The sequence below is a fragment of the Streptomyces sp. A18 genome, assembly GCF_059026065.1.
The window spans coordinates 10,868-66,835 of the sequence record NZ_JBWLKL010000022.1 but is presented as its reverse complement, the minus strand read 5'-3'; the positions used below and the strand labels follow the sequence as shown (position 1 = coordinate 66,835).

52 protein-coding genes, 1 pseudogene and 2 riboswitches (1 of these 55 running past the window's edge) are annotated in these 55,968 nt (G+C 70.3%); of the genes and pseudogenes, 19 read left to right on the top strand and 34 right to left on the bottom strand.

Annotated features, from left to right (window positions below; translation table 11 throughout):
* The 3 genes in view from AC5P1C_RS28330 to AC5P1C_RS28320 are tightly spaced (at most 33 nt apart) and all read right to left on the bottom strand, a layout consistent with a single transcriptional unit that may run on beyond the window.
* A protein-coding gene (locus AC5P1C_RS28330) for a methionine synthase (protein ID WP_493868777.1) crosses the window boundary here: on the bottom strand, positions 1–995 show its 5' portion. It extends 4 nt beyond the left edge of the window; only the first 995 of its 999 coding nucleotides appear in the window; it begins with the start codon at positions 993–995; the stop codon falls past the left edge of the window.
* Positions 992–1,681: an SDR family oxidoreductase gene (locus tag AC5P1C_RS28325; RefSeq protein WP_493868776.1), complete on the bottom strand. Its 690-nt coding sequence runs from the start codon at positions 1,679–1,681 to the stop codon at positions 992–994. Before AC5P1C_RS28325 ends, AC5P1C_RS28330 begins: the two co-directional genes overlap by 4 nt.
* Before the next feature lie 33 nt (positions 1,682–1,714).
* Positions 1,715–2,260, bottom strand: coding sequence for an LOG family protein (locus AC5P1C_RS28320; protein WP_493868775.1), 546 nt, complete (start codon positions 2,258–2,260; stop codon positions 1,715–1,717).
* 63 nt (positions 2,261–2,323) lie between these two features.
* Here AC5P1C_RS28320 and AC5P1C_RS28315 point away from each other — a divergent pair, with 63 nt between their 5' ends.
* Positions 2,324–2,647: a DUF427 domain-containing protein gene (locus tag AC5P1C_RS28315; protein ID WP_493868774.1), complete on the top strand. Its 324-nt coding sequence runs from the start codon at positions 2,324–2,326 to the stop codon at positions 2,645–2,647.
* Between the two features lie 16 nt (positions 2,648–2,663).
* On the opposite strand, the gene mnmA is transcribed toward AC5P1C_RS28315, so the two are convergent.
* Positions 2,664–3,797: a tRNA 2-thiouridine(34) synthase MnmA gene (gene mnmA / locus AC5P1C_RS28310; protein ID WP_493868773.1), complete on the bottom strand. Its 1,134-nt coding sequence runs from the start codon at positions 3,795–3,797 to the stop codon at positions 2,664–2,666.
* A 61-nt stretch (positions 3,798–3,858) separates the two neighbouring features.
* On the opposite strand from mnmA, the gene AC5P1C_RS28305 reads away from it, so the two are divergent.
* Positions 3,859–4,536 (top strand): N-acetylmuramoyl-L-alanine amidase, encoded by a 678-nt coding sequence (locus AC5P1C_RS28305; RefSeq protein ID WP_493868772.1) that lies wholly within the window; start codon positions 3,859–3,861, stop codon positions 4,534–4,536.
* Positions 4,537–4,542: 6 nt separating this feature from the next.
* On the opposite strand, the gene AC5P1C_RS28300 is transcribed toward AC5P1C_RS28305, so the two are convergent.
* The 4 genes from AC5P1C_RS28300 to AC5P1C_RS28285 form a co-directional block, all read right to left on the bottom strand.
* A complete protein-coding gene (locus AC5P1C_RS28300; RefSeq protein ID WP_493868771.1) occupies positions 4,543–5,820 on the bottom strand; it encodes a cytochrome P450 in 1,278 nt (425 codons plus the stop codon).
* Between the two features lie 278 nt (positions 5,821–6,098).
* Positions 6,099–7,262, bottom strand: coding sequence for a cysteine desulfurase family protein (locus tag AC5P1C_RS28295; protein WP_493868770.1), 1,164 nt, complete (start codon positions 7,260–7,262; stop codon positions 6,099–6,101).
* Positions 7,263–7,310: 48 nt separating this feature from the next.
* Entirely contained in the window at positions 7,311–7,529 is a 219-nt protein-coding gene (locus AC5P1C_RS28290) for a DUF4190 domain-containing protein (RefSeq protein ID WP_493868825.1), read from the bottom strand.
* A 176-nt stretch (positions 7,530–7,705) separates the two neighbouring features.
* The gene (locus AC5P1C_RS28285) at positions 7,706–7,861 is read right to left on the bottom strand and encodes a hypothetical protein (protein ID WP_493868769.1); all 156 of its coding nucleotides are present in this window, start codon (positions 7,859–7,861) and stop codon (positions 7,706–7,708) included.
* A gap of 117 nt (positions 7,862–7,978) precedes the next feature.
* On the opposite strand from AC5P1C_RS28285, the gene AC5P1C_RS28280 reads away from it, so the two are divergent.
* Both AC5P1C_RS28280 and AC5P1C_RS28275 read left to right on the top strand, forming a co-directional pair.
* Positions 7,979–8,608 (top strand): TetR family transcriptional regulator, encoded by a 630-nt coding sequence (locus AC5P1C_RS28280; protein ID WP_493868768.1) that lies wholly within the window; start codon positions 7,979–7,981, stop codon positions 8,606–8,608.
* Between the two features lie 73 nt (positions 8,609–8,681).
* The gene (locus AC5P1C_RS28275; RefSeq protein WP_493868767.1) at positions 8,682–9,524 is read left to right on the top strand and encodes an alpha/beta fold hydrolase; all 843 of its coding nucleotides are present in this window, start codon (positions 8,682–8,684) and stop codon (positions 9,522–9,524) included.
* Here AC5P1C_RS28275 and AC5P1C_RS28270 read toward each other — a convergent pair.
* A complete protein-coding gene (locus AC5P1C_RS28270; RefSeq protein WP_493868766.1) occupies positions 9,496–10,473 on the bottom strand; it encodes a helix-turn-helix transcriptional regulator in 978 nt (325 codons plus the stop codon). The two genes, AC5P1C_RS28275 and AC5P1C_RS28270, sit on opposite strands and share 29 nt — an antisense overlap.
* Before the next feature lie 189 nt (positions 10,474–10,662).
* Between AC5P1C_RS28270 and AC5P1C_RS28265 the strand changes: the two genes are divergently transcribed.
* The 3 genes from AC5P1C_RS28265 (at position 10,663) to AC5P1C_RS28255 (ending at position 13,322) form a co-directional block, all read left to right on the top strand.
* Positions 10,663–11,568, top strand: a complete 906-nt coding sequence (locus AC5P1C_RS28265; RefSeq protein WP_493868765.1) for a LysR family transcriptional regulator — start codon at positions 10,663–10,665, stop codon at positions 11,566–11,568.
* Positions 11,569–11,712: 144 nt separating this feature from the next.
* A complete protein-coding gene (locus AC5P1C_RS28260) occupies positions 11,713–12,282 on the top strand; it encodes a cysteine dioxygenase family protein (RefSeq protein WP_493868764.1) in 570 nt (189 codons plus the stop codon).
* Positions 12,282–13,322 carry a YeiH family protein gene (locus AC5P1C_RS28255; protein ID WP_493868763.1) on the top strand — a complete coding sequence of 347 codons (1,041 nt, stop codon included), beginning with the start codon at positions 12,282–12,284 and terminating at the stop codon, positions 13,320–13,322. The genes AC5P1C_RS28260 and AC5P1C_RS28255 overlap by 1 nt, the downstream gene beginning before the upstream one ends.
* Before the next feature lie 180 nt (positions 13,323–13,502).
* Here the strand turns inward: AC5P1C_RS28255 and AC5P1C_RS28250 are convergent, their stop codons facing one another.
* The 11 genes and pseudogenes from AC5P1C_RS28250 to AC5P1C_RS28200 all read right to left on the bottom strand — a co-directional run bounded on the left by AC5P1C_RS28250 (position 13,503) and on the right by AC5P1C_RS28200 (position 24,771).
* Positions 13,503–14,372 (bottom strand): thioesterase family protein, encoded by an 870-nt coding sequence (locus AC5P1C_RS28250; protein WP_493868762.1) that lies wholly within the window; start codon positions 14,370–14,372, stop codon positions 13,503–13,505.
* Positions 14,373–14,429: 57 nt separating this feature from the next.
* On the bottom strand, positions 14,430–15,101 hold the full coding sequence (locus AC5P1C_RS28245; RefSeq protein WP_493868761.1) for a trimeric intracellular cation channel family protein: 672 nt from the start codon (positions 15,099–15,101) through the stop codon (positions 14,430–14,432).
* A 68-nt stretch (positions 15,102–15,169) separates the two neighbouring features.
* Positions 15,170–15,421 (bottom strand): annotated as a pseudogene (locus AC5P1C_RS28240) (M1 family aminopeptidase); the annotation flags it as partial.
* 208 nt (positions 15,422–15,629) lie between these two features.
* The gene (locus AC5P1C_RS28235) at positions 15,630–16,835 is read right to left on the bottom strand and encodes an ABC transporter ATP-binding protein (RefSeq protein ID WP_493868824.1); all 1,206 of its coding nucleotides are present in this window, start codon (positions 16,833–16,835) and stop codon (positions 15,630–15,632) included.
* A gap of 35 nt (positions 16,836–16,870) precedes the next feature.
* Entirely contained in the window at positions 16,871–17,968 is a 1,098-nt protein-coding gene (locus AC5P1C_RS28230; protein WP_493868760.1) for an ABC transporter ATP-binding protein, read from the bottom strand.
* Positions 17,965–18,966 carry an ABC transporter permease gene (locus AC5P1C_RS28225; RefSeq protein ID WP_493868823.1) on the bottom strand — a complete coding sequence of 334 codons (1,002 nt, stop codon included), beginning with the start codon at positions 18,964–18,966 and terminating at the stop codon, positions 17,965–17,967. The genes AC5P1C_RS28230 and AC5P1C_RS28225 overlap by 4 nt, the downstream gene beginning before the upstream one ends.
* A 119-nt stretch (positions 18,967–19,085) precedes the next feature.
* Positions 19,086–20,855: an ABC transporter substrate-binding protein gene (locus tag AC5P1C_RS28220; RefSeq protein WP_493868759.1), complete on the bottom strand. Its 1,770-nt coding sequence runs from the start codon at positions 20,853–20,855 to the stop codon at positions 19,086–19,088.
* Between the two features lie 101 nt (positions 20,856–20,956).
* The gene (locus AC5P1C_RS28215; RefSeq protein ID WP_493868758.1) at positions 20,957–21,961 is read right to left on the bottom strand and encodes an ABC transporter permease; all 1,005 of its coding nucleotides are present in this window, start codon (positions 21,959–21,961) and stop codon (positions 20,957–20,959) included.
* A 353-nt stretch (positions 21,962–22,314) separates the two neighbouring features.
* Entirely contained in the window at positions 22,315–23,088 is a 774-nt protein-coding gene (locus AC5P1C_RS28210; protein WP_493868822.1) for an enhanced serine sensitivity protein SseB C-terminal domain-containing protein, read from the bottom strand.
* Between the two features lie 124 nt (positions 23,089–23,212).
* Complete coding sequence (locus AC5P1C_RS28205) at positions 23,213–24,025, bottom strand: enhanced serine sensitivity protein SseB (protein WP_493868757.1); 813 nt, start codon at positions 24,023–24,025, stop codon at positions 23,213–23,215.
* A 59-nt stretch (positions 24,026–24,084) separates the two neighbouring features.
* On the bottom strand, positions 24,085–24,771 hold the full coding sequence (locus tag AC5P1C_RS28200; protein WP_493868756.1) for an AAA family ATPase: 687 nt from the start codon (positions 24,769–24,771) through the stop codon (positions 24,085–24,087).
* Between the two features lie 141 nt (positions 24,772–24,912).
* A riboswitch (glycine riboswitch) is annotated at positions 24,913–25,018 on the top strand.
* A riboswitch (glycine riboswitch) is annotated at positions 25,019–25,130 on the top strand.
* Positions 25,131–25,165: 35 nt separating this feature from the next.
* On the opposite strand from AC5P1C_RS28200, the gene gcvT reads away from it, so the two are divergent.
* From gcvT to AC5P1C_RS28180, 4 genes are all read left to right on the top strand, one after another.
* Positions 25,166–26,329 (top strand): glycine cleavage system aminomethyltransferase GcvT, encoded by a 1,164-nt coding sequence (gene gcvT / locus AC5P1C_RS28195; RefSeq protein WP_493868755.1) that lies wholly within the window; start codon positions 25,166–25,168, stop codon positions 26,327–26,329.
* A gap of 90 nt (positions 26,330–26,419) precedes the next feature.
* Positions 26,420–26,797: a glycine cleavage system protein GcvH gene (gene gcvH, locus AC5P1C_RS28190; RefSeq protein ID WP_493868754.1), complete on the top strand. Its 378-nt coding sequence runs from the start codon at positions 26,420–26,422 to the stop codon at positions 26,795–26,797.
* Between the two features lie 29 nt (positions 26,798–26,826).
* A complete protein-coding gene (glyA, locus tag AC5P1C_RS28185) occupies positions 26,827–28,089 on the top strand; it encodes a serine hydroxymethyltransferase (protein ID WP_493868753.1) in 1,263 nt (420 codons plus the stop codon).
* A 158-nt stretch (positions 28,090–28,247) separates the two neighbouring features.
* Complete coding sequence (locus AC5P1C_RS28180; RefSeq protein WP_493868821.1) at positions 28,248–29,618, top strand: L-serine ammonia-lyase; 1,371 nt, start codon at positions 28,248–28,250, stop codon at positions 29,616–29,618.
* Positions 29,619–29,867: 249 nt separating this feature from the next.
* On the opposite strand, the gene AC5P1C_RS28175 is transcribed toward AC5P1C_RS28180, so the two are convergent.
* Positions 29,868–30,527, bottom strand: coding sequence for a GNAT family N-acetyltransferase (locus AC5P1C_RS28175; RefSeq protein WP_493868752.1), 660 nt, complete (start codon positions 30,525–30,527; stop codon positions 29,868–29,870).
* Between the two features lie 81 nt (positions 30,528–30,608).
* Between AC5P1C_RS28175 and AC5P1C_RS28170 the strand changes: the two genes are divergently transcribed.
* Positions 30,609–30,821, top strand: coding sequence for an EF-hand domain-containing protein (locus tag AC5P1C_RS28170; RefSeq protein WP_493868751.1), 213 nt, complete (start codon positions 30,609–30,611; stop codon positions 30,819–30,821).
* Positions 30,822–30,876: 55 nt separating this feature from the next.
* On the opposite strand, the gene AC5P1C_RS28165 is transcribed toward AC5P1C_RS28170, so the two are convergent.
* Together AC5P1C_RS28165 and leuA are read right to left on the bottom strand one after the other, a co-directional pair.
* Entirely contained in the window at positions 30,877–31,698 is an 822-nt protein-coding gene (locus AC5P1C_RS28165) for an ABC transporter ATP-binding protein (protein WP_493868750.1), read from the bottom strand.
* Positions 31,695–33,482 carry a 2-isopropylmalate synthase gene (gene leuA / locus AC5P1C_RS28160; protein ID WP_493868749.1) on the bottom strand — a complete coding sequence of 596 codons (1,788 nt, stop codon included), beginning with the start codon at positions 33,480–33,482 and terminating at the stop codon, positions 31,695–31,697. Before leuA ends, AC5P1C_RS28165 begins: the two co-directional genes overlap by 4 nt.
* A 187-nt stretch (positions 33,483–33,669) precedes the next feature.
* On the opposite strand from leuA, the gene AC5P1C_RS28155 reads away from it, so the two are divergent.
* Positions 33,670–34,362, top strand: a complete 693-nt coding sequence (locus AC5P1C_RS28155) for a FadR/GntR family transcriptional regulator (protein ID WP_493868748.1) — start codon at positions 33,670–33,672, stop codon at positions 34,360–34,362.
* Positions 34,363–34,507: 145 nt separating this feature from the next.
* Positions 34,508–35,167, top strand: a complete 660-nt coding sequence (locus AC5P1C_RS28150; protein WP_493868747.1) for an NADPH-dependent F420 reductase — start codon at positions 34,508–34,510, stop codon at positions 35,165–35,167.
* Positions 35,168–35,195: 28 nt separating this feature from the next.
* On the opposite strand, the gene AC5P1C_RS28145 is transcribed toward AC5P1C_RS28150, so the two are convergent.
* The 7 genes from AC5P1C_RS28145 to AC5P1C_RS28115 all read right to left on the bottom strand — a co-directional run bounded on the left by AC5P1C_RS28145 (position 35,196) and on the right by AC5P1C_RS28115 (position 42,565).
* A complete protein-coding gene (locus AC5P1C_RS28145; RefSeq protein WP_493868746.1) occupies positions 35,196–35,753 on the bottom strand; it encodes a glycoside hydrolase family 25 protein in 558 nt (185 codons plus the stop codon).
* A gap of 86 nt (positions 35,754–35,839) precedes the next feature.
* Positions 35,840–37,015: a YncE family protein gene (locus tag AC5P1C_RS28140; RefSeq protein WP_493868820.1), complete on the bottom strand. Its 1,176-nt coding sequence runs from the start codon at positions 37,013–37,015 to the stop codon at positions 35,840–35,842.
* Positions 37,016–37,062: 47 nt separating this feature from the next.
* Complete coding sequence (locus tag AC5P1C_RS28135; RefSeq protein ID WP_493868745.1) at positions 37,063–37,845, bottom strand: polysaccharide deacetylase family protein; 783 nt, start codon at positions 37,843–37,845, stop codon at positions 37,063–37,065.
* Between the two features lie 426 nt (positions 37,846–38,271).
* Complete coding sequence (locus AC5P1C_RS28130) at positions 38,272–38,775, bottom strand: ATP-binding protein (protein ID WP_371527060.1); 504 nt, start codon at positions 38,773–38,775, stop codon at positions 38,272–38,274.
* 320 nt (positions 38,776–39,095) lie between these two features.
* The gene (locus AC5P1C_RS28125; protein WP_493868744.1) at positions 39,096–39,866 is read right to left on the bottom strand and encodes an enoyl-CoA hydratase/isomerase family protein; all 771 of its coding nucleotides are present in this window, start codon (positions 39,864–39,866) and stop codon (positions 39,096–39,098) included.
* A gap of 93 nt (positions 39,867–39,959) precedes the next feature.
* Positions 39,960–41,207, bottom strand: coding sequence for a L,D-transpeptidase (locus AC5P1C_RS28120; RefSeq protein ID WP_493868743.1), 1,248 nt, complete (start codon positions 41,205–41,207; stop codon positions 39,960–39,962).
* Positions 41,208–41,365: 158 nt separating this feature from the next.
* The gene (locus tag AC5P1C_RS28115; protein WP_493868742.1) at positions 41,366–42,565 is read right to left on the bottom strand and encodes a L,D-transpeptidase; all 1,200 of its coding nucleotides are present in this window, start codon (positions 42,563–42,565) and stop codon (positions 41,366–41,368) included.
* A gap of 221 nt (positions 42,566–42,786) precedes the next feature.
* On the opposite strand from AC5P1C_RS28115, the gene glgX reads away from it, so the two are divergent.
* The 3 genes from glgX to AC5P1C_RS28100 all read left to right on the top strand — a co-directional run bounded on the left by glgX (position 42,787) and on the right by AC5P1C_RS28100 (position 47,672).
* Positions 42,787–45,117: a glycogen debranching protein GlgX gene (glgX, locus tag AC5P1C_RS28110; RefSeq protein ID WP_493868741.1), complete on the top strand. Its 2,331-nt coding sequence runs from the start codon at positions 42,787–42,789 to the stop codon at positions 45,115–45,117.
* 75 nt (positions 45,118–45,192) lie between these two features.
* Positions 45,193–46,149, top strand: a complete 957-nt coding sequence (locus tag AC5P1C_RS28105; protein WP_493868740.1) for a LysR family transcriptional regulator — start codon at positions 45,193–45,195, stop codon at positions 46,147–46,149.
* Between the two features lie 158 nt (positions 46,150–46,307).
* The gene (locus AC5P1C_RS28100; RefSeq protein ID WP_493868739.1) at positions 46,308–47,672 is read left to right on the top strand and encodes a carbohydrate-binding protein; all 1,365 of its coding nucleotides are present in this window, start codon (positions 46,308–46,310) and stop codon (positions 47,670–47,672) included.
* A gap of 70 nt (positions 47,673–47,742) precedes the next feature.
* On the opposite strand, the gene AC5P1C_RS28095 is transcribed toward AC5P1C_RS28100, so the two are convergent.
* The 4 genes from AC5P1C_RS28095 to AC5P1C_RS28080 all read right to left on the bottom strand — a co-directional run bounded on the left by AC5P1C_RS28095 (position 47,743) and on the right by AC5P1C_RS28080 (position 51,383).
* Positions 47,743–48,378 carry a response regulator gene (locus AC5P1C_RS28095; RefSeq protein WP_493868738.1) on the bottom strand — a complete coding sequence of 212 codons (636 nt, stop codon included), beginning with the start codon at positions 48,376–48,378 and terminating at the stop codon, positions 47,743–47,745.
* Positions 48,371–49,636 carry a sensor histidine kinase gene (locus AC5P1C_RS28090; protein WP_493868737.1) on the bottom strand — a complete coding sequence of 422 codons (1,266 nt, stop codon included), beginning with the start codon at positions 49,634–49,636 and terminating at the stop codon, positions 48,371–48,373. Before AC5P1C_RS28090 ends, AC5P1C_RS28095 begins: the two co-directional genes overlap by 8 nt.
* Positions 49,637–49,704: 68 nt before the next feature.
* Positions 49,705–50,484: an ABC transporter permease gene (locus tag AC5P1C_RS28085; RefSeq protein ID WP_493868736.1), complete on the bottom strand. Its 780-nt coding sequence runs from the start codon at positions 50,482–50,484 to the stop codon at positions 49,705–49,707.
* Positions 50,481–51,383, bottom strand: coding sequence for an ABC transporter ATP-binding protein (locus tag AC5P1C_RS28080; RefSeq protein WP_493868735.1), 903 nt, complete (start codon positions 51,381–51,383; stop codon positions 50,481–50,483). The genes AC5P1C_RS28085 and AC5P1C_RS28080 overlap by 4 nt, the downstream gene beginning before the upstream one ends.
* Before the next feature lie 185 nt (positions 51,384–51,568).
* Here AC5P1C_RS28080 and AC5P1C_RS28075 point away from each other — a divergent pair, with 185 nt between their 5' ends.
* Entirely contained in the window at positions 51,569–53,521 is a 1,953-nt protein-coding gene (locus AC5P1C_RS28075) for an ABC transporter ATP-binding protein (RefSeq protein ID WP_493868734.1), read from the top strand.
* Positions 53,518–55,581, top strand: a complete 2,064-nt coding sequence (locus AC5P1C_RS28070; RefSeq protein WP_493868733.1) for an ABC transporter ATP-binding protein — start codon at positions 53,518–53,520, stop codon at positions 55,579–55,581. The genes AC5P1C_RS28075 and AC5P1C_RS28070 overlap by 4 nt, the downstream gene beginning before the upstream one ends.
* The last annotated feature ends 387 nt before the right edge of the window (positions 55,582–55,968 follow it).

Sequence of the window (55,968 nt, the reverse complement as noted above, 5' to 3'; positions counted from 1 at the left end):
TCAGGGTTGTCCGCGAGTGATCTCGCCGCCCTGGCGCAGTGGGCGAGCGCCGCGCGCGCGTACGCGGGGGAAGCCCCCGCGAGCCCGCACGACGGGGTGACCACGACCGACTCCGCGAGAGAACCCGGATTCAGCCCCAGCCTGCGCCACAGCGTCCTGACACCCATGACGCTACCGGCAGGGTCTGACAATGGGTCGTCCACGCCCGGCACGACACCGACGAAGAGCTTCGTGCCGCCCTCGACGGCCTCACCGATCGCCTCGTCGTCACGCTCGGTGAGCAGCGAGAAGTCGAACGAGACGGCGTCCGCCCCGGCCCTGCGCAGCAGTGCGAACGGCACGTCCGGCGCGCACGAGTGCACGACCGCGGGACCGTCCCCGTGGACGCCGATGACCTCGCGCAGGGTGCTCTCCACCAGCTGCCGGTCCACGGCGCGGTGGGTGCGGTACTCGCTCGCCGTCTTGATGTGTCCGCGCAGCACGGCCATGAGCGAGGGTTCGTCGAGCTGGAGCACTATCTGGGCGCCAGGGATACGGCGGCGTAGGTCAGCGAGATGGGCGCGCAGGCCCTCGGCGAGGGATCCGGCCAGGTCACGGCAGGCGCCCGGGTCGGAGAGCGCGGCCTCGCCGTTCTTCAGCTCCAGGGCCGCGGCCAGGGTCCACGGCCCGACGGCCTGCACCTTGACCGGCCCTTCGTAGCCCTGGGTGAACTCCTCCAGGGCGTCGAGGTCTTCGCCGAGCCACGCCTTGGCGCGGCGCGTGTCCCGTCCCGGCCGGTCGCCGATGCGCCAGCCGCTGGGCTCCACGCGCGCGTAGAGCTCGACCAGCATTCCGGCCGTCCGCCCGATCATGTCGGCGCCGGGCCCCCGCGCGGGCAGCTCGGCGAGGTACGGGAACTCCTCGAAGCTGCCCGTGACGGTCTTCGCGGCCTCACGCGCGTCGCCGCCCGGCATGGAACCGATGCCGGTCGCGGCGCCCCAACGATGCGTGCTCACTGTCCCGGCCGCACCGTCAGATCGTTGACCTCCGCGTCGCGCGGCAGGTCGATCGCCATCAGGATCGCCGTGGCGACCGACTCCGGGTCGATGAACCGGGAGGGGTCGTACGCCTTGCCCTCCTGCTGGTGGACCTTGGCCTGCATGGCGCTCGCCGTGCGGCCCGGGTAGACGGAGGTGACGCGGACGCCGTTCGCGTGCTCCTCGGCGCGCAGGGCGTCGGCGAGGGCCTTGAGGCCGTGCTTGGAGGCGGCGTAGGCCGACCAGTCGGCGTGGGCGCTCAGGCCCGCGCCCGAGTTGACGAAGACCACGTGGCCCTGGGCGACGCGGAGTTGGGGCAGGAAGTGGCGGGTCAGCTCGGCGGGGGCAATGAGGTTGACGTTGAGCTGATGACGCCAGGACTTGGGGGTGAGGTCACCGACCTTGCCCAGGTCGACGACGCCCGCGATGTGCAGCAGGGAGTCCACCCGGTCGGGCAGCGACTGGTGGCCGAAGGCCCAGGAGAGCTTGTCCGGGTCGGAGAGGTCGCCCACGAGCGTCGTTGACCCGGGGAACTGTGCGGCCAGTTCCTTCGCCCGGCCCGCGTCCCGTGCGTGCAGGACGAGTGCCTCGCCGCGTGCGTGGAGGCGGCGGGCGACGGCCGCGCCGATGCCGGAGCCGGCCCCGGTGATCACATGTGTTGCCATGCGTACATCGTCGCACCCCGACAGGCTCGCAGATCAGCGCGTACCCATGCACTCCTCCAGGTAGGCGAGCGCGCCGACCGGCTCCTCGGCGAAGAAGACGAGACCGGTCAGCGGCACCGGCAGGAAGCCCTCGTCCTCCATGCGCTGGAACTGCTCCTTCAAGCCGTCGTAGAAGCCCGCCGAGTTGAGCAGGACCACCGGCTTGGTGTGCTTGCCGTGCTTCTTCAGCTCCAGGATCTCGGTGGCCTCGTCCAGCGTGCCCGTGCCGCCGACCATGATCACGATCGCGTCGGCCTTCTCCAGGAGCAGCGCCTTGCGCTCGGCGAGGTCACGCGCGATCACCATCTCGTCGGGCGCGGTGACGGCCCTGGCCTTGGCGGCGAGGAAGTCCACGGAGACGCCGACGAGCCCTCCGCCCGCCTCGTGCACACCATCGGCGACGACCTTCATCAGACCGCTCTCCGAACCGCCCCACACCAGGGTGTGGCCGCCCTTGCCGAGCAGCTCGGCGAATTCCCGCGCGGGGCGGGTGTAGCGGTCGGGGAGGTCGGCTGCGGAGAGGAAGACACAGATGTTCATGGCCTCACCGTACGATCCGGCACAGACTGATAGGGACGCGGCCGCTCACAGAAGGAGACCGCTGTGACTGCAGGACACAAGATCACCATCGAGCAGGGCACCGACACCGTACGGGTGATGCACGAGGGCCAGGTGGTGGCCGAAAGCAGCCGCCCGCTGCTGCTGCGCGAGACGGGCTACCCGGTGCGCTACTACCTCCCCCCGGAGGACGTACGCACCAGTCTCCTGACGCCCTCGGACACGACGACGTACTGCCCGTTCAAGGGAACGGCCTCCTACTGGTCGCTGCCGGACGCGAAGGACGCGGTGTGGGGCTACCCGGAGCCGAAGGAGGCCGTGGCCGAGATCAAGGACCACTTCTGCTTCTACGAAGTAGAAGCAGTGTGAGGCACGTCCGAAGGGCCTAGACCACGGCCGTGGCCCTCTCCGTCGTCGCGATCGTCGCCGAGCCGACCACGCGCGAGCCGTCGTAGAGCACGATCGCCTGGCCGGGGGCCACGCCGCGTACGGGCTCGTCGAAGGAGACCACCAGCTCGTCGTCGACCAGCTCCGCGCGCACCGGCGTCTCGCCGCCGTGCGCCCGCAGCTGCGCGGTGTACGTGCCGGGCCCGGAGGGGGCCGCGCCGCACCAGCGGGGCTTGATGGCCGTCAGGCCCGTGACGTCCAGGGCGTCGACCGGGCCGACCGTCACGGTGTTGTTCACCGGGGAGATGTCCAGGACGTAGCGCGGCTTTCCGTCGGGGGCCGGGGTGCCGATCCGCAGGCCCTTGCGCTGGCCGATGGTGTATCCGAAGGCGCCCTCGTGGGTGCCCAGCTTGTTCCCCTCGGCGTCGACGATGTCGCCCTCCGCCTTGCCGAGGCGGTCGGCGAGGAAGCCCTGGGTGTCGCCGTCGGCGATGAAGCAGATGTCGTGGCTGTCGGGCTTCTTGGCGACGGCAAGGCCGCGCTCCTCGGCCTCCGCGCGGATCTCCTCCTTGGTGGTGAGCGTGTCACCGAGGGGGAACATCGCGTGGGCGAGCTGGCGGTCGTCCAGGACCCCCAGCACGTACGACTGATCCTTGGCCATGTCCGACGCGCGGTGCAGCTCGCGCGTGCCGTCGTCGTTCACGACCACCGTGGCGTAGTGGCCGGTGACCACCGCGTCGAAGCCAAGGGCGAGGGCCTTGTCCAGGAGCGCCGCGAACTTGATCTTCTCGTTGCAGCGGAGGCACGGGTTGGGCGTGCGCCCCGCCTCGTACTCGGCGATGAAGTCCTCGACCACGTCCTCGCGGAACCGCTCGGCCAGGTCCCAGACGTAGAACGGGATGCCGATGACGTCCGCGGCGCGGCGGGCGTCGCGGGAGTCCTCGATGGTGCAACAGCCTCGCGCGCCCGTGCGGAACGATTGCGGGTTCGCCGAGAGTGCCAGGTGCACTCCGGTCACGTCGTGCCCTGCTTCGGCGGCACGCGCGGCGGCGACGGCGGAGTCCACGCCGCCCGACATGGCGGCGAGTACGCGAAGGGGGCGGGGGCGCTGCGGGGTCTGGGTCTCAGTCATAGCTCTAACAGGGTACGGGCCCGCGGGAACCAGACGCCCGTGAGTAAGCGTTGACGATCACATGGGGGAAGAACAGGACTCGACGGCGGAGCAGAAGCGGGGGCGCCGCGGCGTCAACCGGCGGACACTCCTGATCGGCGGCGCAGCGGCGGCCGTCGGCACGGCCGCGCTCGCGTCGGACGAGCTGGGCCGCCTGTGGTGGCGCCTTCCGGGCGTGGTGAAGAAGCGCGAGGAGGGCGCGGTCGACGCCAAGGGCGCCCAGTGGGTCGCCGCGTCCGACTACAACTGGCGCCGGGCCGACCGGCCCGACGACTACGGCATCGACATGGTCGTCATCCACGTCGTACAGGGCGGGTACGCGACGGCGCTCAGGGTCTTCAAGGACCCGGCGCACGGCGCGGCGGCCCACTATGTGGTGCGCAAGGACGGCCACGTGGCCCAGATGATCCGCGAGCTGGACGTGGCGTTCCACGCGGGGAACAAGAGCTACAACGAACGGAGCATCGGCATCGAGCACGAGGGCTTCGTCGACAAGAAGTCCTCGTTCACCGACGCGATGTACGCGTCGTCGGCGCGTCTCACCGCCGGCATCTGCAAGCGGTACGACATCCCGGTGGACCGGGAGCACATCGTCGGGCACGTGGAGGTGCCGGGCACGGACCACACGGACCCCGGGCCGCACTGGGACTGGGACCGGTACATACGGCTGGTCCGCAAGGCCCGCACCGCCCTCAAGTGAGGTGACCTACCGCAGGTGCACCGGCAGCGACTCCACGCCGTACACGATGGACAGCTTGCGGAAGGCGAGTTCCTCGGGGGCGAGCGCGAGCCGCATCTCGGGGAAGCGCTTCACGAGGGCCGGGTAGGCGGCGCGCAGCTCCATGCGGGCCAGTTCGGCGCCGATGCAGCGGTGGATGCCGTAGCCGAAGGCGAGGTGGCCGGAGGCCTTGCGGTGCGGGTCGAAGCCGCCGCCGTCGGGGGTGTACCTGGCGTCGCGGTTGCCACCGCTCAGGGAGCACAGGACCAGGTCGCCCTTGGGGATGAGCACCCCGGCTATCTCGATGTCCTCCCGGGCGAACCGCGGGAAGGCCACCTGTACGACCGTGAGGTAGCGCAGCGCCTCCTCGACGAAGGGGGCGGCCGCCGCGTCGTCCTCGCGCAGCCGCGCGGCGGTCTCCGGGGCCTGGAGGAGCAGCAGGGAGCCGAGGGCGACCATGCTCGCGGTCGTCTCGAAGCCGCCGGTGAGGATGCCGTCGGCGAGACCGGCGAGCTCCTCGTCGTCGACGGTGTCGCCGTGCTCCTTCACGATCATGCCGAGCAGTCCGTCGCCCGGGTTCTCGCGCTGCTTCTTGACGACGTCACGGAAGTAGGAGAGCGAGGCGGACATGGCCCCGAAGGGGGCGGTCGCGCCGCCGAAGAGGTCGAAGCGCTCCATGGCCAGCTGCTGGAAGTCGTGGCGGTCCTCGTACGGCACGCCGAGCAGCTCGCAGATCGTCAGCGAGGGGATCGGAAGGGCGAAGGCCTGGACGAGGTCGACGGGCCCGTCGGCGGCCTCCATCGCGTCGAGCCGCTCCTCGACGATCGCCTCGATGCGGGGCGTGAGGCGGCGCAGCCTGCGCATCGTGAACTCGGGCGTGAGGATGCGGCGCAGATGCGTGTGGACCGGCGGGTCGCTGAAGCCGAGGCCGCCGGGGTTCTGCTCCTCGACGACGCCGGCGTTGCCCGCGAGGTTCGTGAAGTCGTTGCTGAAGGCGTCGGTCACGCCGAGGACGGCCTTCACCTCGTCGTAGCCGGTGACCACCCAGGCGTCCATGCCGAACGGCAGCGGCACCTTGGAGATCGGCTGCTCCGCCTGGTGCTCGGTGAGCCGGGCGACCGGGTCGAGCCCGTCGCGTCGCATCGGGGCGAGCAGCGGCTCGGGCAGCCGCGAGATCGCGGAGGCGCTGATCCCGTTCTTCTGGATCCGCGAGAGATATATGCGCCCGAGTCGCGCGGCGATGCGAGAGCGGAGGTTCGCCTTCAATGTGAACTCCATGAGGGGTTGTCGTGCAGCCCCGAAAAAAGGGGGGTTGTCGTGCAGCCCCGAACGCGCGGAGCGGACTCGCGAGCGGCAAGCATAGATCGGCGGGCTGTGGGCCTCGAATTCCGCTCCGGCGCCTGTCCGCCCTATAGCGGCTGAAACCGGCATCAACTCCGGGAGGATTCAACTGAGTCGAGCGTCACCCTGGTCACTTGTCGGCCCAAACCGTCATCAAACCGGCACCAGACCAGCACCAGACCGGCGTCGGACCGGCGTCGGTCTCAGCTCAGCCCGGCCGTGCGCGCCCGCTCCACCGCCGGACCGATCGCCTGGGCCACCGCGTCCACGTCCGCCTTCGTAGAGGTGTGCCCGAGCGAGAAGCGGAGCGTGCCGCGCGCCAGGTCGGGGTCGGTCCCGGTGGCGAGCAGGACATGGCTCGGCTGCGCCACTCCCGCCGTACAGGCCGAGCCGGTGGAGCACTCGATGCCCTGGGCGTCGAGCAGCAGAAGGAGGGAGTCGCCCTCGCAGCCGGGGAAGGTGAAGTGCGCGTTCGCGGGCAGCCGGTCGACCGGATCTCCCCCCAGGATCGCGCCCGGGACCGCATCACGCACGGCGGAGACCAGTTCGTCCCGCAGCGCGCCGATCTCCCGGGCGAACCACTCGCGCTGCTCCGCGGCGTGCCGCCCCGCCACGGCGAACGCGGCGATCGCGGGCACGTCGAGCGTCCCGGAGCGCACATGACGCTCCTGCCCGCCGCCGTGCAGGACGGGCACGGGGCTGTACTCGCGGCCCAGGAGCAGCGCCCCGATGCCGTACGGACCGCCGATCTTGTGCCCGGAGACGGTCATCGCGGCGAGCCCGGAAGCGCCGAAGTCCACGGGCAGCTGACCGAAGGCCTGCACCGCGTCGGCGTGCAGCGGGATGTCGAACTCCCCTGCTACATCGGCCAGTTCGCGGATCGGCTGGATGGTGCCGATCTCGTTGTTGGCCCACATGACGGTGGCGAGGGCGACGTCGTCGGGGTTACGCCCGATCGCCTCGCGCAGCGCTTCGGGGTGCACGCGGCCGTAGGCGTCGACGGGGAGGTACTCGACGGTGGCGCCTTCGTGCTCGCCCAGCCAGTGCACGGCGTCGAGGACGGCGTGGTGCTCGACGGGGCTGGCCAGGACCCGGGTCCGCGCGGGCTCGGCATCGCGCCGAGCCCAGTACAGGCCCTTCACGGCGAGGTTGTCGGCCTCGGTACCGCCCGCGGTGAAGACGGTCTCGCTGGGGCGCGCGCCGAGGGACTCGGCGAGCGTCTCGCGGGCCTCCTCGACGGTGCGTCGCGCCCGGCGCCCCGCGGCGTGCAAGGAGGACGCGTTGCCGGTGACGGCGAGCTGGGCGGTCATCGCCGCGATCGCCTCCGGGAGCATCGGAGTGGTCGCTGCGTGGTCGAGGTAGGCCATGGTGGGCACGATTCTACGAGCCGTGGCAGGCCCCGCGTCCAAGCGGTGTCAGCCCGCGAGACCCCACGACACGGTGTTGTCCATGGACATCAGCACGGCGAGGACGACGAGATCGGCCACGCCGAGCCCGAGTCCGAGGAGCGCGCGGCCCTTTCGGCTGGTCCCGCGCATGAGCGCGATCCCCGCGAGGACGATGGCGATCGGGCCGAGGAAGAGGTTCAGGACGAGCAGCCCGAGCAGGCCGAGGACGAACGAGGCGACGGCCATACCGTCGGTGTCACGCCGACCGGAAGGCTTGGGCGCGGACGAAGACGTGGACGTGGACTCAGGGTCGGTGGACGTGGACTCGGGGTCGGTGGACGTGGACTCAGGGTCGGTGGACGTGGACTCGGGGTCGATGGTCGTGAGTTCCATGGTGCGACTCCTTGTAGGTGCCGTACGGATCAGGACTGGTGGCGCGCATGCCGCTCGCGGATCGCGAACACCACGAGCCAGACGCCGATGACGGCGGCGGCGACGAGGGTGACGGGGAGGGGCGCATGGGCCACGGAGCCCAGGGCGACACCGAGCAGCAGGAGTGCGGCGACGAGGAACAGCATGGGTTGCCTCTCGTTGAGGAATTCGGTGAACGCTTGTGGTAACAACTGTTCACTGACCCAGGAGTCTACCGCCTCACCGGCTTCCCAATCTCGGAGAACAGTTGTTAACTGCATGGCATGAGTCACACTCTCGGCGTCCGGCAGGCCCAGAAGCAGAAGACCCGGCAGGCACTCCTCGACGCGGCGCTCCAGCTGCTCGAGGAGCAGAGCCTGAGCAGCCTGGGCCTGCGTGAGGTCACCCGCGCCGTGGGCGTGGCCCCCACCGCCTTCTACCGCCACTTCCACGACATGGCCGACCTGGGCGTGGCCCTGGTGGAGGAGGCGCTGAGCAGCCTGCACACCACGCTCGTCGCCCTCCTCGCGGCGACCGGCGACGGTGACGGCGAGGAACGCATCGCGGCGGCGGTCGAGTTGATCGTCGCGTACGTACGCACGCATCCAGCCCACGTCCGCTTCATCGCCCGCGAGCAGCACGGCGGAGTGCAGGCCGTGCGGTCCGCGATAGGCGATCAACTCACCTTGTTCGCACAGGAGGTGAAGGACCAGTTCGCCCGGGAGCCCGAGTCGGCGGGCTGGGACGAGGACGACCTCCTGATGCTGGCCAGGATGTACGTCGACCACATGGTGATGACCGCGTCCGCGCTCCTGGAGGCGGCACCCGGCACCGAGGAGCGGGTGGCGGCAGGCGCGCGCCGACAGCTGCGCCTGGTGTCGCTCGGACGGCACCACTGGCTGGACGAGCGGTAACAGGAGGAGCCACGCACGACCCGCGGCCCCACGGGCCTCGACTCTCACGTAAGGGGCTACTAGCCTTACGGTCATGACGACCGACCGCGACTGGACGCTCGACCAGACCTTCGCAGGACCGACCGGCTCCGTCCGCTGGGCCGCCCTCGGCCCCCAGGACGCACCGCCCCTCGTCCTGGTCCACGGCACCCCCTTCTCCTCGTACGTCTGGCGGGGCGTGGCCCGCGCGCTCTCCCGCGAACACCGCGTGTACGTATGGGACTTGCCCGGCTACGGAACCTCCGAGATGCGCTCCGGGCAGGACGTGACCCTGGCAGCGCAGGCCCGTGTCCTCACCGAGCTCCTCGCGCACTGGGGCCTCGACGAACCCGCCGTGGTGGCCCATGACTTCGGCGGCTGCGTCGCGCTGCGCGCCCACCTCCTGCACGGCGCCCGCTACGAACGTCTGGCCGTCGTCGACCCGGTGGCCGTCGCACCCTGGGGCTCCCCCGCCTACCGCCTGCTCGGCGCCAACGCCGACGTCTTCGCCCAGCTGCCGCCCGCCCTGCACGAGGCGCTCGTGCGCGAGTACGTCGGCTCGGCGAGCCACCGCGGTCTGCACCCGGCGGTGCTCGACCGCTTGGTCGAGCCCTGGTGCACCGAGGAGGGCAGAACCGCGTTCTACCGGCAGATCCAACAGAACGATCAGCGCTTCACGGACGAAGTCCAGGGCCGCTACGGCGAGTTGACGCTGCCCGTCCTCATCTGCTGGGGCACGGACGACACCTGGATCCCGGTGGAGCGCGGCCACGAGCTCGCCAAGCTGATCCCCGGCGCCGAGCTGCGTCTGATCGAGGGCGCGGGCCATCTCGTACAGGAGGACGCGTCGGCCGAACTCACCGGCGAGCTCAGCCGTTTCCTGCGTACAGACCGGTGACCGCGGCGGCGGCGCCCGCCAGCTCGGCGCGCACCTCCGGCGGCGAGAGCACCTCCACACTGGCGGCGAACGGAAGCAGCGTGCGGGCGTCGCCGACGGTGCCGAACCCGAGCCGGACGGTGATCCACTCGCTCTCTCCGTCGTCCTCGGGGCGCGCGTTGAGGAACTGACCCTTGAGGCGCAGGAATTGGGCGTATCGGTCGCGCGCGACCCGCGCCGTCACGTCGACGCCGACCGGGCGGTCCTCGACCTGACGCTTCAGGACGCCCCAGACGTCGGCGAGCTCGACACCGGCCCTGCGCCGCACGGGCTGGTCCGTGCGGGTCGCCACCTGCACGCGGTCGGCGCGGAAGAGCCGTGGGGCACCGCGCCGGTCGGCGACCAGGTACCAGACGCCTGCCTTGGAGACGAGGCCGTAGGGGTCCACCGTGTAGGTGCGCGGCTCCGCGTCGCCGCTGTGCCGGTAGCGCAGGCGCAGCCGCCGGTCGGAGAAGACCGCGTCCTGCAGTACGTCGAGGTCGACGACGACCGGCTCCGAGCCGCGGGGCCCCGGCATCCAGCGCGCCGAGTCGACGAGGATGCGCCGACTGGTCAACTCGGCGGCGGGACGGTGTGGTTCGGGCAGCGCCGCCATGACCTTGCGCAGCGCGGAGCCGAGCGCCGCGTCGAGCCCGAGCGCGGCGTGCGCGCCCTGCGCTGCCAGGATGAACAGGGCCCGCGACTCGTCCGCCGTGAGCCCCGTGACATCCGTACGGAAGCCGGGCAGGAGGGCGATGCCCCCGTGCCGCCCGCGCTCCGCGTACACCGGGACGCCGGAGGTGGAGAGTGCCTCGATGTCGCGGTAGATGGTGCGCACGGAGACTTCGAGGCGCTCGGCCAGGTCATGGGCGGGGACCTGCCCGCGGGTCTGGAGCAGCAGCAGGATCGAGAGCAGCCGGTCGGATTTCACGCAGCCAAGGATGGCGGAAAAGCTGACATCAGCTGTCGCGTGGGGCCGGAGAGGGGCCGCGACAGGGGGCCCGAGAGGGATCGTGACAGGGGGTCGAGACAGGGAGCGGCAGGGGGTCGAGAGAGGGAGCGACAGGAGGTCAAGAGGGGGGCTTGTCGGTCCTTCCCAACTCCTGCTTATGATTCAGACGTGTTCGATTCCCGGCACATCAGGTCATTCCATGAAGTGGTCCGCACCGGTTCCTACTCCGCCGCCGCCCGCTCGCTCGGTTATACGCAGCCCGCGATCACCCAGCAGATGAAGGCGCTCGAACGGTCCGTCGGCACGGTCCTCTTCACCCGCGTCGGCCGCAGGATGCGGCTGACCGAGGCGGGCGAGGCGCTCTCCCGGCACGCGGGGATCATCCTCGGGAACATCGACGCCGCCCAGCAGCAGATGAAGGCCATCACCGGCCTGCGCACCGGGCGCGTCCGCGTCTGCGCCTTCCCCAGCGCCAACGCCACCTTGATCCCCGAGGCACTGTCCCGGCTCGCGGCGAGCCATCCCGGCGTGCGCGTCGAACTCCAGGAGAACGAACCGCCCGAGTCGCTCCAGCGCCTGGTGGACGGCGACTGCGACATCACGCTGGCCTTCCACTACCCCGGCCTCCACGAGGACGTGCCGGACGAGGTGGTGGAAGTCCCGCTGATGGAGGACCAGTTGACGGTGCTCATGCCGTCCCGCCACCCGCTGGCCCGGCGCCGCTCCGTCCGGCTCGTCGACCTCGCGGACGAGCGCTGGATCGCCGGCTGCCTGCGCTGCCGGGCCAACTTCCTGCACGAATGCGCCGAGCAGGGCTTCGCGCCGGACATCGCCTTCACCACGGACGACAACCTCGTCATCCAGAGCCTGGTCGCCGAGGGTCTTGGCATCGCGATGATGCCGGGACTCGTCCTCAACTTCCTGCGCCACCGCGAAGTGACGGGCCGCGCCCTCGATCCGGCGTCACGGCGGCAGGTCTCGGCGTACGTACTCCGGGAGCACCTGCGGATACCGGCGACGGCGCTGGTCCTCGAGCAGCTCAAGGCGGTGGCGGCGAACCGGGTGGGCTGCTGAGGCCCACCCTGCTGTGGCACGCCCCGCTGAAGCACGCCCCGCTGAAGTACGCCCTGCCATGACACTCCATCCATAAGCGAAAGTTGGAGTACGGCTTAGAAACTGTCGTTGGACGTGATGGAAGCGCGGCAGGACGCTGCCTGTATGAGTGCCTCCACCACCGCGTACCGCGCAGCCCGCACCACCGGGCGCCTCCACGAACTCGTCGCCGGCATCCGCGAGGCCGTCGGCCGGGGCCTTCCGCCCGATCTGACGGCCTATCTGGTCGGCGAGCGGCTCGCGCCGCATCTGGGCGCGGCCGACCTGCTCACCGACGAACAGTGCGAGGGCGACCCCGAGCGCTACCGGCAGCATCTGCTGCACGCCGAGCACGACGGCAGCTTCTCCGTGGTCGGCCTCGTCTGGCTGCCGGGTCAGCACACGCCGGTCCACGACCACGTCTCCTGGTGCGTCACCGGCGTCCACGAGGGCGCGGAGCACGAGCGGCGCTACCGGCTCGTCCCGGCCGCGTCCGGCGCCCCGGCGCGGCTCGTCGCCACCGAGGACCTGGTCAACCGGCAGGGCACGGTGTGCGGTTTCGCGCCGCCCGGGGACATCCACCGCGTCTGGAACGCCGGTACGGGGCGGGCGATCTCGCTCCACGTGTACGGCGCGGACATATCCCGCCTGGGCACCAGCGTGCGCCGGGTGTACGAACTGCCGGCCGACCGCTGATGGCGCTCCTGGGGCAGCGTCAGCGGGTCGCCGCGGTGGCTCCTCCCCCTGCCCGCGGCCCATGGCCGGGGCTTGCCCTGGCCGCCCTCGGTGTCGCGGCGGCCTGGGCGACGCACGCGCTGATCCCGGCGGTCCCGATGCTGACGGCTGCGGTGGTGCTCGGCCTCGCGGCGGCTCATGTGCCAGGCGTGCGGGCCGTCGTACGAGGCCGGGCCAAGGCCGGTCTCTCCCTCGCCGGGAAGCGGTTGATGCGGCTCGGCATCGTCCTGCTCGGCCTGAAGCTGAGCCTGGACGACGTCCTCGGGCTCGGCTGGGCGACGGTGGGGATGGTGCTCGGGGTGGTCGCGGCGACGTTCTTCGGGACGTGGTGGCTGGGCCGCCGCATGGGCCTGCCCGGCGACCAGCCGCTCCTGATAGCCACCGGCTACTCGATCTGCGGGGCGTCCGCGATCGGCGCGGTCAGCGAGGCGACCGAGAGCGAGGAGCGGGACGCGGCGGTTTCGGTGGCGTTGGTGACGCTCTGCGGAACGCTCGCGATAGCCGTACTTCCGCTGCTGCAGGGGCCGTTGGGGCTGAGTGACGCGGAGTTCGGCCGGTGGGCCGGGGCGAGCGTGCACGACGTGGGGCAGGTGGTGGCCACCGCGCAGACCGCGGGGGCGGGGGCGCTTGAGGACGCGGTGCTGGTGAAGCTGATGCGGGTGGCGTTGCTTGCGCCGCTGGTGGCGGGGGTTGCGTTCGCCCTGCGGGCGCGTACCGCTGCTCCGGGCGGGGCCCGGCGGCGCGCCCCTCTGCTGCCGCTGTTCGTGGTGGGGTTCCTGGGGATGGTGGCGGTACGCAGTACGGGCTGGGTTCCGGGCTCGCTCCTGGACGCGGCGGGCCACGCCCAGGAACTCCTCCTGGCGGCGGCCCTGTTCGGCCTCGGCTCGGCGGTGGACCTGCCGTCACTGACCCGAACGGGCGGGCGGATGGCGGTGGTTGGGCTGTGTGCGTGGGTGGTGGTTGCGGGGGCTTCTTATGGGGGCGTGCTGTTGGTGGGGTAAGGGGAATTTTCCCCAACCCCGCCCCTTCCCGAAAACCCGCCGGCTCGGGGGCCCTCCTCAGTCGCCGGAGGGGCTGAAAATTCAGCCCCTCCGGCGACTGAGGAGCGGGGTCTGGGGCGGAGCCGCAGTTCGGGAAGGGGTGGAGGGGATTGGGAAAGCCCCGCAGGGACCGCCCTTGCCTCACCCCAGGCGGACCCGCGCCAGCTGCCGGGACTGGGCCACCAGGCGGTCCTCGCTGTCCCAGACCTCCGCGTCCTCCTCCAGGAAGCCCCCCGCGAGGTTCCGCGTGGTGATGGACACCCGAAGAGGACCGGCCGCGGGCTTCGCCCGGACATGCACGGTCAGCTCCACCGTCGGCACCCAGCCGGAGATGCCCAGCTCGAAGGCGGTCGGCGGCAACGCGTCCACCGTCAGCAGCAGCGACAGCGGATCCGCGTCACGCCCGTCCGCCAGTCCGAACCAGGCCCGCATCTCCCCCTTGCCGGAGGGCTGGCCGAGGGCCCACCCCAGGGTGGAGGGGTCCAGCTTCAGGAAGAGCCGGTCGCTGATCGCCGAGCTGCCGGGGACGGGGCGGTGGTCCGGCGCGTCCTGCGGACCGAAGCACTGGTCGAGCGGTGGCAGCGCCGGGGGCTCGGCTGTCGTACGGACGTCGTCGGGAAGCCCCGCCAGATCTCCGTACGAGGCGAGCACGCGGATCCGCTCCACCTCACGCCCCTCCTCGTCGTACTGGAAGAGCGAGGCCTGCCCGGTGGACAGGGTCCGCCCCGTGCGGGCCGTGTCCGTGCGGATCACGGCGGGGCCGGGGTGGGACGCCGTCAGGTAGTGCGCGGAGACCGTGAAGGGATCCGCGTGCGGCAGGGCGTCGGCCAGCGCGCGGCCGAGGACCGCGAGGAGGTAGCCGCCGTTCACCGCGTTGATGATCGTCCACCCGGCCGAGAGGTCGATGTCGTAGACACCGGGCTCGCGCCGGGTGACCGCTGTGTCGCGGTCGAACTCGCTGTCGCCGATGCTCGCGGGCACCGCTGCCGGTATGGATGTTGCCTCTGCCATGCCAGCAACGTACAACATGAAATTACTGAGCGGTAGCTTTGCCTGCCGAGTCCCCGTCTACGACGACGCCTCCTCCACCTCCACCGCCGTCGACCGTCGGTGCCAGGCCCGCGGGGCGCGCCAGTGGTAGCGCAGCGCGAGCAGCCGCAGGACGAAGGTCGTGATCACGGCGAGGGTGCTGGTGAAGGCGTTCACCATGTCGTAGTTGATGCAGAGCGCGACCATCGCGGAGCCGACGATCGCGGGCACGGCGTACAGGTCACGGTCCCAGCGCACCAGCGAGGGCACCTCGTTGGCGATGATGTCGCGCAGCACGCCGCCGCCCACCGCGGTGGCGAGACCCAGGGCCGCCGACGCGGTGAGGCCGAGGCCGTAGTCGTATGCCTTGGTCGTGCCCGTGACGCAGAAGAGGCCGAGGCCCGCCGCGTCGAAGACGTTCACCGCGAGCTGGGTGCGCTCCACCTCCGGGTGCAGGAAGAACACCAGGGCGGCGGCGAACAGCGGTGTGATGAAGTAGCCGAGGTCGACGAAGGCGGCGGGCGGCACCGCCCCGATGACCACGTCACGGAAGATCCCCCCGCCCAGGGCGGTGACCTCGGCGAGCACGACGATCCCGAAGACGTCGAAGTTCTTGCGTACGGCGAGCAGGGCGCCGGAGATCGCGAAGACGAAGATCCCGACGATGTCGAGCGCGTGCTGGACGGAGGGACTGAACAGATCCTGGATCACGCGACATTCTTACCTGCCCGCCGTCACGGGCCCCACCAGGGCGGCACCGCACGGACCGCGGGCGGCGGCTACAGGGCAGGCTTGCCCTTCGTGGACAGCCACGTGTGGAAGAGACCGTCGAGCTGCTTGCCCGAGATCTTCTCGGCGAGCCGGATGAAGTCGGCGGTGTTCGCGTTCCCGTACCGGTGCCGCTCGGCCCAGGCAGGAAGCAGCTTGAAGAACGCCTTGTCGCCGATGCGCTCGCGCAGGATCTGGAGTGTCATGGCGCCGCGCTGGTAGACGGCGGAGGCGAACATCGTGTCGCGCTGCGGATCGCCGACGCCGTCGGAGCCCGGGTGGGGCGCGGGCGCCGCGGCGATCAAGCAGAAGGAGGCGGCGGTGGCCAGTGCCCCCCAGACGTGCCGAACGGGAGAGTGCCATGAGTCATCCCTTCGCGCGTGTTCCGATGAGACGGACACGCAGACTCTGCGCTCTCCCGTATGGGCGCGTACATGACTTGGTGACTGATTTTTACCAAGTCATCAGGTGCTACTTGTCAGTTGACGCCTGACCCTTGGCTTCCGCTTCAGGAGCGTCCTTCGAGACCTCGTCCTTCGAGACGGTCTTCTTCGGAGCCGCGGCCTCCTCGGCCGTCTCCTCCGCCTTGCTCACCACCGACACCACGTCGATCGCCTCCCTGGCGACCTGCAGCAGCTTCGTGTCGCCCGGCTGCTGGTCCTCGGCGTTCTCCGGGTGGTGGCACGCCACCTGGTGGCCGGACGCGAGGGGGATCAGCGGTGGCTCCTTCGTCGCGCAGACCTCCGTCGCCTTCCAGCAGCGCGTGTGGAAACGGCAGCCGGTGGGCGGGTCGATCGGCGAGGGGACGTCACCGTGCAGCAGGATGCGCTCACTCTGGACGCCGCGCCGCCTTGGGTCGGGCACCGGCACCGCGGAGAGCAGCGCCTTGGTGTACGGGTGCATCGGCGTGGAGTAGAGGTCCTTGCGGTCCGCGAGCTCCACGATCTTGCCGAGGTACATCACCGCGATGCGGTCCGAGACGTGCCGGATGACCGAGAGGTCGTGCGCGATGATCACGTACGTGAGACCGAGCTCGTCCTGGAGGTCGTCCAGGAGGTTGACCACCTGCGCCTGGATGGAGACGTCCAGGGCGGAGACGGGCTCGTCGGCCACGACCAGCTTGGGCCGCAGCGCGAGGGCGCGCGCGATGCCGATGCGCTGGCGCTGACCGCCGGAGAACTCGTGCGGGTAGCGGTTGTAGTGCTCGGGGCTGAGCCCCACGCGCTCCAGCATCTCCTGCACGTGCTTCTTCAGGCCGCCCTCGGGCTTGACGCCCTGCAGCTTGAACGGCGCACCGACGATCGTGCCGATGGTGTGCCGCGGGTTCAGCGACGAGTACGGGTCCTGGAAGATCATCTGCACGTCGCGGCGCAGTGGCCGCATCTTGCCGGTGTTCAGGTGCGTGATGTCCACGCCCTCGAACTCCACGCGCCCCGCGGTCGGTTCGAGCAGGCGGGTGATCAGACGGCCCATCGTCGACTTGCCGCAGCCGGACTCGCCCACGACGCCGAGCGTCTCACCGGGTCGTACGTCGAAGGAGAGACCGTCGACGGCCTGCACCGCCGCGACCTGGCGCTGGAGCAGGCCCTTCTTGATGGGGAAGTGCTTCACCAGGCCGTCGACCTTGAGCAGCGGCTCGGGTGAGTCCTTCTCCTTCGTCTGCGCCGGGATCGTCATCTCCTGGCCCTTCGCCTGGTCTTTCGTGTCGTCTTTCACAGCTTCGGCGCAATCTCTTCGGTCCAGATCCGGGTGCGCTCGTCCTGCGACATGTGGCAGGCGGAGAAGTGGCCCGAGGCGACCTGGCGCAGCTCGGGGCGCTCGCGGCGGGTGATCTGGTCCTTGGGGATGTCGGCGTAGGGGCAGCGCGGGTTGAAGGCGCAGCCCTCCGGCAGGTTGATCAGGCTGGGCGGGGAACCCTTGACCGGCACGAGACGGTCGGTCTCCTCGCGGTCGATGCGCGGCATCGACCCCAACAGGCCCCAGGTGTAGGGGTGCTGGGGCTCGTAGAAGACCTTCTCCGCGGTACCCCGCTCGACGCAGCGCCCGCCGTACATCACGAGCAGCTCGTCCGCCATCTCGGCGACCACGCCCAGGTCGTGCGTGATCATGATGACCGCGGAGCCGAACTCCTTCTGCAGGTCCCGGATGAGGTCGAGGATCTGCGCCTGGACGGTGACGTCCAGGGCGGTCGTCGGCTCGTCCGCGATGAGCAGCTCGGGGTTGTTCACCAGGGCCATGGCGATCATCGCGCGCTGGCGCATGCCGCCGGAGAACTCGTGCGGATAGCTGTCGACCCGCTTGTCCGGCTGGGGAATGCCCACCCGGTCGAGCATCTCGATGGCACGCTTGCGGGCGACCTTCTTGTCCACGTCGTGGTGGACCCGGTACGCCTCCATGATCTGCTTGCCGATGGAGTAGTACGGGTGCAGCGCGGACAGCGGGTCCTGGAAGATCATCGCCATGTCGCGGCCACGCAGCTTGCGCACCTTGTTCGGGTCCGCGCTGAGCAGCTCCGTGCCGTTCAGCCAGATCTCGCCGGAAAGCCGCGGCTTGCGGCTGCCGTACTGCCCGGCGGTGTGCAGGCCGAGGATGCCCAGCGAGGTGACCGACTTGCCGGAGCCGGACTCGCCGACGATGCCGAGGGTCTTGCCCTTCTCCAGCTGGAAGCTGAGCCCGTCGACGGACTTGACCAGGCCGTCGTCGGTCGGGAAGTGCACCTTCAGGTCGCGTACTTCGAGGAAGGCGGTGGGAGCGACCGAATCGGGGACGGGTTCTCCGACCGCCGCTCCGGTCTTGTGCAGTTCGGTCATCCCAGCCTCACTCGCGGGTCGATGACGGCGTACAGAAGGTCGACGACGAGGTTGGCAAGCGCGATCGCGAGCGACGCGCACAAGGTGACGCCGAGGATCACCGGCAGGTCCTTGTTGCTGATGGCCTTGACCGCCTCGAGACCGAGCCCCGGCAGGTTGAAGGTGGATTCGGTGAGGACGGCGCCACCCATGAGCACGCCGAGATCCAGGCCGAAGACGGTGAGGATCGGCGTCATCGCGGAGCGCAGCGCGTGCCGCCTGATGACGACGGCCTCGCCGAGCCCCTTGGCGCGCGCGGTGCGGATGTAGTCCTCGCCGAGCACTTCCAGCATGGTGGCGCGGGTGAGTCGCGCGTACATGGCGGCGTTGAGGAACGCGAGCACGATCCAGGGAAGGATCAGGGTCTCGAACCAGATGTTGATCGGGTCGTCCGTGGTGAGGGTGTCCTCGATCTTCACCCAGCCGAGGGTGTGGACGAAGAGCCCCATCGCGATCATGCCGGTGAAGAAGACCGGCAGGGAGACGCCGCCGAGGGCGGTGATCATCGCGGAACGGTCCCAGATGGTGCCGCGCTTGAGCGCGGAGAGCACGCCGGTGGCGACACCGGCGACCAGCCACAGCACACAGGCACCGGCGGCGAGCGCACCGGTGACGGGCAGCGCGTCCTTGAGGGTCTCCCAGACAGGTGCCTCGGTACGGAAGGAGTACCCGAAGCAAGGGGCCGGACAGTGGGTCACGTCGGACCCGTTGGCGTAGTCACGCCCCATCGGGATGCCCTTGACGAAGTCCCAGAACTGGACGAGCAAAGGATCGTCCAGGCCCAGTTTGATGCGGATGCCCGCGAGCTGCTCGGCACCCGACGACTTGCCGGCGAAGAGGACGGCGATGTCCTGTCCCGCCCACTTGGGCAGCATGAAGAAGACGGTGAAGGTCGCGAGCAGTACGACCAGCACCATGACGACAACGGCGATCAGGCGCCGGATGAGATAAGCAAGCACTGTGCGCGGCCCGGCGGTGACCGGCACCCCCTTGTGAGGGGTCCCGGTCACCGCCCGGGGCCATCACCTGCCCTTCGGACTGGCGGGATTCGGCGGTGGGACTGCCTTGGTGGCGGGAACTACTTCTTGTCGCTCACACCGAGCGAGACGTAGTCGTAACGACCGCTGTAAGCGGCGGACGAGTAGACGTTGGTCGCCCGCGAGGAACGCCAGCTGATGTTCTTCTCGTAGATGAAGGGCATCCAGTAGGCCTTGTCGACGATCTCGTGGGCCAGCTCGGTGTAGATCTCACCGGCCTTGTTGGGGTCGACCGTGCCGATCGCGTCGTCGAAGTACTTGTCGATCTTCGGCTCGTCGATCTGCGACTCGTTGTAGTTGCCGTTCTCGTTGATGAAACGGCTGTCGAACAGCGGCTGGGCGTAACCCTGGCCGGTCGGGAAGTCAGGACCCCAGCCCGCCATCGTCATGCCGATGCCGCGCTTCTTCACGACCGAGGGAGAACCGGTGATGCTGGAGGAGTCGGCGCCGTCGATCTGGTCGACATCGGCGTTGATGTTGACCTTCTTCAGCGACTCCTGGAGCGCCGTGGCGGCGTCCACCTCGCCCGGCTGGTTGGTGCGGGCCGAGATCTTGGTCGAGAAGCCGTTCGGCTTGCCGCACTCCTTGAGCTGGGCCTTCGCCTTGGCGACGTCCGGCTTGCCCTTGCGCTCCTTGATGCCGTACGGGTCGTAGTCGTCGTGACCCTTGATCGACTTCGGGAAGACGTTGGTGGCGATCTCACCGGCGGCGACCTCGCCACCACGGGTCTTCTGCAGGCTCGCGAAGTCCGTGGCGTAGAAGACGGCCTTGCGGCAGGCCTCGTTGTCGAACGGCTTCGTCTTGGTCACCAGGGCGACATAACGGACGAAGTCCGTCTGCATGTTGTCGACGTTGGCCTTGTGGTCCTGAATGGCGGTGGTGCGACCCGACTGGGTCATGCCGGTGCCATTCATGTCGATGTCGTAGTCGCCTTCCATCAGGCGCTTGTCGTTCTCTTCGAGGTTCGCCGAGATGGTGACCGTGATCTTGTCCGGCAGCGCGGGACGGACCGGGTCCGACGACTTCTTCCAGTTCTTGTTGCGGACGAGCGTGATGCTCTTGCCCGCGCTGTAGTTCTGGAACTTGTACGGGCCGGAGGAGAACGGGCGCTGGGTGTACTTGGCGCCGGTGTCCTCGGACTGCTTGACCGGGGTGCCCGACGGCATCGCGAGCATCTGCTCGAAGTCGCCGTTCTTCTTGGGCAGCTTGAAGATGATGGTGTTGTCGTCCGGCGTCTCGATCGCCTTCAGACCGAGCTTGTCCTTCGACTTGTCCTCGTAGGGGCCCTTGTACTCGCCCTTGGGGTCAAGCGTGGACTTCAGGTAACCGGGGCCACCGGTGATGACCTTGGTCGCCCAGATGCGCTCGATGCCGTACTTGATGTCCTTGGAGGTCAGCTTCGAGCCGTCCTCCCACGTCAGGCCGTCACGCAGCTTGTACGTGTAGGTCTTGCCGTCGTCGCTGATCTTCGCCGTGGACTCGGCGAGGTCGGGGACGAGCTTGTTGGACGCGGCACCCGGCTTGGTGTCGTACGTGATCAGCGTGCGGGTGTAGAACCGCATGAAGTCCCACGTCATGCCGTAGTACGCGCGCTGCGGGTCGGCCGAGTCCAGGTCCTGCTTGGCGATGAACTTGAGCGTTCCGCCCTTCTTCGCCGACTTGTTCGCGACCTTGCCGATGGCCGCGTCGTAGCCGGCACCCTTGCTGTCGTCGTCGTCGCTGCCGCCGCCGCACGCCGTGGTGGTCACCAGCGCCGCTACGACGAGGGCCGCGCCTGCGGTCAACCGTCGTTTAGAGGAACCTGTGGGCATTTCTCGCATCCTCCGAGATTCGCGGTCCTAGGCTTTGACTGCCTTGAGAACCATGGGAAGAGCCACCTGACGCTGCGGCAGGGGCAAGCCAGTGGAGCTGTTTACCGAGTTCCCTTGGGGTCCAGGGCGTCGCGCAGCCCGTCACCGAAGAGGTTGAAGGCAAGCACGGTCACGAAGATCGCCAGGCCGGGGAAGACCATGAACATCGGGTCGTGCTCGTACGTCGCGAGGGCGTCCCGGAGCATGCCGCCCCAGGAGGCCGTCGGCGGACGTACACCCGCGCCGAGGAAGCTGAGCGCCGCTTCGGTGAGGATGTTGGTGGGGATCATGAGCGTCGCGTACACGGTGATCGGCGCGACCAGGTTCGGCAGCAACTCACGGAAGAGGATGTGCCGTTGACCGCCACCGAGGCTGCGGGCCGCCTCCACGTACTCGCGTTCGCGCAAGCTGAGGGTCTGGCCTCTGACGATGCGCCCGACGTAGGGCCAGCCGAAGAAGCCGATCACCAGGATCAGTACGGCGATGCGGACGCCGCTGCCGGTGAGCCCGAGCAGGTCGTCGGGCAGGACCGAGACCAGGGAGATCACGAAGAGCAGCTGCGGGAAGGCGAGCAGCACGTCCATGACCCGGCTGATCGTCGCGTCGACCCAGCCGCCGAAGTAACCGGCGATGATACCGAAGAAGGTGCCGAGCACCACGGCCACCACGGCGGCGAGGAACGCCACGAGGAGCGAGATGCGGGCGCCGTAGACGATCCGGCTGAAGACGTCGCGGCCCTTGTTCGGCTCGACCCCGAAGAGGAAGTCCGGACTCATGCCGCCGAACGCGCCCTTGGGCAGGTTCGTCAGGTCTTCGAGCTCGTCCTGGTGGAACTCGTTGGGCGGGTGGCCCAGCAGGGAGACGATCAGGGGCGCGAAGACGGCGACAAGAACCAGGACGAGCACGGTGATGCCGCCGGCCAGGGCGACCTTGTCCCGCTTCAGGCGGTTCCAGGCGATCTGCTTGAGGGACCGCCCCTCGACCTTCTTCACCCCTGCACCAGCTGCGGGAGCGACATCCTCTGTCGGGTCCGCGTCCGCAGGTGTGTCATGCAATGGTGCCGTCATCGTGGCAGGGACCCCTCTCAACCGGTGGTGACCGGCCCGCACTTGCCGCTGTAGCGACGTGATCAGTCCGTCGTACACAGGGGCGAAGCGCCCCTGGTGCGGGAGTCTTCATCGGGGTCGCGATCTGTTACCAGACTTGACGGGGAATGGATGCGCAACCGTGATGCTGATCGAGGTGTTCCGTTATCCGGACGCAGGTGAACGAGGGGCGAACACGGGGCAGTTGGGTCGCAACGTTCCACGGGAGCCCATAGAGCCCCTCCACCATCAGAACGGACATCGTGACGGTCAGGGCAGGTATACGAGCCGCGGTGGCCGGTTCAGTGCCCTTCCGGGAGGGCCGCGGCGGCGTTTCAGTACTGCGCGGGGTAGCCGTATCCACCCGCGGGCGCCGGTGCCGGCTGGGCCTCGCGGTCGTAGAACGGCCTGGCATTGGCGCGCAGCCACATGGCCACGGGGTCGTACGCGTCGGACATCGCGACGGTCGACACGGGCAGGCCGTCGGGGACGGCGGCGATCGACTGCTGCATCATCGTGCGCACCCCGTCCACCGACGACGGCGACGTGTCGTACACATCGAGGCCGATGGCCAGGTACGGCGCGCCGAGCGCGGGCTGCACCCAGGCGCGGCGCAGCGAGCGGACCGCGGGCGTGCGGTGGGCGTTCTGCGTGAGCAGGGCGTAGAACTGGGGGATCTCGATGGCCGGTTCGGTGAGCCGCAGCGGCCCTGCGGGCAGCAGGTCGAGGCCCGACGCGATGCGCCGCAGGTCGAGCCAGGGGATGCCGACGCCGCCGCCGGGGGCGTGCGGGTTGAGCCAGAGGCCGTAGTGGTCGGGGTAGAGGGTGCGCGAGATGTCGACTCCGCTGACCACCTCGTACGAGCGGTTCCAGCCACTGGCGGAGAGCTCCTGGGCGGAGGTCACGCACGGCGCGTACCCGAGGCCCTCGACCTCCATGTTCCCGTACTGCGCGTCGGGGGATCCGGCCTGGCCGTGCCAGAGCAGCATCCACACCTGGTCGGCGGCGAGCGCCCGCAGGAGCGCCTCGTAGGCGTCATAGCGCCCCGGCGTCACCTGGCGCAGCATGTGCTCGACCTGCCCGGCCGCAGCCGTGCCCGACGCACTCACCCTTAACCGCCCCTTCGCGATGACCCGCTTGACCCGGTGGCCCCGGGTCATGAAACCAGCTTAAGCGGCGATCCTGACACCGACTTGACGTACGGCACCCTCACCCACGTACCTGCACATGTCCTTACACATGTCCGTGCTCGCCCCCCGGGCTCTGCCCGAAGAAGGGCCGGACCCGCTCCCGCATCCAGTCGCCGACCGGATCCTGGGCCACGTCGAGCAGCACCAGGTTCACCGGCCAGGCCACCGGCGCCTGCCCGAGGGCCCGGCCCACGGCCTCCATCGGCAGTTCGCGCGCGTTGCCCTCCCAGGAGGTCAGTTCGACGCCGACGAACAGCGACGGGTCCGCGCCCTCGACGCTCGCCAGGCAGCGGCGGGCGCTCAGGACGACCCCGGTGGCCTCGAACTCACGCGCGGCGGCGGACAGGAAGTCCACCGGGTCCTCCTGCCAGTCCGGTTCGAAGAGGCGTACGCGGCCGCCGCTCGCGGGGCCGTCCAGCGGGGTGCGCCCGGCCCTGCAGAGTTCGGCCACGGCGGGCGGGGGCAGCGGGACGCCGACCGTGCCGTCCGGGTTGACCGCGATACCCATCTGCGGGGGAAGGCCGCGCGCGAACTCGACGGCGGGTGCCACGGTGCAGCCCATCCGGCCACCGGTCGCCTGCTGGAACTGCTGCTCGGAGCTGAACACGGGGACGTAGGCCTGGCCCTCGAGCTCCAGCGTGGGCAGGTCGAGGGTGCCGCTGTCCGGGGCCCCACCGTTCGGCAGCGGGACCCAGACGTGGCTGCGGCCGAGCACCTCGACGATGCGGGCGCCCGCGGATGCCGTGCTGGTGGGGGGCGCGCCGGGCGCGCCCAGGGACGCCGCGAGCACCTCTTCGAGTTCGTTGCCCGGCCATCCTCCATAGGGATGGGCGTGTGCCTGCGCCGGAATGTCCATCGTCCTTAACCCCTGCTCGGTCCCTCTGCCTGCGGCACGACCCTAACGTGACGGACGGCTCAGTTCCCGAAGCCGATCCCCCGCAGCACCCCGGCCGCCGTCCGGTCGAGCAGCACGGCCGAGCCGCAGCCGCGCGGCAGATCGCCCCGCTCGGCGGCGCCGACGAGGCGGCCGACCGTCCTTCGGTGCCGCGCGAAGGCGTACCGCGACACGCCGCGACCGCGCGACAGCTGGCCCTCTATGGCGGTGTCCGGCGGCACGTCGAGCAGCAGCAGGTGCAGCGTCGTGCCGCGCCGCGCGGCCTCGCGGGCCAGCCAGCGGCGCACCCACGCCTGGGTGCCGCAGTCGTGCACCACGACGCCCTCGCCGGAGCGCAGGGCTCTGCGCAGGCCCGCGTAGTGCGCGAGGCGGACCAGGGGGCGGTACACCGCGTACGGCAGCAGGCCCGGCATGCGGCGGGCCCAGCGGTCGCGGGTGTCCTGGCTGTCGATGCGCGGGCCCGCGACGGCTCTGCGCATCAGCGTGGACTTGCCGCTGCCCGGAAGACCGGAGACGACGATGAGGTCGCCCTCGCCGAAGGTGAGACGGTGCGGGCTGTGCCCGGTCCGCTGCCTCAGGTCGCGGACGACGGCCGCCGGCAGGGGGCCGCAGCTCTCCCTGGTGGGGGCGGCTGCCTGTTTGGGCAGGGCCACCCCTGTGTTGGTCGCGTAGACACTCGTCCTGCGCACCGTGATCGGCCTCCCCATAGCGGTCACGTAACTGCTTACCGCAGCTTCCCCGGCAAGTGTAAAGAGAAGGTAATGCGGCACAAGGGCATTACGGGACTGGCACTGCCCTGTGACGGAGGCGCGTGCAATGATGTGCGCGCAAACTCCATACAGGCCGTTTGAATCCGCGCGGGAGAGTTCCCGGTCACCGTCGTACGACGCACCGGGGCGCCGAAGGAGCAAGTCCCTCCCTTGAATCTCTCAGGCCCCGTACCGCGCGGGCGAGGCACATCTGAAAAGCGGGCCGCTCCGGCGGCTCCACCCAAGGTGCAAGTCATGACCCCCTGTACGGGCGGGTCGTGGTGAACCTCTCAGGTTCCGATGACAGATGGGGAGGATCGACCTCGCCCGTCATGCCCTGGGAGTTCCACGTATGAGTACCGCCCCCCGTCTGACTGCCCTCGATGCCGTGCATCGCGCGCTCGGCGCGACCATGACCGACTTCGCGGGCTGGGACATGCCGCTGCGCTACGGCAGCGAGCGCGACGAGCACATCGCCGTCCGCACCAAGGCCGGTCTCTTCGACCTCTCCCACATGGGCGAGATCACCGTCACAGGTCCGCAGGCCGCGGACCTCCTGAACTTCTCGCTGGTCGGCAACATCGGCTCCGTCGGTGTCGGCCGCGCCCGCTACACGATGATCTGTGCCGCGGACGGCGGGATCCTGGACGACCTGATCGTCTACCGGCTCGGCGAGACCGAGTACATGGTGGTCGCCAACGCGTCGAACGCGCAGGTCGTCCTCGACGCGCTCACCGCCCGCGCGACGGGGTCTCCCCTGCTCGAGCGAAGCCGAGAGCTTGGGGAAGGCTTCGACGCCGAGGTCCGCGACGACCGCGACGCGTACGCGCTGCTCGCCGTCCAGGGTCCCGAGTCCCCCGGCATCCTGAAGTCACTCACGGACGCGGACCTGGACGGCCTGAAGTACTACGCGGGCCTGCCCGGCACGGTCGCGGGCGTGCCCGCGCTGATCGCCCGCACGGGCTACACCGGCGAGGACGGCTTCGAGCTCTTCGTCGCGCCCGGCGACGCCGAGAAGCTCTGGGGCGCGCTGATGGAGGCGGGCAAGCCCGTCGGCCTGGTCCCGGCCGGGCTCTCCTGCCGCGACACGCTCCGCCTGGAGGCGGGCATGCCGCTGTACGGGCACGAGCTGACCGCGGAGCTGACGCCCTTCGACGCCGGCCTCGGCCGGGTCGTGAAGTTCGAGAAGACCTCGCAGTCCGACACCTTCGTGGGGCGCGCGGCGCTCGCGGCCGCCGCCGAGCGCGCCGAGACCGCTCCCCCGCGCAAGCTGGTCGGCCTGATCGCCGAGGGCCGCCGCGTCCCGCGCGCGGGCTTCTCCGTGGTGGCGGACGGCAAGGTCATCGGCGAGGTCACCTCCGGCGCCCCCTCCCCCACCCTGGGCAAGCCGATCGCCATCGCGTACGTCGACGCGGCGCACGCGATCCCCGGCACCGAGGGTGTCGGCGTGGACATCCGGGGCACGCACGAGCCGTACGAGGTCGTGGCTCTGCCGTTCTACAAGCGCCAGAAGTGACACTTCCTTCCCAGTGGTAACCCCGGAAGTGACCCCACGCACATCTTTCTCGTTCCGCAGCACCCACCCGCGTACAGGAGAATTCAGGTCATGAGCAACCCCCAGCAGCTGCGTTACAGCAAGGAGCACGAGTGGCTCTCGGCCGCCGAGGACGGTGTGGCGACGGTCGGCATCACCGAGCACGCGGCCAACGCGCTCGGTGACGTCGTCTACGCGGACCTTCCCGAGGCCGGCGCCGCGGTGACCGCGGGCGAGACCTGCGGCGAGCTCGAGTCGACCAAGTCGGTCAGCGACCTGTACTCGCCGGTGACCGGTGAGGTCGTCGAGTCGAACCAGGACGTCGTCGACGACCCGTCGCTGGTGAACTCCGCCCCGTTCGAGGGTGGTTGGCTCTTCAAGGTACGGATCACGGACGAGCCGAAGGACCTGCTCTCCGCAGACGAGTACACCGAGTTCTCCGGCAGCTGAAGCCCCCGAAGACCCTTAGGGACCACCTGATGTCGCTTCTCAACACCCCTCTCCACGAGCTGGACCCGGACGTCGCCGCCGCCGTCGACGCCGAGCTCCACCGTCAGCAGTCCACCCTGGAAATGATCGCCTCGGAGAACTTCGCTCCGGTCGCCGTCATGGAGGCCCAGGGCACGGTCCTCACGAACAAGTACGCCGAGGGCTACCCCGGCCGCCGCTACTACGGCGGCTGCGAGCACGTCGACGTCACCGAGCAGATCGCGATCGACCGGATCAAGGACCTGTTCGGCGCCGAGTACGCCAACGTCCAGCCGCACTCCGGCGCCTCCGCCAACCAGGCCGCCCTCTTCGCCATCGCCAAGCCCGGCGACACGATCCTCGGCCTGGACCTGGCGCACGGCGGGCACCTCACCCACGGCATGCGCCTGAACTTCTCCGGCAAGCAGTTCAACGTGGTCGCGTACCACGTCGACGACGCCGGTCTGGTGGACATGGCCGAGGTCGAGCGCCTGGCCAAGGAGAACAACCCGAAGGTGATCATCGCGGGCTGGTCCGCCTACCCGCGCCAGCTGGACTTCGCGGAGTTCCGCCGGATCGCCGACGAGGTCGGCGCGTACCTGTGGGTCGACATGGCGCACTTCGCCGGGCTCGTCGCCGCGGGTCTGCACCCCAACCCGGTGCCGTACGCGGACGTGGTCACCTCCACCACGCACAAGACGCTGGGCGGTCCGCGCGGCGGCGTCATCCTGGCCCGCAGCAAGGAATTCGCGAAGAAGCTGAACTCCGCGGTCTTCCCGGGCTTCCAGGGCGGCCCGCTGGAGCACGTGATCGCGGCCAAGGCCGTGTCCTTCAAGGTCGCGGCCTCGGAGGAGTTCAAGGAGCGCCAGCAGCGCACCCTGGACGGCGCCCGCATCCTGGCCGAGCGCCTGGTGCAGGACGACGCGAAGGCGGTCGGCGTCGACGTCCTGTCCGGCGGCACGGACGTGCACCTGGTCCTGGTGGACCTGCGCAACTCCGAGCTCGACGGCCAGCAGGCCGAGGACCGCCTCCACGAGGTCGGCATCACGGTCAACCGCAACGCGATCCCGAACGACCCGCGCCCCCCGATGGTCACCTCGGGCCTGCGGATCGGTACGCCCGCGCTCGCGACCCGTGGCTTCCAGGACGAGGACTTCCGTGAGGTCGCCGACATCATCGCCGAGGCGCTGAAGCCGGGCGGCGTCGACACGGAGTCGCTCAAGGCCCGCGTCTCGGCCTTGGCAGCCAAGCACCCGCTGTACCCCAACCTGTAGCACTTTCGTACGCTTTCCTTCGTACGATTCTTCGGGGCACCGCGCACACTGGACAGTGAAGACAGTGAGTGCGGTGCCCCGGTTCATGCCCCGCGTTCGTAGTTCTCTGCACCACCCCGGCAGACAACGGCGTCTACCAACCATCATTGGAGTTTCTCGTGGCCCTCTCGGTCTTCGACCTGTTCTCGATCGGCATCGGCCCGTCCAGCTCCCACACGGTCGGTCCCATGCGCGCCGCCCGCATCTTCGCGAGCCGCCTCAAGAACGAGGGCCTGATGGCCCACACCACCGCGATACGGGCAGAGCTCTACGGCTCCCTCGGTGCGACCGGCCACGGCCACGGAACCCCGAAGGCGGTGCTGCTCGGCCTGGAGGGCGAGTCCCCGCGCTCGGTCGACGTGGAGTTCGCCGACGACCGCGTCGAGCAGATCAAGAGCACCGGCCGCCTCAATCTCCTCGGCATGCACGAGATCGACTTCGCCTTCGACGATGATCTCGTCCTGCACCGCCGCAAGGCCCTGCCGTACCACGCCAACGGCATGACGATCTTCGCGTACGACCGTGAGGGCGCCCTCGTCCTGGAGAAGACGTACTACTCCGTGGGCGGCGGCTTCGTGGTCGACGACGACGCGGTGGCGGGCGAGAACCCGATCGTGCCGGACGACACGGTCCTCAAGCACCCCTTCCGCACCGGCGACGAGCTCCTGCGCCTCGCCGAGGAGACCGGCCTGTCCATCTCCGCGCTGATGCTGGAGAACGAGAAGGCGTGGCGCACCGAGGCGGAGATCCGCGAGGGCCTGCTCGACATCTGGCGCGTGATGCAGGCGTGTGTGTCCCGCGGCATGTCCCGCGAGGGCATCCTGCCCGGCGGCCTCAAGGTCCGCCGCCGCGCGGCCAACTCCGCACGCCAGCTGCGCGCCGAGGGCGACCCGCAGGCCCGCGCCATGGAATGGATCACGCTCTACGCGATGGCGGTGAACGAGGAGAACGCCGCGGGCGGCCGGGTCGTGACCGCCCCGACGAACGGCGCCGCGGGCATCATCCCGGCGGTCCTGCACTACTACATGAACTTCGTGCCCGGCGCCGACGAGGACGGCGTGGTCCGCTTCCTGCTCTCGGCCGGCGCGATCGGCATGCTCTTCAAGGAGAACGCCTCGATCTCCGGCGCCGAGGTCGGCTGCCAGGGCGAGGTCGGCTCCGCCTGCTCGATGGCGGCGGGCGCCTTCGCCGAGGTGCTCGGCGGCAGCCCCGAGCAGGTCGAGAACGCGGCCGAGATCGGCATGGAACACAACCTCGGCCTGACCTGCGACCCGGTCGGCGGCCTCGTCCAGATCCCGTGCATCGAGCGCAACGGCATGGCGGCGGTGAAGGCCGTGACGGCGGCGAAGATGGCGATGCGCGGCGACGGCAGCCACAAGGTGTCCCTCGACAAGGTCATCAAGACCATGAAGGAGACCGGCGCCGACATGAGCGTGAAGTACAAGGAGACGGCGCGGGGCGGGCTCGCGGTGAACATCATCGAGTGCTGAGCGTGTGACTGGTGAGGATGTCGTGAGCAGCAGGCCGCCCCTGCGGACCTGCCGCCGCGCGGTGTCGATCTCGACGTCGCCGACGCGGTGGACGGGCGGCCGTACGACACCGGCGCGGCGGCACAGGGTGATTGTCGTCGTCCTCGACCAGCAGCTCTCGCACGCCGCCCACCCTATAGATCAGGTGCGGGGGGGGGCGGCTTCGTGCACCGGGACCGCCCGCAGCCCTCACCCCGCGGCCCTCACCCCTCAACGCGCGACGAACAGCGCCTCCGCGCCCACCGGCCGGTACCCCGCCGCCTGGAACGCCCGCACACTGCGCGCGTTCCCCGCGGACTGCTGCGACCACACCGGGTACCCGCCGGGCACCAGCTGCCGGGCCGCGAGCGCGAGTGCCCGGCCGAGCCCCCGGTGGCGTACGTCCTCCTCGACCTCGATCGCCGCCTCCCACCGCCCGGCGAGCCCGCGCCCGAGCACCAGCAGGCCGCCTCCTGCGCAGGCCCACACCCGCACGTCGTCGCGACGCTTGCGGGCCCGCACCACCCGGGGGTGGTCCGGGTCGTCGAGCTCGTGAAGTCCGAGGGCGGGATCGGGGCCGCCCGGCAGGGCGTCGGCGACGGTCAGCAGGTCGGTGGTGTCCGTCACGCGTCCCGTCCGCTCCAGGAAGGCGGCGAGGAACAGGGGGTTCATCGTGGCGGCCAGCGGATCGCAGTCGAGCGCGGCGAGGGTGGCGTGCACCCACCGCGGGTCCTCGTCCGTGAAGACCACCGAGTGCGCGGTGAAGGCGATCACGCCCGCGTCGCGGTGGCAGGGCTGCGGCACGACGGTGGTGGTGCCGTCGGGCGGCGGGAAGTGCCCCTGGGCAGCCGCGTCGAGGATCGCCCCGAGCGCGGCAGGGGTGCTGGCCATGGGCGTACTCCTTGTGATCGCGTCCTCGGACGGCCGATACCCTAGCCCCCGTCAGCAGTGCACGAAGAAGGGGTGGATCCGGTGGCGGACATCGAGGAAGCGCGCAAGACGTTCGACCAGTTCGACGCGGACGGCGACGGCTTCATCACGGCGGCCGAGTGGAAGTCGGCCATGGCGAAGATGGGGGACTTCTACGTCACCGAGACGGTGGCCGAGGCCGTGATAGGCACGAAGGACGCCGACAAGGACAAGCGCCTGTCGTTCGACGAGTTCTGGGCGAGCCTGAACAAGTAGCGGGACGGCGCGGAAGGGGCCCGGCGCACGCGAGCGCCGGGCCCCTTCCGCGTACTCAGCGTGCGCGCCGCGCGGCCCGCACGCTCCATCTCCCCTCCGTGCGCTCCAACCGCACCGGGTGGTCGAAGCACTTGCTGATCTGGTCGCTGGTCAGTACGTCGTCCACTGCTCCCGAGGCGAGCGCGCGTCCGTCGCGAAGGAGCAGCGCGTGGGTCGTACCGGCCGGGAGCTCCTCCAAGTGGTGCGTGACCAGGACCGTGGCGAGCCCGGGGTGGGTCTCGCGCAGGGTGTCCAGGCTGTCGAGGAGGCGTTCGCGGCCCGCGAGATCGAGTCCGGTGGCCGGTTCGTCGAGCAGTACGAGCCGCGGTCTCGGCATCAGCGAGCGGGCGATCAGGGTCCGTCCGCGCTCGCCCTGGGAGAGCGTGGGCCAGCGCGCGTCCGTGCGGTGCGCGAGGCCGAGCATGGCGATCAGGCGGTCGGCCTGTTCGTGCTGCTCGGGTGTGGGGCGCCAACGGGGCAGTGGTTCCACGCTGTTGGTGAGTCCGGTGAGGACGACGTCGCGCACGCACAGGGCTGAGCGCAGTGGGTGACGTGGGTTCACATGACCTACGTACGACCGGAGTTCGCGCAGATCAACGCTGCCCAGGCGACGGCCGAGCACCTCGACCGTGCCGTGCGTGGGGTGAGTGAGGGCGCCGCAGAGACTGAGCAGGGTCGACTTGCCGGCGCCGTTCGCGCCGAGCAGCGCCCAGTGCTCGCCGGGGCGGACGGTGAGGGTGACTTCTTCGAGGATGGGGCTCCCGTCGCGGACTACGGTGACGGTGTCGGCGTGCAGGACAGGGGCCGGGTTCGGGTCCTGGTCCGGATTCTGGGTCATGCGGTGACCCCCGCTCGGTTCACCGCGGCGAGCACCGCCTGCACGGACGCGGTCAGGACGGAGGTGTCCAGGCCCGCCCCCCAGCGGACGACATCGCCGACCCGGCACTCGGCGTACGCGACGGCCTCGCTGCCGCCGCCCGCCTCGGTGGCATGCTCGGAGTAGTCCAGGATGTCGACGGCGATCCCGGCGGCGGCGAGCGCCTCGACGAACGCGGAGAGCGGTCCGTTGCCCACGCCTTCGAAGTCCCCTGCACGGTCGCCGACTTGGAGGGTGCAGACGAAACGGTGGGCGCCGTCCGGGGCGCGGTCGGTGGTCCAGGAGCTCAGCTCCACGTCGCCGCCGCCCTGTCCCGGCGCGACATAGGTCGCGCGGAACAGCTCGTACAGCTCCTTGGCTGTCGCCTCCTGGCCGCTGTCGTCGGTGGCCTCCTGCACCACGCGCGAGAAGTCGGGCCGCATGCGCTGCGGCAGGTCGAGGCCGTGCCGGGTCTGCAGCAGATACGCCATTCCGCCCTTGCCCGACTGGGAGTTGACGCGAATGACGGCTTCGTAGGTGCGCCCGATGTCGGCGGGGTCGACGGGCAGGTACGGCACGTCCCACGGCGCCTCGCGCTCCGGGACCCCCAACTCGGCTGCCCGGCGGGCGTGGTGGGCGAAGCCCTTGCTGATGGCGTCCTGGTGGGTGCCGGAGAAGGCGGTGTGGGTGAGGTCGCCCGCGTAGGGGTGGCGGGGGTGCACGGGCAGCTGATTGCAGTGCTCGACGACCTCGCGCACCGCGTCGATGTCGGAGAAGTCGACCATGGGGTCGACGCCTTGGGCGTACAGGTTCAGGGCGAGGGTCACCAGATCCACGTTGCCGGTGCGCTCCCCGTTGCCGAAGAGGCAGCCCTCGACGCGCTGGGCCCCTGCCAGGACGGCGAGTTCGGCGCAGGCGACGCCGGTTCCGCGGTCGTTGTGGGGGTGGACGGAGAGGATGACGGAGGCGCGTCGTGAGAGGTTTCGGTGCAGGTACTCGATCTGATCGGCGTAGACGTTCGGGGTCGCGATCTCGACGGTCGCCGGGAGATTGTGGGTGACGGGGCGGTCGGGGCTCGCGTCCCACAACTGGGTCAGGCCGTCGCAGAGTTCGAGTACGTAGTCGGGCTCGGTGAGGTTGAAGGTCTCCGGCGAGAACTGGAACCGGATGTCCGCGCCCGGCCGCTCGTCGGCCAGGCGGGCCATGTGGGCGGCGGCTCCCGTGACGACCTCGCGCACCTGCGCGCGCGACCGTCCGAGCACCACGTCGCGCCAGACGGGTGAGGTGGGGATGTAGAGATGCACGACGGCGCGGGGCAGGCCCTCGATCGACTCGAAGGTGCGGTCGATGAGTTCGGGCCTGGCGGGCGTGAAGACGACGATGCTGACGTCGTCGGGGATCCCGCCGCTCGCGCTGAGCGCGGCGAGATCGCGCACGAAGTCGAAGTCCGCGCGGCTGGCCGAGGGATAGCCGACCTCGATCTCCTTGAAGCCCATGGAGACGAGCAGATCGAAGAAGCGGCGCTTGCGGCCGGTGTCCATCGGCTCGGCGAGCGCCTGATTGCCGTCACGCAGGTCGACGGGGACCCAGAGGGGGGCGCGCTCGAAACGGGCGGCGGGCCAACTGCGGTCCAGCGAAGGGACGTTGACCCGGTCCTGGTAAGGGCGGTAGCGGTGGTGCGGCATGGGGCTGGGACGCTGCGGGTTCCAGTCATACGTGATGTCGGACGTGATGTCGGACGTGATGTCGGACGCGGTGTCGCTCATGAGAAGCGGTGCCCTTCGGCTCGCGATCGGTGGCCGACCGGCAGCACGGCACCCCGCGGCGGGGTGCCGGTCGCTTCAGGCCCCGCCGCGGCAGCCGAGAAGAAGGTGACCGCAGAAGATCATGGGGCTACACTAGCCACACCTCAGCTCCTCAGACAAGTACTCCTCAGACAAGTTGGTCCCCCGCATGCCGCTCGGCTCCCTCCGCCCCAGCCCCCTGGTCGAACAGGCCACCCAGCGCCTGCGCGAGCAGATCGCCGGCGGCCACTGGCCCATCGGCAGCAGACTCCCCGGCGAGACGACCCTCGCCAAGGAGCTCGGCATCGGCCGCTCGACCGTCCGCGAGGCGCTGCGCTCCCTCGCCGGGGCCGGGCTCGTCAAGGCACGCCAGGGCGCCGGAGTCTTCGTCATCGCGACGGAGCCGGTCGCGGACTGGCCGACGCGGCTGCGGCGGGCGGCGGTGTCGGACGTGTACGAGGTGCGGATGCTGGTGGAAGTACAGGCGGCGCGGCTCGCGGCGATGCGGCGTACCGACGAGGACATCACGACGATGCGCGCCGCACTCGACGGCCGCAGGGCCACCGCTTCGGCGAGCGACGCCGCCTTCATCGACGCCGACATCGCCCTGCACGCGGCCGTCGTGGCGGCGGCCCGCAACCCCGTACTGACGGACCTCTTCGCGGAGTTCGCCCCCGTACTGCGGGAGGGCCTGATCAACCTCCTCGACCTGATCGACGTACGCACGGAGGAGACGAACCACGGAGACGCCGCGCACGCCGCCCTCGTGCGGGCCGTCGAGGCCAAGGACGCGGAGGAAGCGGCACGCGTGGCGCAGGCCGAACTCCAGGACACCCTGGGCCGGCTGCTGGCCCGCGACTAAGCGCGGGCCGGGGGTCTGCGGAGGGCCCGGCAGCGTCCATCCCGCACAACCGCGCCGAAGCGCTCCCCAAGGAATACCTCACCCCTTTCCGGAGGTTGGCTCCGTTACGAACGCAGGCGAACGACCCCCAGAAGGGCGACGAGTCATGAAGATCGGCATCATCGGCGCGGGCAACATCGGCGGCAACCTCACCCGCCGCCTCACCGCCATCGGCCACGACGTCTCCGTGGCGAACTCCCGCGGCCCGCACACCCTCACGGCCCTCGCCGAAGAGACCGGCGCGACGCCGGTGACGGTCGAGGAGGCCGCGCGCGACGCGCAGGTCGTCGTCGTGACGATCCCCCTGAAGGCCGTACCGAACCTGCCGTCGGGCTTCCTCGACGGCGCGGCGGAAGGCGTAGCCGTCATCGACACCGGCAACTACTACCCGCAGCAGCGCGACGGGAAGATCGCCGAGATCGAGGAGGGCCTGACCGAGAGCCGCTGGACCGAGCGCCAGATCGGCCACCCGGTGATCAAGGCCTTCAACGGCACGTACGCCCAGGACATCCTCGACAAGCCGCAGCCCAAGGGCACACCCGGCCGCGTCGCCCTCCCGGTGTCGGGTGACGACGAGGCCGCCAAGAAGGTCGTACGCGACCTGATCGACGAGATCGGCTTCGACACGGTGGACACGGGCGGTCAGGACGAATCCTGGCGCCAGCAGCCGGGCACCCCGGTCTATGGCCTCGCAAAGGACACCGAAGCAATCGCCAAGGCCCTGTCCGAGGCCTCCCCGGAACGCACGTCGGAGTGGCGCGCCTGACGGACACCACGGGCCGCGCGCGGGACGGCTACGACTGCGGCTTGGCCCAGTCCCGCAGCGCGGCCTCGCTCGCGAAGTCCGCGACGTTCTTGTCCAGCGGCGTAGACGTGTACTGGTGGATCCGCCACTTCGCCTTGATGCGCGGCTTGCCCGCCGTGACGTAGTCGGCGATCCAGAGGGCGTCACCCGCGTACGAGGTGGAGTCGTAGTTCAACCAGAAATCGCGGTTGCAGTACAAGATCGTCCGGTGGTTCGGCCGCAGCCGCTTCACCTCCCGGATGAAGCGGTCCTTCTCCGCGTTGCTCGCGCGGGTGCGGTCTCCCGTCCACTCCCAGTCCACCGCCAGCAAGTCCCCTGATTTCTCAGGGGCCTTGCTGACGAAATACTCCGCCTGCGCCGTGATGTTCCCCGGCCACAGGAAGTGGTAGAAGCCCACCACGCAGCCGCCGTCCCGTGCCCGCTTCGTCTGCGCCGTCAGGCGTGGGTTCACGTACGAGCGGCCCTCCGTCGCTTTTATGATCACGAAGGAAATGCCGTCCGTGTCGAACGTGGACTGGTACGAGCTGACGTCGATGCCTTTCAGCACGGGCGACCTCCTGAGCGGCAGAGGGGAGGGCAGGTGGATCTACCCTTTTCGTGCCCCGTGGCCGGTGTGGTCAACCGTTGAACGGCTCAGCGGAAGATCCCGGTGTGGCCGAGCGAGTAGCGGCCGGGCTGCGGGTAGACCGCGAGGCCGTGCGGGCCGCCGCCCACCGGGATGCGGGCCGTCTGGACTCCGGTGCGGGTGTCGATGGCGTACACCTCGGAGTCGTAACGGCCGGACAGCCAGAGGGTGTTGCCGTCCGCCGACACCCCGCCCATGTCGGGGCTGCCGCCCTGGGGGAGTTTCCATTTCTTGGTCAGCTTGTTCTTGGGGAAGTCGAAGACCGAGATGGTGCCTTCGCCTCGGTTCGACACGTACATCTCGCGTGAGTCCCGGCTGACGTACAGGCCGTGGGTGCCCTTGCCGGTGGGCAGGAGCTTCGGCTTCCCGAACTTCTCGCCGTTCAGGACCCACATGCCGTCGGCCATCATGTCCGCGACGTAGAAGGTCTTGCCGTCGGGCGAGATCTTCACGTCCTGCGGCATGGCGCCCTTGAAGGGCAGTTTCTGCTGGCCGACGACCTTCATCTTCTCCGTGTCGACCTTGAGGAGTTCGCCGGAGAACTCGCAGGACACGATGAAGTAGCGGCCGTCCGCGGAGAAGTCGGCGTGGTTGACGCCGTAGCAGCTGACCGGTTCGGTCTTGACCTTCTTCATGGTGTGCGGGTCGCGGAAGACCAGTTCGCGGTCCATCGAGGCCATCACGATGGCGTACTTGCCGTTGGGCGTGAAGTAGAGGTTGTACGGGTCGTGGACGTCGACCGGCTTGCCCGCCTTGCCGGTCTTGGGGTCGATGGGGGTGAGTGTGTGGCCGCGGTTGTTGTTGACCCAGAGCGTCTTCATGTCCCAGGAGGGCACGACGTGCTGGGGCTGGATCCCGACGTCGATCGTGTCGATGACTTCGTACTTCTCGGGGTCGATGACCGAGACGGTGTTGGAGTTGGTGTTGGGGACGTAGATCCGGGAGGGGAAGTCCTTGACCACCGGGGAGAGTTTGTTCGGGCGGTCGGCCGCGTAGACGTCCTTGGGGTCGAGGACCGGTGGCATGCCCGGGAGACCGGGGTCGACCTTGGGTTTGGTCGGCTTCTGGATGCCCTTGGTCCCGAGGGCTTCGTTGTCGCGCGCGTCGGAGCCGCAGCCGGCGAGCGCGGCGACGACGACGGCACCGGCCGCGATGACCGCTCCGGTGCGCTTGGTGAGGCTCATGGGCAGGGGCAGGGGCTGGGGCAGGGGCCGAGGCAGGTTCGCGGGCATCAGGTCAGCAACTCCGTGGTCGTCACCGCGCGCAGGCCGCGGCGGTCAAGTTCTTCCAGGACGGCGGGGAGCGCGGCGACCGTGTCCGCGTACCCGAAGTGCAGGCTCACCACGGAGCCCGCGCGCACCTCCGAGGCGATCTTGCGGGTGACGGCCGGGGCGCCGGGCGAGGTGAAGTCGAGGGAGTCGACGTCGTACGAGAGGACGTGCGGGTAGCCCGCGCGGCGGGCGAGGCGGGCGACGAGAGGGGTCGCGGTCTCGGCGCGCGAGGGGCGGAACCAGGTGCCGATGGAGCCGGTGAGGCGGCGCAGTCGTTGGGCGCAGCCGGTGATCTCCGCGTAGGCAGCGGCCTCGTCCATGTCGTTGATGGTGCGGTGGTGGTGGGTGTGGTTGCCGAGGTCGTGGCCGCCTCGGAGGATGCGGCGGGCGAGTTCGGGGTGTTCGTCGAGCCAGCTGCCGACGGCCAGGACGGTGATCCTGGCGTCCGCCTTCTCGGCGATGGCGAGGAGGGATCGCGCGGTGGCCGGGTCGCCCTGGCCATGGAAGGTGAGGGCGACCTGGGGCCGGCCGCGAGGGCCGTGCGCGATCTGGTCGGGCAGGCCGGGGAAGCGGCGTGGCGCGGGGGCGGCGCGGGGTGCTTGCGCGGTGGGGGGCTTGTCGGCGGGGGCGGCGCGGTGCGCCGCGGGGGCGGATCCGGAGGCGGAGCAGCCTGCGGTGAACGCGCCCGCGGCGGCCAGTGCGGCGCCGGTGCGAAGGGCTCCGCGGCGGTCGGTCTCGATCACTCGACCATTTAATGGTAATAACGGGCAAAAGCCTCTCATTGCCCGCGCGTGAACCCCTGCGGGTCGACGGCGCAGGGGCGGTCGACCCGTAAATGCCCCTTACAGATCACCTGTCACAGCCAGAACTTAACCAGCGTTTACCAGGCAGGTGTCCCAGCTCACCAAGGATTCACCTTTGAGCTGTCACTATTTGCACCTCTATGCCCGAATAGGGACTTTTGGATCGCTGGCCCCCGTCTGCCATAGTCGGAGCCACGACCCCCATTGACCCGGGCTCAGGTCGTCAACAGCGTCCGTGGACCACACCCCTTTGTCCACGGCGCTCCGCGAAAGCCCCCGCAGCGCCGCACATCGGCTACCGGGGGCTTTCGCGTCCCGGCCGCGCACTCAGCCCACACACTGGGCCCGCGCACTCGGCCCGCGCACTCAGCGGTCGGCGACCCGCATCTCGAACCACGTCGTCTTGCCACGCGGCAGCAGATCCACGCCCCACCGGTCGGAGAGCTTGTCGACCAGGAAGAGGCCGCGTCCGCTGAGGTCGAGTTCCTGGACGGGCATCAGACAGGGCAGCCCGCGCGAGGGATCGCGCACCTCGATCCTGATCCAGCCGCGTCGCCGCATCATCCGAAGCCCGAAGACGCGGGCTCCGGTGTGCCGCACGGCGTTGCCGACAAGTTCGGAGGTGAGGAGCACCGCGTCCTCGGTGAGCTTCGGGGAGAGCCCCCAGTGCCGGAGCACCACGACCTGGGCGAGTCGGCGCGCGATGGCGGCGGACTCCGGGCGCGACGGCAGCGGAACCTCCGCGTCCGTCGGATTGCCGAACAACTCGAGCGCTTTGAGCGCGTGCTCGTCCTCAACCGCCGGCGACCAGCGCGCCGCGGTCGCACTCCCGTGTCGCCGCGGCTGTTCGATACCCTCCAGCCCCGCCATGCCCCCCATCATGGCCGCACAGAGCGCGTTCCGGGGCCGTTCCGACGGAATAAGCCCCCCGGAATCAACCGTTCCGGGGGGCTGGGTAGGCATATGCCAGCGGCAGTTAGGGGCTAGCTACACCCCCGCTGACCTGCGATGACTACCCGCTTACGGGTGATCACTTACGGCCGCGGACCACACAGGCTTAAGGTTCTCTTAAGCCTCGCATAATCCGCTCCTTCGGGGGACACATCGGCTGACGCGCCCTCAACTGGTCGTGTTTCAGCGGAACTTCAGGCATCGCCCCGCGGTCCCCGCACGGCCATCGAGACGTTGCCTCAGAGGAACTTCGCCTTGCCGGGACCCTCCTCGACGAAGCTCCGCATGCCCCGCTCGCGGTCCTCGGTGGCGAACAGCCCCGCGAACCAGGTGCGTTCAATCGCGAGCCCGGTGTCGATGTCCGTCTCCAGGCCCGCGTCCACGGACTCCTTGGCGGCGCGCAACGCGAGCGCGGGACCTTGCGCGAGCTTCGCGGCCCACTGATGTGCCTGCTCGTAGACCTCGGCGGCGGGCACGACCCGGTCCACCAGGCCGATGGTGAGCGCCTCTTCGGCCTTGACCATGCGGCCGGTGAAGATGAGGTCCTTGGCCTTGGACGGGCCGACCAGACGCGACAGGCGCTGGGTGCCGCCCGCTCCGGGGATCAGGCCGAGCAGGATCTCCGGCTGGCCGAGCTTGGCGTTGTCGGCGGCGACACGGAAGTCGGCGCAGAGCGCGAGCTCGCAGCCGCCGCCGAGCGCGTAGCCGGTGACGGCGGCGACGACGGGCTTGGGGATGCGGGCGACAGCGGTGAAGGAGTCCTGCAGCGCCCGGGACCGCACGACCATCGCCGCGTGGTCCATGGCCTGCATCTCCTTGATGTCCGCGCCCGCCGCGAAGACCTTCTCGCCGCCGTAGATGATCACGGCGCGTACGTCGTCGCGCCGGGTCGCCTCTTCGGCCAGCTCTTTGAGCCGGTCCTGCAGGGCGATGTCGAGCGCGTTCATCGGGGGGCGGTCGAGGCGGATCGTGCCGACGCCTTCGGCGACTTCGAGATGCACAGATGTCATGCGAGGCACGTTAGCCGTGCCCCGCATGACGGTGTGGACCGGTCAGGCGTTCCGACCGGTCAGGCCTTCCGACCGGTCATGCCACCCGACCGGTCAGGCCTTCCACTTCTCCCAGGACATGTTCCAGCCGTTGTAGCCGTTCTCGGGCTGGATCGTCTTGTCCGCCGAGTTCTTCACGACCACGACGTCCCCGATGAGGGAGTTGGCGAAGAACCACCCGGCGGGCGTCTTCTTGCTGTAGCCGCCGCGCACGTCGCTCAGGCCTATGCAGCCGTGGCTGGCGTTCGTGTTGCCGAAGGCGCCGCCCGACCAGTAGTTGCCGTGGATGAACGTGCCCGACGTGGACAGGCGCATCGCGTGCGGGACGTCCTTGATGTCGTACTCGCCGCCGAAGCCGACGGTCTCGCCGTTCATGCGCGTGACCTGGAGCTTCTCGCTGATGACCATCTGGCCGTTGTACGTCGTCGTGCCGGGTGCGCCCGCGGTGATCGGGATCTTCTTGATCTGCTTGCCGTCCCTGACGACCTTCATGTGCTTGGTCTTCGCGTCGACGGTGGAGACCTGGCTGCGGCCGATCTCGAACTTCAGGGTCTTGGCCTGCTCGCCATAGACCCCGGGCCGGCCCTCGACACCGTCGAGGTTGAGCTTGACGGTGACCTTCGTCCCCGCCTTCCAGTACTTCTCGGGGCGGAAGTCGATGCGGTCGTTGCCGAACCAGTGGGGCTCGACGTCCACGGCCGGCTCGGTCTTGATCTCGATGGCCTTCTCGACGTCCTCGGGGGAGGTGATCCCGCGGTTGAAGTGGATCGAGAACGGCATTCCCACGCCGACCTTCGAGCCGTCCTCCGGCGTGAACTGCCCGACGAAGGTGTTCTTCGGGGTCAGCGTCGTGAACGACGTGTCCTTGGCGGACTCACGTCCCTCGGAGTCCTTGGCTATCGCGTGGACCTTGTACTTCGTGGAGGCCGCGAGATGGTGCGCCGGCGTCCACGTTGCGCCGCCCGAAGTGATCTTGCCCGGGACCGGATTGCCCTTGCCGTCCTCGACCTCGACCTTGGACAGCTTGCCCTTGTCGGCGGCTATCTTCAGGGCGCCGCTCGTGGCGACCGAGTCGGCGCCGTCCTTCGGCGCTATGGACACGACCGCCGTCGACGGCGCGTTCTTGTCGGCCGCCGGGTCGGGCTTGCCGTCCTTGCCCGAGTCCGAGCCACCTCCCCCGCCGCATGCCGTGACCAACAGCAGCGTCACACCCGATGCCACCGCAAAGAGGCCCTTGGTCCCCCGTCGTCGTGCACGCCCCCGCGCACCAACCGACGTCCCCGATATCGGTCGCCCGTTCAAGATGTGTCTCCCCTCGCACGGCCCTGGTCAGGCCCGCACCCCAGTGCCTCAGCGCGCACAGACACGCGCCTGCGCTAGATAACCACACGGTCCTGACCGATGACTCCCCGCCAATGTCACTGTTCAGTCCCAACTGCGCACGTGGTGCGGGCCCTGCCTCAGTTCCGGTCCGTGGGCTCGGCCTCCGGCTTGGATCCGGGCGGTGCCGTCCAGTCCTTCCACTCCATGTTCCAGCCACCGAGGCCGTTGTCAGGAGCGACTTTCTTGTCATCGCTGTTGACGACTTCCACCACATCGCCGATCAGGGTCCGGTCGAAGAACCACCCCGCCGGTGTCCGTGAGCTGCCGCCCTTCACATCGCGCAGTCCCACGCAGCCGTGGCTGACATTGGTGTTGCCGGGGGCGTTCGGCGCCCAGTAGTTGCCGTGCAGGAAGGTGCCGGACGTCGTCAGGCGGATCGCGTGCGGGACGTCGGGGATGTTGTACTCCCCGCCGAAGCCGACGGTCCGGCTGTTCATGCGGGTCACCTCCAGCATCTCGGTGACCACCATTTTCCCGTTGTACGTCGTGGTCTTGGGGGCGCCTGCCGTGATCGGGACCGTCGAGAGGACCTCGCCGTCACGCCGTACTTCCATGGTGTGCTCGGCGGCGTCGACCAGGGAGGTCTGGCTGCGGCCGATCTCGAAGGAGAAGGTCTTGTCCTGGAGGCCGTAGACGCCGGGAGCCGCCTCGACGTCGCGCAGGCGCAGGCCGACGGTGACCTTCGTGCCGGGTTTCCAGTACTTCTCGGGGCGGAAGTCCAGGCGGGTCTTGCCGAACCAGTGCGGCCGTACGTCGACTTCCGGGTTCGCGGTGACGTGGACGGCGCGCTGGACGGCCTCGCGGTTCTCGATCTCCTGGTTGAACTCCAGGGAGACGATCATGCCGGTGCCGACGGTGGAGCGGTTCTCGGGCGCCGCGTAGGCGATGAACCGTTCGTCGGGGACGGCCGTGGTGAACGTCGTGTGCCGGGCCGAGCGGCGGCCGTGGCCGTCGAGGGCGACGGCGTCCACCGAGTACTTCGCGGCGAGCGCGAGGCCGCCTTCGTCCAGTGGCTTCCAGGTCATGCCGTCCTCTTGGATGCGGCCGGGCACCGGAGCCTCCTGCGCGTCCTGCACCCGGACGACCTTCACCGATTCGAGGCGTCCGTCGGGGACCTCGACCGTCAGCCGTTGGTCGCCCTTGACCCCCTTGCTCCCGTCGTCGGGCGTCACCCTGATCGCGTCGGCGGGCGACCGCGGCTTGCCCATCAGGCGGTCGATGCCGCCGCCGTCGCCGCTGCACCCCGCGGCTCCGGCCAGCAGTCCTGCCCATGTCACTACGGCGGCCAGCGCGGCCCCTGCGCGCCGAGCGCGCCTCGCTACCTGTCTCACGTCCGTCCCAACGACCGTCCCCCTCCTGGGGAAACGTGAGTGCGACGCACACGCTGGGCAGAACAGTGGGGAGGACGGCACGGGGCATCGGGTCCACGCGCGTCGTCCGGTCCGGTACGCCCCCGCCGCCGGGACGCGGCAGGGGTCGAGCCGCAGGAGGCGGATGGGTGTCCAGCGCAGCCGAACAGGAAGCACTCCGGGGTGGGCGGCGCGGGACGGGCGCGGCCTCCGTGAACGGCAGGGCCGCCGCCGTGAACGGGACGTCTACAGGGGCGCGCACCGCTCCGCCGGACGCTGAGGGCGCGCGCGGCCTGCCCGTGTGGCCCGGGGCGCCGACGCCGCTGGGCGCGCGGTTCAGAGTGGGGCCCGACGGGGTCGCGGGCACGAACTTCGCGCTGTGGGCGGGGGGCGCGGAGTCCGTCGAGCTCTGTCTCTTCGACGACGAGGGCGTCGAGACGCGCTCGTCGCTGACCGAGCTGACACACGAGATCTGGCACGGCTTCGTGCCGGGTGTCCGTCCGGGGCAGCGCTACGGCTACCGCGTGCACGGCCGCTGGGACCCATGGACGGGTGCCCGCTGGAACCCGGCGAAGCTGCTCCTCGACCCGTACGCGCGTGCGGTGGACGGCGACTTCGCGACGTACGGGCTGCCGCCCGAGGTGTACGGACACGTGCGGGACTGGCCCCAGCAGCAGGTGGCCGACACGGTGCGGGACGACAGGGACTCGGCTCCGTACGTCCCCAAGGGCGTGGTCGTGCACGACGACGCGCCGGACGACGAGTGGGCCGACGACCGGCGCCCGAAGACTCCCTGGGCGGACTCGGTCATCTACGAGGTCCACGTACGCGGCTTCACCAAGCTGCACCCGGGGATTCCTCAGGAGCTGCGGGGCACGTACGCGGGTCTGGCGCATCCTGCGGCGATCGACCATCTGGTGCGGCTCGGGGTGACGGCGGTGGAGCTGCTGCCGGTGCACCAGTTCGCCCATGAGGACCATCTCCTGCGGAGGGGACTGAAGAACTACTGGGGCTACAACTCGATCGGTTACTTCGCGCCGCACGCGGCGTACGCGGCGTCGGGGACGCGGGGCGAGCAGGTCGGCGAGTTCAAGCGGATGGTGCGGGCGCTGCACGCGGCCGGGATCGAGGTGATCCTGGACGTGGTCTACAACCACACGGCGGAGGCGGGCGAGCTTGGCCCGATGTTCTCGCTCAAGGGCATAGACAACCGCGGCTACTACCGGCTCCAGCCGTCCGACGGACGGCGGTACGCGGACTACACGGGCTGCGGGAACACGCTGCAGGTGGTGCAGCCGCACGTCCTTCGCCTGATCACGGACTCCTTGCGGTACTGGGTGACCGAGATGGGCGTCGACGGCTTCCGCTTCGACCTGGCGGCGGCGCTGGCGCGCTCGTTCCACGACGTCGACATGCTGTCGCCGTTCCTCGCGGTGATCGCGCAGGATCCGGTCCTTCGGCGCGTGAAGCTGATAGCCGAGCCGTGGGACGTGGGTTCCGGGGGCTATCAGGTGGGGGCGTTCCCTCCTCTGTGGACGGAGTGGAACGACCGCTACCGGGGCGCGGTGCGGGACTTCTGGCGGGGTGCGCTGCCCGATGTGCGGGATCTGGGCTACCGGCTGTCCGGGTCGAGCGACCTGTACGCGTGGGGCGGGCGGCGGCCGTACGCGTCGGTGAACTTCGTGACGGCGCACGACGGCTTCACACTGCGGGACCTGGTGTCGTACGAGCGCAAGCACAACGAGGCCAACGGCGAGGGGAACAGGGACGGCTCGGACGACAACCGGGCCTGGAACTGCGGCGTGGAGGGCGAGACCGCGGACGAGGGGGTGGCGGAGCTGCGGCGGCGGCAGCTGCGCAATCTCCTGACGACGCTGCTGCTCTCGACGGGGGTGCCGATGCTGGTCGCGGGCGATGAGATGGGGCGTACGCAGCGGGGCAGCAACAACGCGTACTGCCAGGACAACGAGGTCAGCTGGGTGGACTGGGGGCTGCTCGAGCAGCCGGGGTGGGCGGCGCTGCGCGACCTGACGTCCCGCCTGATCGCGCTGCGGCACCGGCATCCCGTCCTGCGCAGGCGGGCGTTCTTCTCCGGGCGTGCGCATTCGGCGGACGGGCTTCGGGACCTGGCGTGGTTCACGGCGCGCGGGGCGGAGATGACGGAGGGCGACTGGTACGCGCCTGCCTCGACGCTCGGCATGTATCTGTCCGGCCGTGACATACCGGGGCGCGACGCCCGGGGCGCGACGGTCGTCGACGACAGCTTCCTCGCGATCCTGCACGCGGCGGACCATGCGGGAAGCTTCGTGCTGCCGGGGGCGCCGTGGGCACAGGCGTACGAGGTGGTGGTGGACACGTCTCTGGAGGAGCAGGGGTCCGCGCCGGGCACGGTGCTGCGCGGGGGTGCGGCGGTCACGTTGGCGGCGAGGTCGGTGCTGGTCCTGCGGGTGCGAGAGGAGGTGCAGGGGCCAGGAGACTGACGACGGGCGGCATTGGTCCGAACCAGACCTGACGTGCCCATTGCAGCGCTCCCGGGCACGGGTCAAGCTCGGCCCATGGACCTGGAGTTGCGGCACCTGAAGACGATCCGGGCGATCGCCGACGCGGGCAGCCTGACCAAGGCCGCCACCGCGCTGGGGCTCGCGCAGCCCGCCCTGAGCGCGCAGTTGAAGCGGATCGAGCGCGCCCTGGGCGGGGAGCTCTTCGAGCGGGGGCGGCACGGGGTGCGGGCCACCGCGCTCGGGGAGTTCGTGCTGGCGCGTGCCCGGGTGGTACTGCCCGCGGTCAGCGGGTTGCGGGAGGAGGCGCAGCGGTTCGGCCGCGCCTGGCAGCTCGGCGGTGCGGGGTTCCGGCTCGGGGCGACGCACGGGCCGCTGCTCGGGGCCCTGGTGGACCGGCTCGCCGCCGCGCATCCGGGGGTGCCGGTGACGACCCACACCTCCTGGTCGGAGCGGGACATCGCGTCCCGCACGGCCGACGGGCGCCTCGACTTCGCCCTTGTGGGGACGTGCGGGGCGAGCCCGCCGCCGGAGAGCGAGCTGCTCGTGTGGCGGGAGGTCGCCCGTGACCCGGTCTTCGTCATGCTGCCGACCGCCCATCCGCTGGCCGACTGCCGGGAGATCGACCTGGCGCGGCTCGCGGGCGAGGCGTGGACGGACGTGCCGGGCGACGGCTGCTTCGCGGACTGCTTCACCGCGGCGTGCGCCCGCGCGGGCTTCACACCGTCTTCCGTGTACGAGACGGATGTCGCGTCCTGCGTCCACCTGGTCCAGGTGGGACGGGCGATAGGCCTCTGCCGGGCGACATTCCCGCCGACACCGGGCCTGGTGACCAGACCCCTCTCCGGGGCGCCCCTGTACTGGCGCCACCTGCTCGGCTGGCACCCGGAGTCCCCGGCCCACGACACCGCGCCCACGGTCTTCGCCCAGGCCCGAGCGGCCCACGCGGAGGCAGCGGCCCGCAGCGAGAGCTACACGGCGTGGCTCGCGGCGCCTTCGCCCCATCGTCCCTAGACCTCGCCGGGCCCTCCTCACGCCTTCCATAACGCCAGGGCCGGGGGTCGGCTGACAGCTACTGGTGGGCAGTTGAGGCTTCTACGTTGTGGGCGATCCGCTGGCCGGTCCTGTTCCTCGCCGGTCCGCTCAACCCCTCGCATCCGAGGAGATCCCCCATGCCCCCCATCCACCACAGACGCGCCGCGGCGGCGTGTGCCGCGCTGGCCGCGGCCGGAGCCCTGGTCCTCGCAGGGCTGCCCGGTACCGCCAACGCCCAGGCCGATCCCGCCTCGTCGTCCCCCTCCCCCGCCGAGACCGCCGCCGTCGAAAGCACATCGCCCGAGGTCCTGAAGGCCATGCAGCGGGACCTCGGCCTCACCAAGGCGCAGGCCGAGGCCCGGCTCGTCAACGAGGCCGAGGCCGGGGCCGTCGCGGGAGCGCTGCAGAACTCCCTCGGCCGTGACTTCGCGGGGGCCTGGGTGGGGGGCGCCACGTCGGCGCGGCTCACCGTGGCCACCACCGACGCCTCCGACGTCCCCGCGATCGAGGCGCGCGGTGCCCGCGCCGAGGTCGTCCGTTACTCCATCGGCCGACTCGATGCCGCGAAAGCGAAGTTGGACCGGTCCGCCAAGACGACCGTGACGCGTGACGCTCCCGTCTGGTATGTCGACGTGCGGGCCAACGCCGTCGTGGTGCGCGCCGTGCACGCCTCCGCCGCCAAGTCTCTCGTCTCCGCCGCCGGTGTCGCGTCCTCCCTCGTACAGATCGAGAAGACGCGCGAGCGTCCGCGGCCGTTCTACGACCTCGTGGGCGGCGACGCGTACTACATGGGCGGCCGGTGTTCCGTCGGCTTCCCGATCACCAAGGGCACCCAGCAGGGCTTCGCGACGGCGGGCCACTGCGGGCGCGCGGGCACCGCGACCAGCGGCTACAACCAGGTGGCCCAGGGCTCGTTCCAGGCGTCCATCTTCCCCGGCAGGGACATGGCCTGGGTCGCCACCAACTCCCAGTGGACCGCCACCCCGTACGTGAAGGGCCAGGGCGGGCAGCGGATCGGCGTCGGGGGCTCCACGCAGTCCCCGGTGGGTGCGTCGATCTGCCGTTCCGGCTCCACTACGGGGTGGCACTGCGGCACGATCCAGCAGCACAACACGAGTGTCACCTACCCCGAGGGCACCATCAGCGGCGTGACGCGGACGACGGTCTGCGCGGAACCGGGCGACTCGGGCGGCTCCTACATATCCGGGAGCCAGGCGCAGGGCGTCACATCCGGCGGCTCGGGCAACTGCCGCAGCGGCGGTACGACCTTCCATCAGCCGATCAATCCGCTGCTCCAGCAGTTCGGCCTGACGCTCAAGACCACAGGGGGTGGCCCCGGCCCCGGTGACCCTGAGCCCGGCGGCACGTGGGCCGCGGGCAAGGTCTACGCCGCTGGTGACACCGTCACCTACGGCGGGTCGACCTACCGGTGCCTGCAAGGGCATCAGGCGCAGCCCGGGTGGGAGCCGTCCAACACTCCTGCGTTGTGGCAATCCACCTGATCGCCCGGCTGCGGGCCGCATGGGGCTGAGCGCGCGTTCCCCGCGCCCCTTATGGGGCACGGCACCTGTCTCAGCTCAGGATGCCCCTGCTGTACGCCGTGGCCACCGCCGCCGCGCGGTCGTTGACGCCCAACTTGCCGTAGATGTGGGTGAGATGCGTCTTGACCGTGGCTTCGCTGATGAAGAGTTCGACGGCGATCGCACGGTTCGACGTGCCCTTGGCGACGAGCGCGAGCACCTCCCGTTCGCGGGTGCTCAGCGGCTCGTTGCCGGGGGCACGTACGCGTGAGACGAGCCGGGAGGCGACGGCCGGCGAGAGGACCGTGCGGCCCTGGGCCGCCGCGCGGACCGCGGTGAACAGGTCGTCGCGTGGCGCGTCCTTGAGGAGGTAGCCGGTGGCGCCCGCCTCGATCGCGGGCAGCGTGTCGGAGTCCGTGTCGTACGTGGTGAGGACCAGGACCCGCGACCGGGCGCCGCGCCGGTTCAGCTCGGCGATCGCGTCGACGCCGTTGCCGCCCGGCATGCGCAGGTCCATCAGGACGACGTCCGGGTCGAGGCGCTCCACCAGGGCGACCGCCTCGACGCCGTCGGCGGCCTCGCCGAGTACCTCGAAGCAGGGGTCGGACTGGAACATGCCGCGCAGACCGTCCCGTACGACGGGATGGTCATCGACGACGAGCAGAGTGATCTGGTGCGGGTCAGCCATGGCGGACCAACGGTACGCGAGCGGAGAGCGCGGTGCCGTTCCCCGGTTCCGATTCGACGGTGAACGAGCCGGCGATGCGTTCCGCGCGGGCTCGCATGCCGTCGAGGCCGAAGCCGCCGGAGCCGCTGCGCTGCACCAGGGTCAGCGGGTCGAAGCCGCGGCCGTCGTCGCGTACGTCCAGGGCGACCTCGCCGTCCATGTACGAGAGGGTGACGCCGAGGCGGGCGGCGTCCGCGTGCCGGGTGGCGTTGGACAGGGCCTCCTGGACGATGCGCAGGAGCGTCGCCTCGATCTCTTCGTGCAGCGGCTCGGCGGGTCCGGTGACCGTGAAGTCGGCGCGGACACCGCTGCGTTCGGACCACTCGATGACCGTCTTCTTCAGCGCTTCGGGGAGCGCGTCGTGCTCCAGGGCCGTCGGGGAGAGGTTGTGGACGGAGCGGCGGGCCTCGCCGAGACTGTGCCGGGCCAGGTCCGCGGCGCGGCCCAGGTGTTCGCGGGCCAGGGCCTCGTCGGAGGCGGTCGAGACGACCTGGAGCTGGGCGATGATGCCGGTCAGGCCCTGCGCGATGGTGTCGTGGATCTCGGCGGCGAGCCTGCGCCGCTCGTCGGCGACGCCCGCTTCCCGTGCCTGGACGAGGAGTTGGGCGTGCAGGGCGGCGTTCTCGTCCATGGCCTGCTGGAGCGCGGCATTGGTGCGCTCCAGTTCGATGATGGTGGCGGCGGTGTCGCGGGCGCGCTGTTCCTCCTGGAGCGCGAGATGGGAGAAGATGCCGAGCAGGGCCACGTTCACCGCCAGGACCCCGCCGAAGACCGTCCAGCCCAGTTCGCCTTCGGGCGGCAGCCCGCCGGACTGGGAACCCGCCATGATCACGGCGGTGGCGAACAGGCCGGGCCTGATCAGCCGTGGAGGCAGCAGGCGGTCGTCGTCGAAGTAGCCGACGACCGCGTAGAACGCGAAGAACGGGTTGAGCCAGGTCAGGACGAAGGCGATCGTCCAGCGCGCGGCCCAGTAGAGCATGCTCGCGGCCGAAGGGCCGTGCCCGGAGCGGGACTTGACGCCCCACCACATCTGCAGCGCGAGCGCCGCGACGATCGAGGCCACCGACACGTACCACGCGGTGCGGCTCATGCCGACGAGACCGCTGGTGGCGAACGCCATGAGGGAGCCGACCCCGAGGAGAGCGTAGGGCCCCCAGCGACGGAAAAGGCCCCAGCGCTCCTCGATCAGCTTCGCGGCGTCCGCCGTAGTCGCACTCACTGTCCCAGTGTCGGTCACGTGCCGGACCGCCCGCCGCCCACTCCTGTCTCCGCTCACTCCCGCCTTGCTCACTCCCAGCGGAACCAGCGCGCGGCCGCCACCGAGAGGACCACGGTCCACAGCGCGAGCACGCCGAGGTGGAGCAGGCCCGGCCAGTCGCCGCCCGCCGCTTCGCCCAGTGCCTGGGCCGCGGCGCCGAACGGTGCGATCTCCACGACGCGGGCGAGCGCGTCCGGCATCGCCTGCACCGGCAGCCAGACGCCCGCGGTGAACATCATCGGGAAGAAGACGGCGGAGCCGATCGCGGTGGCGGCCTTGGTCGTACGCGAGAGCGCGGAGACCACGGCGCCGAGTGCGAGCCCGCACAGGACGGCGAGGAGCAGCGCGACCGCGTAGCCGAAGGCCTGGCGCGGCAGGGTCACGTCGAAGACCAGCCGGCCGACGGCCAGGGCGAGCAGGGCGGAGACGAACGCGGCCACGCCGTGCAGCCCCATCTGCGCGCCGAGCACGGCGGAGGGGCGGACCGGCGTGGCCGACATGCGGCGCAGGATGCCGCGTTCGCGGTAGCCGGTGATGAGCGGCGGCATGGCCTGCAGGCCCGCCATGATCAGGGAGATCAGCACCGTGACGGGGACATACGCGTCGATGAGGCGGATGCCGCCGAGCGAGGCGTCGCGCTCCTTGAAGGCGGGGACGGAGCCGAGGATCAGCAGCAGGACCGTGGGGAACAGCATGATCCAGAAGAGGGATCCCGGCTCACGGCGGAAGATCCGGAACTCGGCCTTGAGTACGGCGGCCGGAGCCTTGCTCTTCGTGATGGGGCGGACTGTGGTGACGGCGGTACTCATGCCGTGGCTCCCGTGAGGTCGAGGAACGCGTCGTCCAACGTGGCGTCCGACACGCGGAGTTGGTGTGCGGTGATGTGGTGCCGGGCGAGCAGTGTGATGGCGGCGTCGACGGTCTCGTCGGTGCCGGTGAGGGTGTAGCGGCCGTCGCGGTGGTCGACGGAGATCAGCCGCGGCAGGGCGGTGAGCTCCCCCTCGTCGAGGGGTGCGGACGGCGTGAAGGACATGACGGTGGATCCCGCGGCCCGGCTGATGAGGCCCGCCGGGCTGTCGAGCGCGGCGATCCGCCCCTGGTCGATGACCGCGATGCGGTCGCAGAGGCGCTGGGCCTCCTCCATGAAGTGGGTGACCAGGAGGACGGTGACGCCGCTGTCGCGCACGTCTTCGATGAGCTGCCAGGTGTCTCTGCGGGCGCGCGGGTCCAGGCCGGTGGTCAGCTCGTCGAGCACGACGACCTTCGGGTTGCCGATCAGCGCGAGGGCGATGAACAGGCGCTGCTTCTGCCCCCCGGAGAGCTTGCCGAAGCGGCTGTCCAACTTGTCGGTGACGCGGAGGCGTTCGGCGAGGGGGCGCCAGTCTGCGGGGTGCGGGTAGAAGGCGCTGTAGAGCTCCAAGGCCTCGCGCACGGTGAGCTTCGCCTGCAGCTCGCTCTCCTGGAGCTGGGCGCCGAGGATCTGGGTGACGCGGTCGTGGTCGGCGACGGGGTCGAGCCCGGCGACACGAACGGTCCCGGAGTCGGGGACGCGCAGGCCCTCGACGCACTCCACGGTGGTGGTCTTGCCCGCGCCGTTCGGGCCGAGGACGCCGAAGATCTCGCCCTCCTCGACGGCGAAGGAGACACCGTCGACGGCGGTCCGTCCGCCGTAGGCCTTGCGCAGGTCGTGCACTTCGATGATGGGCATGGGTCGAGCGTCGCCGGTGGGCGGCGGTCGGGGCATCGCCCATCGCGCTCGAAGGGGCATCAACCGATCGGTTGATGGAGGGGTACGACTTCGGCGGAGCGGCCGGGTCGTAGGACCAGCGGACGACCGAGGACCGGACGAAACTCAGTGGGCTGCGTCAGTGGCGATCCGTAGGCTCGCTCGTGATGCCGAAACCAGATGCACTGACCAAGGAACCGGCTACGGAACAGGCCGCGGAGCCCACCCGGGGAGGATCCGCGGCGCGAACGCTGCTGCGTCTGTGGCCGTACGTCCGACCCGTGCGAACTCGCCTGTTCAGCGCGGCATTTGTCGCGATCCTCGCCTCCTGTACGGGGCTGCTCTTCCCCCTCGTACTGAAGTGGCTGGTCGACGGCCCGGTGGCGGACCGGGACCTGGCCGGGGTGTGGCTGGGGGCGCTGCTCCTGCTGCTGCTCGGCGTCGCGGAGGCGCTCCTGTTCGGCCTCCGGCGGTGGCTGGTGGCGCGTCCGCTGGCCTCGGTCGAGGCGGCGATGCGGGCGGATCTCTACCGCCATCTGCAGCGGCTGCCGGTGGCGTTCCACGACCGCTGGGCCTCGGGCCAGTTGCTGTCGCGCGGCACGACGGATCTGATGCTGCTGCGGATGTTCCTGGCGTTCCCGCTGACGTTCCTGGTCGTGAACGGCACGACGATCGTGGTCGGCATGGCGATCCTGCTGGCGCAGGACTGGGCCCTCGGGCTTGTCCTCCTGACGCCCCTCATCCCCCTGGTGATCGTCTGCGCGTACTACGAGGGCCGGTACATGGCCGTGGCGCGGCGGGCACAGGATCAGGTCGGCGATCTGACGACGGTCGTCGAGGAGAGCGTGCTCGGCATCCGCATCATCAAGGGCTTCGGCCGCCACCGCAGCCAGGCACGCGCGTTCCACGAGCTCTCGCACACGCTGCGGGGCACGGAACTGGCCAAGGCGCGGCTGCTCGCGGCGATCTACGCGGTGATCATGGCCCTGCCGGAGATCGCGATCGGGGCGGCGCTCGTGCTGGGGACGGTGCAGGTGGCGGACGGCGTCCTGTCGACGGGAACGCTGGTCGCGTTCCTCTCCACGGCACTGGCGCTGCGCTGGCCGGTGGAGTCGATCGGCTTCCTGCTGGCCATGAGCCAGGAGTCGGCGACGGCGACGGAGCGGTACTTCGAGGTGATGGACGCGGAACCGGAGTCTGGGGTTGTTGGGATTGGGGTTGGGGCTGGGGCTGGGACCCTGCCGGCCGGGGGCGCAGCCAGGGCCGGGGCCGCAGCCCGGAGCGGGAGTGGTGCCGGGGAACGGGGTGTCGTAGGGGCGGGGGGCCGGGGCGCTGGGCTTCGCTTTCATGGGGTGGAGTTCCGGTACCCGGACGCGCCGCCCGATGCGCCGCCCGCGCTTGATCGGATCGACCTGCACATTCACCCCGGCGAGACCCTCGCCCTCGTCGGCGCGACCGGCAGCGGCAAGACGACGTTGACGGCGCTGGTGCCCCGGCTGCACGAAGTGAGCGGGGGTCGCATCACGCTGGACGGCGAGGACATCGCGGAGATGGACCGCGAAAGGCTGCGCACGCTGGTGGCGGTCGCCTTCGAGGAGCCGACACTGTTCTCCGCGACGGTGGGCGAGAACGTCCTCATGGGCGCCGAAGGCACAGCGGGCGACGCGGAGTTGGAGCGCGCCCTGGAGGTGGCCCAGGCGGACTTCGCCCACGCGCTCCCCCAGGGCACGGCGACCCAGGTGGGCGAGCAGGGCCTCAGTCTCTCGGGCGGCCAGCGCCAGCGTCTCGCGCTGGCCCGCGCGGTGGTGGGCCGTCCACGCTTCCTGGTCCTCGACGACCCGCTCTCGGCGCTCGACGTCCACACGGAGGCCCTGGTGGAAGCGGCCCTGCGCCGCGTCCTGAGGGACACCACAGCCTTGGTGGTGGCCCACCGCCCGTCCACGGTCCTGCTCGCCGACCGCGTCGCCCTGCTGTCCGACGGCAGGATCACCGCGGTCGGCACCCACCAGGAACTGCTGCGGGGGAACGAAGAGTACGCATGGCTGATGTCGGGCGCGGGGGACGCTCCCGAGACAGGGGAAACGAACCTCGCGTCCGCGGAGGGGGAGAGCACACGATGACCGCGTCGACACCGGCGTCACGGAGCACTGGGCCCGACGAGGAGGACGACCGCCCCGAGGAGCACGGATGCTCCGGCGCGGAGCAGAGGCCGGGCGAGGGGACCGATACCGAGGCGGACGCCCACCCCTGGGCGGCGAGCGCCCCCGAAGGGCATGTGCGCCCCGGAGAGCAGCAGCGGCCCGAGCCAGGCGACAGCCGCAGCCGCCCCGACAGAGACCGCCGCCCGGCATCCGGCGCCCCCGACCCCGACCCGGAACCCACCGACGACTTCGACAAGGACACCCTCCCCGCAGCCCCCGGCGCCACCTCCGCCCTCCTCCGTTCGCTGCTCTCCCCCCTCCGTGCGCGCGTCACCCTCGCCGCCGTGCTGTTGCTGTTTCAGCAGGCCGCCGTCCAAGGCGGGCCGCTTCTCGTCGCCTACGCCATCGACCGTGGCGTACCCGCCGTCCGTGCCGACGACTACGGGCCCCTCATCGCCATCGGCGTCGGCTATCTGCTCTGCGCCGCCGCGTCCGGCGCGTTCCAGTACGCGTTCATCGTGGCCTCCGCCCGCGTCAACCAGGACGTACTGCTCGATCTGCGCGGGCGGATCTTCCGCCACGCGCAGGCCCTCAGTGTGGACTTCCACGAGCGGTACACCTCGGGGCGGCTCATCTCCCGGTCCACCACCGATGTGGAATCCCTGCGGGAGCTTCTGAGCGAGGGGCTGCAGGAGCTGATCACCGTCATCCTGTCCTTCGTCTACATCTCGGCGATGCTGCTCTGGCTCGACCTGAGCCTCGGCGCGGTGGCGGTCGCCTCGTTCGTGCCGCTCTACCTCCTCGTACGCCGCTACCAGCGCCGCGCGGGCCCTCTCTTCGGCAAGCGGTCCACCGCCATCGCCTCGGTCATCGTGAAGTTCGCCGAGACGATGAACGGCATCCGCCCGGTCCGCGCCTTCCGGCGCGAGCACGCCAACGAGGCGGAGTTCGCCGTGCTCAACCGCCACCATGAGCGCGCCAACGGCGACGCCATGCTGGAGATGGCCCGGTACGTCGTCGGCTCAAGGCTCGTCGCCAACACCGCCGTCGCCGGCATCGTCCTGTGGGGCGCCTACCGCGTCACCGACGGCACCCTCGCGCTCGGCGTCCTCGCCGCGGCCGTGCTGTATCTGCGGCGCCTGTACGACCCGATCGACCGACTCGGGATGTTCCTGAACTCCTACCAGTCGGCCGCCGCGTCCCTGGAGAAGGTCGCCGGGCTCCTCGCCCAGACTCCCTCCGTGCCCGAACCGCACCCCGACCGCGCCAGGCCGCTGCCCACCCTCGACTCCGAACACCCGGGCCGCGAGGTCGACTTCGACGGCGTACGGTTCGCCTACCGCACCGGCGGCGAGGTGCTGCCCCGCTTCGACCTGACCCTGCCCGCCGGACAGACCGTCGCCGTCGTCGGCTCCACCGGCGCGGGCAAGTCGACGCTCGCCAAGCTGCTCGCCCGGTTCTACGACCCGACGGACGGCCGGGTCCTGCTCGACGGGGTCGATCTCCGCGACCTCGCCAACGCCGAACTGCGGCGCGGCGTCGTCATGGTGACCCAGGAAGCCTTCCTCTTCTCCGGGACCGTCGCCGAGAACATCGCCATCGGCCGCCCCGACGCCACCCACGAGGACATCGAGCACGCCGCGAAGGCCATCGGCGCCCATGACTTCATCGCGGCACTGCCCGACGGCTACGACACCGACGTACGCAAGCGGGGTGGCCGTATCTCCGCCGGTCAGCGGCAGTTGGTCGCCTTCGCGCGGGCGCTGCTCGCCGATCCGGCCGTGCTGATCCTCGACGAGGCGACCAGCTCGCTCGACATCCCGGGCGAGCGGGCCGTGCAGCGCGCCATGCACACCGTTCTGCGCGGCAGGACCGCCGTCGTGATCGCCCACCGGCTCTCCACGGTGGAGATCGCCGACCGGGTGCTCGTGATGGAGCACGGACGCGTGGTGGAGGACGGGACTCCGGCCGAACTCATCGCGGGGAACGGCTCGTTCGCGGATCTTCACCGGGCGTGGCGGGACAGCGTCGTGGGCTAGACGGTGGTGTGCCGGGCGGTGGACCGCACCCCCGGCCGGCGGCCCATCGCCCCCCCCGGGCCGGCGATGGGCCGCACACGCCCCCCGTGGCCGCGCTCACGGGGGTGCGGAATCAGCCACGCCCCTCCAAGCGCCCGGCGAAGGTTTCACCTCGAACAATCGGGAGGCCTTCACGTCGAGGGGTCCCTCCGTATATCGAACGTGGCCCACCGGGCAGCGGACCAGTTCCGGCCAACTCTTGACGCACTCCTGACAAACCGAGCGCGCCGGTGCCACTCTTCCCCTCGATTCCCAGCTCCACGTGCGACCTTTGCTCCACGTTCAGCCTTGCTCCACGTTCAGCCTTGCTCCACGTTCAGCCTTGCTCCACGTTCAGCCTTGCTCCAC

Excerpts from the sequence above, each read along its gene's own strand:
- AC5P1C_RS28290 (WP_493868825.1), bottom strand. The coding sequence starts at position 7,529 with ATGGCCGTCGCCTCGTTCGTCCTCGGCCTGCTCGGGCTGCTCGTCCTG.
- AC5P1C_RS28100 (WP_493868739.1), top strand. The coding sequence starts at position 46,308 with ATGCCCCCCATCCACCACAGACGCGCCGCGGCGGCGTGTGCCGCGCTG.
- AC5P1C_RS28255 (WP_493868763.1), top strand. The coding sequence starts at position 12,282 with ATGGCGCTCCTGGGGCAGCGTCAGCGGGTCGCCGCGGTGGCTCCTCCC.
- gcvH (WP_493868754.1), top strand. The coding sequence starts at position 26,420 with ATGAGCAACCCCCAGCAGCTGCGTTACAGCAAGGAGCACGAGTGGCTC.
- AC5P1C_RS28095 (WP_493868738.1), bottom strand. The coding sequence starts at position 48,378 with ATGGCTGACCCGCACCAGATCACTCTGCTCGTCGTCGATGACCATCCC.
- AC5P1C_RS28275 (WP_493868767.1), top strand. The coding sequence starts at position 8,682 with ATGACGACCGACCGCGACTGGACGCTCGACCAGACCTTCGCAGGACCG.
- AC5P1C_RS28205 (WP_493868757.1), bottom strand. The coding sequence starts at position 24,025 with ATGGACATTCCGGCGCAGGCACACGCCCATCCCTATGGAGGATGGCCG.
- mnmA (WP_493868773.1), bottom strand. The coding sequence starts at position 3,797 with ATGACTGAGACCCAGACCCCGCAGCGCCCCCGCCCCCTTCGCGTACTC.
- AC5P1C_RS28075 (WP_493868734.1), top strand. The coding sequence starts at position 51,569 with ATGCCGAAACCAGATGCACTGACCAAGGAACCGGCTACGGAACAGGCC.
- AC5P1C_RS28150 (WP_493868747.1), top strand. The coding sequence starts at position 34,508 with ATGAAGATCGGCATCATCGGCGCGGGCAACATCGGCGGCAACCTCACC.
- AC5P1C_RS28175 (WP_493868752.1), bottom strand. The coding sequence starts at position 30,527 with ATGGCCAGCACCCCTGCCGCGCTCGGGGCGATCCTCGACGCGGCTGCC.
- AC5P1C_RS28140 (WP_493868820.1), bottom strand. The coding sequence starts at position 37,015 with ATGAGCCTCACCAAGCGCACCGGAGCGGTCATCGCGGCCGGTGCCGTC.
- AC5P1C_RS28235 (WP_493868824.1), bottom strand. The coding sequence starts at position 16,835 with ATGACGATCCCGGCGCAGACGAAGGAGAAGGACTCACCCGAGCCGCTG.
- AC5P1C_RS28200 (WP_493868756.1), bottom strand. The coding sequence starts at position 24,771 with ATGGGGAGGCCGATCACGGTGCGCAGGACGAGTGTCTACGCGACCAAC.
- leuA (WP_493868749.1), bottom strand. The coding sequence starts at position 33,482 with ATGAGCGACACCGCGTCCGACATCACGTCCGACATCACGTCCGACATC.
- AC5P1C_RS28215 (WP_493868758.1), bottom strand. The coding sequence starts at position 21,961 with ATGACGGCACCATTGCATGACACACCTGCGGACGCGGACCCGACAGAG.
- glyA (WP_493868753.1), top strand. The coding sequence starts at position 26,827 with ATGTCGCTTCTCAACACCCCTCTCCACGAGCTGGACCCGGACGTCGCC.
- AC5P1C_RS28320 (WP_493868775.1), bottom strand. The coding sequence starts at position 2,260 with ATGAACATCTGTGTCTTCCTCTCCGCAGCCGACCTCCCCGACCGCTAC.
- AC5P1C_RS28080 (WP_493868735.1), bottom strand. The coding sequence starts at position 51,383 with ATGCCCATCATCGAAGTGCACGACCTGCGCAAGGCCTACGGCGGACGG.
- AC5P1C_RS28105 (WP_493868740.1), top strand. The coding sequence starts at position 45,193 with ATGGACCTGGAGTTGCGGCACCTGAAGACGATCCGGGCGATCGCCGAC.
- AC5P1C_RS28125 (WP_493868744.1), bottom strand. The coding sequence starts at position 39,866 with ATGACATCTGTGCATCTCGAAGTCGCCGAAGGCGTCGGCACGATCCGC.
- AC5P1C_RS28155 (WP_493868748.1), top strand. The coding sequence starts at position 33,670 with ATGCCGCTCGGCTCCCTCCGCCCCAGCCCCCTGGTCGAACAGGCCACC.
- AC5P1C_RS28295 (WP_493868770.1), bottom strand. The coding sequence starts at position 7,262 with ATGGCCTACCTCGACCACGCAGCGACCACTCCGATGCTCCCGGAGGCG.
- AC5P1C_RS28285 (WP_493868769.1), bottom strand. The coding sequence starts at position 7,861 with ATGCTGTTCCTCGTCGCCGCACTCCTGCTGCTCGGTGTCGCCCTGGGC.
- AC5P1C_RS28280 (WP_493868768.1), top strand. The coding sequence starts at position 7,979 with ATGAGTCACACTCTCGGCGTCCGGCAGGCCCAGAAGCAGAAGACCCGG.
- AC5P1C_RS28085 (WP_493868736.1), bottom strand. The coding sequence starts at position 50,484 with ATGAGTACCGCCGTCACCACAGTCCGCCCCATCACGAAGAGCAAGGCT.
- AC5P1C_RS28305 (WP_493868772.1), top strand. The coding sequence starts at position 3,859 with ATGGGGGAAGAACAGGACTCGACGGCGGAGCAGAAGCGGGGGCGCCGC.
- AC5P1C_RS28325 (WP_493868776.1), bottom strand. The coding sequence starts at position 1,681 with ATGGCAACACATGTGATCACCGGGGCCGGCTCCGGCATCGGCGCGGCC.
- AC5P1C_RS28130 (WP_371527060.1), bottom strand. The coding sequence starts at position 38,775 with ATGGCGGGGCTGGAGGGTATCGAACAGCCGCGGCGACACGGGAGTGCG.
- AC5P1C_RS28230 (WP_493868760.1), bottom strand. The coding sequence starts at position 17,968 with ATGACCGAACTGCACAAGACCGGAGCGGCGGTCGGAGAACCCGTCCCC.
- AC5P1C_RS28165 (WP_493868750.1), bottom strand. The coding sequence starts at position 31,698 with ATGACCCAGAATCCGGACCAGGACCCGAACCCGGCCCCTGTCCTGCAC.
- AC5P1C_RS28260 (WP_493868764.1), top strand. The coding sequence starts at position 11,713 with ATGAGTGCCTCCACCACCGCGTACCGCGCAGCCCGCACCACCGGGCGC.
- AC5P1C_RS28070 (WP_493868733.1), top strand. The coding sequence starts at position 53,518 with ATGACCGCGTCGACACCGGCGTCACGGAGCACTGGGCCCGACGAGGAG.
- gcvT (WP_493868755.1), top strand. The coding sequence starts at position 25,166 with ATGAGTACCGCCCCCCGTCTGACTGCCCTCGATGCCGTGCATCGCGCG.
- AC5P1C_RS28250 (WP_493868762.1), bottom strand. The coding sequence starts at position 14,372 with ATGGCAGAGGCAACATCCATACCGGCAGCGGTGCCCGCGAGCATCGGC.
- AC5P1C_RS28220 (WP_493868759.1), bottom strand. The coding sequence starts at position 20,855 with ATGCCCACAGGTTCCTCTAAACGACGGTTGACCGCAGGCGCGGCCCTC.